The sequence below is a fragment of the Faecalicoccus acidiformans genome (assembly GCF_014202635.1).
GTDB classification, from domain to species: Bacteria; Bacillota_I; Bacilli_A; order Erysipelotrichales; family Erysipelotrichaceae; genus Faecalicoccus; species Faecalicoccus acidiformans.
Genome location: NZ_JACHHD010000009.1, coordinates 1 through 57,671, shown reverse-complemented (window position 1 = coordinate 57,671; position 57,671 = coordinate 1). Strand labels below are relative to the sequence as shown.

Annotated in this window: 45 protein-coding genes, 1 tRNA gene and 1 riboswitch (1 of these 47 running past the window's edge); of the genes, 39 read left to right on the top strand and 7 right to left on the bottom strand. The window is 38.1% G+C overall.

Annotation, left to right across the window (positions count from 1 at the left end):
* The 27 genes from HNQ43_RS05385 to pyk form a co-directional block, all read left to right on the top strand.
* On the top strand, positions 1–640 hold the 3' portion of the coding sequence (locus HNQ43_RS05385) for a glycosyltransferase family 2 protein (protein ID WP_183375533.1). Its footprint begins 89 nt before the window's first position; 640 of the gene's 729 nt are visible here — the last part of the coding sequence; the start codon falls outside the window, past its left edge; the stop codon is at positions 638–640.
* A 17-nt stretch (positions 641–657) separates the two neighbouring features.
* Positions 658–1,461, top strand: coding sequence for a glycosyltransferase (locus HNQ43_RS05380; RefSeq protein ID WP_183375531.1), 804 nt, complete (start codon positions 658–660; stop codon positions 1,459–1,461).
* 8 nt (positions 1,462–1,469) lie between these two features.
* Positions 1,470–2,468 (top strand): glycosyltransferase family 2 protein, encoded by a 999-nt coding sequence (locus HNQ43_RS05375; RefSeq protein WP_221248004.1) that lies wholly within the window; start codon positions 1,470–1,472, stop codon positions 2,466–2,468.
* A 62-nt stretch (positions 2,469–2,530) separates the two neighbouring features.
* Positions 2,531–3,664: an ABC transporter ATP-binding protein gene (locus HNQ43_RS05370; protein WP_342353960.1), complete on the top strand. Its 1,134-nt coding sequence runs from the start codon at positions 2,531–2,533 to the stop codon at positions 3,662–3,664.
* Between the two features lie 8 nt (positions 3,665–3,672).
* Positions 3,673–4,455, top strand: coding sequence for an ABC transporter permease (locus tag HNQ43_RS05365; RefSeq protein ID WP_183375529.1), 783 nt, complete (start codon positions 3,673–3,675; stop codon positions 4,453–4,455).
* A 1-nt stretch (position 4,456) separates the two neighbouring features.
* A complete protein-coding gene (locus HNQ43_RS05360; RefSeq protein WP_183375527.1) occupies positions 4,457–6,946 on the top strand; it encodes a glycosyltransferase family 2 protein in 2,490 nt (829 codons plus the stop codon).
* A 202-nt stretch (positions 6,947–7,148) separates the two neighbouring features.
* Complete coding sequence (locus HNQ43_RS05355) at positions 7,149–8,300, top strand: MerR family transcriptional regulator (protein ID WP_183375525.1); 1,152 nt, start codon at positions 7,149–7,151, stop codon at positions 8,298–8,300.
* 111 nt (positions 8,301–8,411) lie between these two features.
* Positions 8,412–10,967, top strand: coding sequence for a transglutaminase domain-containing protein (locus HNQ43_RS05350; protein WP_183375523.1), 2,556 nt, complete (start codon positions 8,412–8,414; stop codon positions 10,965–10,967).
* A 15-nt stretch (positions 10,968–10,982) separates the two neighbouring features.
* A complete protein-coding gene (locus tag HNQ43_RS05345) occupies positions 10,983–11,750 on the top strand; it encodes a hypothetical protein (RefSeq protein WP_183375521.1) in 768 nt (255 codons plus the stop codon).
* Entirely contained in the window at positions 11,744–12,772 is a 1,029-nt protein-coding gene (locus HNQ43_RS05340) for an acyltransferase (protein WP_183375519.1), read from the top strand. Before HNQ43_RS05345 ends, HNQ43_RS05340 begins: the two co-directional genes overlap by 7 nt.
* 68 nt (positions 12,773–12,840) lie before the next feature.
* Positions 12,841–13,740: a glucose-1-phosphate thymidylyltransferase RfbA gene (gene rfbA / locus HNQ43_RS05335; protein WP_183375517.1), complete on the top strand. Its 900-nt coding sequence runs from the start codon at positions 12,841–12,843 to the stop codon at positions 13,738–13,740.
* Positions 13,737–14,312 carry a dTDP-4-dehydrorhamnose 3,5-epimerase gene (gene rfbC, locus HNQ43_RS05330; protein WP_183375515.1) on the top strand — a complete coding sequence of 192 codons (576 nt, stop codon included), beginning with the start codon at positions 13,737–13,739 and terminating at the stop codon, positions 14,310–14,312. Before rfbA ends, rfbC begins: the two co-directional genes overlap by 4 nt.
* Before the next feature lies 1 nt (position 14,313).
* Complete coding sequence (rfbB, locus tag HNQ43_RS05325; protein ID WP_183375512.1) at positions 14,314–15,348, top strand: dTDP-glucose 4,6-dehydratase; 1,035 nt, start codon at positions 14,314–14,316, stop codon at positions 15,346–15,348.
* Positions 15,349–15,387: 39 nt separating this feature from the next.
* Positions 15,388–16,245: a dTDP-4-dehydrorhamnose reductase gene (rfbD, locus tag HNQ43_RS05320; protein WP_183375510.1), complete on the top strand. Its 858-nt coding sequence runs from the start codon at positions 15,388–15,390 to the stop codon at positions 16,243–16,245.
* A gap of 112 nt (positions 16,246–16,357) precedes the next feature.
* Positions 16,358–18,655, top strand: a complete 2,298-nt coding sequence (locus HNQ43_RS05315) for an ArnT family glycosyltransferase (protein ID WP_183375508.1) — start codon at positions 16,358–16,360, stop codon at positions 18,653–18,655.
* A gap of 17 nt (positions 18,656–18,672) precedes the next feature.
* Positions 18,673–19,839 (top strand): nucleotide sugar dehydrogenase, encoded by a 1,167-nt coding sequence (locus HNQ43_RS05310; RefSeq protein WP_183375506.1) that lies wholly within the window; start codon positions 18,673–18,675, stop codon positions 19,837–19,839.
* Positions 19,840–19,854: 15 nt separating this feature from the next.
* Positions 19,855–20,808: a glycosyltransferase family 2 protein gene (locus tag HNQ43_RS05305; RefSeq protein ID WP_183375499.1), complete on the top strand. Its 954-nt coding sequence runs from the start codon at positions 19,855–19,857 to the stop codon at positions 20,806–20,808.
* 11 nt (positions 20,809–20,819) lie between these two features.
* A complete protein-coding gene (locus HNQ43_RS05300; protein ID WP_183375497.1) occupies positions 20,820–22,085 on the top strand; it encodes a lipopolysaccharide biosynthesis protein in 1,266 nt (421 codons plus the stop codon).
* A gap of 4 nt (positions 22,086–22,089) precedes the next feature.
* On the top strand, positions 22,090–23,073 hold the full coding sequence (locus HNQ43_RS05295; RefSeq protein ID WP_183375495.1) for a glycosyltransferase: 984 nt from the start codon (positions 22,090–22,092) through the stop codon (positions 23,071–23,073).
* 37 nt (positions 23,074–23,110) lie between these two features.
* The gene (locus tag HNQ43_RS05290; RefSeq protein ID WP_183375493.1) at positions 23,111–26,140 is read left to right on the top strand and encodes an N-acetylmuramoyl-L-alanine amidase; all 3,030 of its coding nucleotides are present in this window, start codon (positions 23,111–23,113) and stop codon (positions 26,138–26,140) included.
* 120 nt (positions 26,141–26,260) lie between these two features.
* On the top strand, positions 26,261–27,307 hold the full coding sequence (locus tag HNQ43_RS05285; protein ID WP_183375492.1) for a GYF domain-containing protein: 1,047 nt from the start codon (positions 26,261–26,263) through the stop codon (positions 27,305–27,307).
* Between the two features lie 31 nt (positions 27,308–27,338).
* Positions 27,339–27,683: a DUF2752 domain-containing protein gene (locus tag HNQ43_RS05280; RefSeq protein ID WP_183375491.1), complete on the top strand. Its 345-nt coding sequence runs from the start codon at positions 27,339–27,341 to the stop codon at positions 27,681–27,683.
* A gap of 66 nt (positions 27,684–27,749) precedes the next feature.
* A riboswitch (Lysine riboswitch) is annotated at positions 27,750–27,915 on the top strand.
* A gap of 75 nt (positions 27,916–27,990) precedes the next feature.
* Positions 27,991–28,815, top strand: a complete 825-nt coding sequence (locus tag HNQ43_RS05275) for a transporter substrate-binding domain-containing protein (protein ID WP_183375490.1) — start codon at positions 27,991–27,993, stop codon at positions 28,813–28,815.
* Between the two features lie 20 nt (positions 28,816–28,835).
* Positions 28,836–29,564: an amino acid ABC transporter permease gene (locus tag HNQ43_RS05270; RefSeq protein ID WP_183375489.1), complete on the top strand. Its 729-nt coding sequence runs from the start codon at positions 28,836–28,838 to the stop codon at positions 29,562–29,564.
* A 9-nt stretch (positions 29,565–29,573) separates the two neighbouring features.
* Complete coding sequence (locus tag HNQ43_RS05265; protein ID WP_221248002.1) at positions 29,574–30,311, top strand: amino acid ABC transporter ATP-binding protein; 738 nt, start codon at positions 29,574–29,576, stop codon at positions 30,309–30,311.
* Between the two features lie 175 nt (positions 30,312–30,486).
* The gene (gene pfkA / locus HNQ43_RS05260) at positions 30,487–31,449 is read left to right on the top strand and encodes a 6-phosphofructokinase (RefSeq protein ID WP_183375488.1); all 963 of its coding nucleotides are present in this window, start codon (positions 30,487–30,489) and stop codon (positions 31,447–31,449) included.
* A 28-nt stretch (positions 31,450–31,477) separates the two neighbouring features.
* Entirely contained in the window at positions 31,478–32,908 is a 1,431-nt protein-coding gene (gene pyk / locus HNQ43_RS05255; protein WP_183375487.1) for a pyruvate kinase, read from the top strand.
* A gap of 97 nt (positions 32,909–33,005) precedes the next feature.
* On the opposite strand, the gene HNQ43_RS05250 is transcribed toward pyk, so the two are convergent.
* A complete protein-coding gene (locus HNQ43_RS05250; RefSeq protein ID WP_183375486.1) occupies positions 33,006–36,290 on the bottom strand; it encodes an FtsX-like permease family protein in 3,285 nt (1,094 codons plus the stop codon).
* Complete coding sequence (locus tag HNQ43_RS05245; protein ID WP_183375484.1) at positions 36,290–36,994, bottom strand: ABC transporter ATP-binding protein; 705 nt, start codon at positions 36,992–36,994, stop codon at positions 36,290–36,292. Before HNQ43_RS05245 ends, HNQ43_RS05250 begins: the two co-directional genes overlap by 1 nt.
* A 137-nt stretch (positions 36,995–37,131) precedes the next feature.
* Between HNQ43_RS05245 and HNQ43_RS05240 the strand changes: the two genes are divergently transcribed.
* The gene (locus tag HNQ43_RS05240; RefSeq protein WP_183375482.1) at positions 37,132–37,998 is read left to right on the top strand and encodes a DegV family protein; all 867 of its coding nucleotides are present in this window, start codon (positions 37,132–37,134) and stop codon (positions 37,996–37,998) included.
* Positions 37,999–38,850, top strand: coding sequence for a DegV family protein (locus tag HNQ43_RS05235; RefSeq protein ID WP_183375480.1), 852 nt, complete (start codon positions 37,999–38,001; stop codon positions 38,848–38,850).
* Between the two features lie 31 nt (positions 38,851–38,881).
* On the opposite strand, the gene HNQ43_RS05230 is transcribed toward HNQ43_RS05235, so the two are convergent.
* From HNQ43_RS05230 to HNQ43_RS05220, 3 genes are read right to left on the bottom strand one after another with little or no spacing between them, the layout of a single operon-like run.
* Positions 38,882–40,747 carry an ABC transporter ATP-binding protein gene (locus HNQ43_RS05230; RefSeq protein ID WP_342353959.1) on the bottom strand — a complete coding sequence of 622 codons (1,866 nt, stop codon included), beginning with the start codon at positions 40,745–40,747 and terminating at the stop codon, positions 38,882–38,884.
* Entirely contained in the window at positions 40,740–42,479 is a 1,740-nt protein-coding gene (locus HNQ43_RS05225) for an ABC transporter ATP-binding protein (protein WP_183375476.1), read from the bottom strand. Before HNQ43_RS05225 ends, HNQ43_RS05230 begins: the two co-directional genes overlap by 8 nt.
* Positions 42,472–42,927 carry a MarR family winged helix-turn-helix transcriptional regulator gene (locus HNQ43_RS05220; protein ID WP_183375474.1) on the bottom strand — a complete coding sequence of 152 codons (456 nt, stop codon included), beginning with the start codon at positions 42,925–42,927 and terminating at the stop codon, positions 42,472–42,474. Before HNQ43_RS05220 ends, HNQ43_RS05225 begins: the two co-directional genes overlap by 8 nt.
* A gap of 107 nt (positions 42,928–43,034) precedes the next feature.
* Here HNQ43_RS05220 and rlmD point away from each other — a divergent pair, with 107 nt between their 5' ends.
* From rlmD to glpK, 9 genes are all read left to right on the top strand, one after another.
* Entirely contained in the window at positions 43,035–44,333 is a 1,299-nt protein-coding gene (gene rlmD, locus HNQ43_RS05215; RefSeq protein WP_183375472.1) for a 23S rRNA (uracil(1939)-C(5))-methyltransferase RlmD, read from the top strand.
* Positions 44,334–44,359: 26 nt separating this feature from the next.
* A tRNA-Leu gene (locus HNQ43_RS05210) sits at positions 44,360–44,445 on the top strand.
* Positions 44,446–44,498: 53 nt separating this feature from the next.
* Positions 44,499–44,912: a hypothetical protein gene (locus HNQ43_RS05205; RefSeq protein ID WP_183375470.1), complete on the top strand. Its 414-nt coding sequence runs from the start codon at positions 44,499–44,501 to the stop codon at positions 44,910–44,912.
* 76 nt (positions 44,913–44,988) lie between these two features.
* On the top strand, positions 44,989–47,982 hold the full coding sequence (locus HNQ43_RS05200; RefSeq protein WP_183375468.1) for a SpaA isopeptide-forming pilin-related protein: 2,994 nt from the start codon (positions 44,989–44,991) through the stop codon (positions 47,980–47,982).
* 76 nt (positions 47,983–48,058) lie between these two features.
* The gene (epsC, locus tag HNQ43_RS05195) at positions 48,059–48,622 is read left to right on the top strand and encodes a serine O-acetyltransferase EpsC (protein ID WP_183375466.1); all 564 of its coding nucleotides are present in this window, start codon (positions 48,059–48,061) and stop codon (positions 48,620–48,622) included.
* Positions 48,603–49,895, top strand: coding sequence for a hypothetical protein (locus HNQ43_RS05190; protein WP_183375464.1), 1,293 nt, complete (start codon positions 48,603–48,605; stop codon positions 49,893–49,895). Before epsC ends, HNQ43_RS05190 begins: the two co-directional genes overlap by 20 nt.
* A gap of 272 nt (positions 49,896–50,167) precedes the next feature.
* Entirely contained in the window at positions 50,168–51,202 is a 1,035-nt protein-coding gene (gene pheS, locus HNQ43_RS05185; RefSeq protein WP_183375462.1) for a phenylalanine--tRNA ligase subunit alpha, read from the top strand.
* 10 nt (positions 51,203–51,212) lie between these two features.
* Positions 51,213–53,615: a phenylalanine--tRNA ligase subunit beta gene (gene pheT, locus HNQ43_RS05180; protein ID WP_183375460.1), complete on the top strand. Its 2,403-nt coding sequence runs from the start codon at positions 51,213–51,215 to the stop codon at positions 53,613–53,615.
* Between the two features lie 74 nt (positions 53,616–53,689).
* Entirely contained in the window at positions 53,690–55,156 is a 1,467-nt protein-coding gene (gene glpK, locus HNQ43_RS05175; RefSeq protein ID WP_183375458.1) for a glycerol kinase GlpK, read from the top strand.
* 27 nt (positions 55,157–55,183) lie between these two features.
* On the opposite strand, the gene HNQ43_RS05170 is transcribed toward glpK, so the two are convergent.
* Positions 55,184–56,002, bottom strand: coding sequence for an HAD family hydrolase (locus tag HNQ43_RS05170; protein ID WP_183375456.1), 819 nt, complete (start codon positions 56,000–56,002; stop codon positions 55,184–55,186).
* A 54-nt stretch (positions 56,003–56,056) separates the two neighbouring features.
* Between HNQ43_RS05170 and HNQ43_RS05165 the strand changes: the two genes are divergently transcribed.
* Entirely contained in the window at positions 56,057–56,791 is a 735-nt protein-coding gene (locus tag HNQ43_RS05165) for an AAC(3) family N-acetyltransferase (RefSeq protein ID WP_183375454.1), read from the top strand.
* Between the two features lie 4 nt (positions 56,792–56,795).
* Here the strand turns inward: HNQ43_RS05165 and HNQ43_RS05160 are convergent, their stop codons facing one another.
* Positions 56,796–57,260, bottom strand: coding sequence for a GAF domain-containing protein (locus HNQ43_RS05160; RefSeq protein WP_221248000.1), 465 nt, complete (start codon positions 57,258–57,260; stop codon positions 56,796–56,798).
* Positions 57,261–57,671: the final 411 nt, after the last annotated feature.

Genomic DNA, 57,671 nt, shown 5'->3' with positions numbered 1-57,671 from the left:
GAATCCTACGGATGAATTGATCATTTCTTTGGATTTCTCAACAGATCAAACAGAGGAAATTGTTTTGGAGCGCGCAAAAAAGGATTCGCGTGTTCATGTGATCCCGGGTCCGAACAAAGGTGTAATTAAAAATTTTGAGAATGCGATCGCTTATACACAAAATGACATCATTTTTCTGGCGGATCAGGATGACTATTGGCTCCCTGGAAAAGTGAAACGAGTATTGAAGGAGTTTGAAGATCCAAGTGTGCAAGTGGTGATGCACGATGCATCTATCGTAGATGAAAAAATGGTCATTAAAGAACCATCTTATTTTTCTTATCGCCATGTAAAATTAGGAATCAGGGAAAACATGATCAGAAACAGTTACATAGGTTGCTGCATGGCTTTTAAAAGCAATTTAAAAGAGCGAATTATTCCATTTCCTAAAAGAATACCTATGCATGATCAATGGATCGGATTGGTCGGAGAGTTGGAGGGAAAGAATATTCTCATCCCGGAAGTATACTTGTTGTATCGCCGGCATGAGGATAATAAAACAGATATGAAGCATGCCGGCATTCGTCAAATGATCAAATGGCGTAAAGATCTGTTTTATGAAATCGAGAAGTATAAAAAATATAGATTGAACAAAGGATAACAAACAACGGAGTAAGTATGTTTATAAAATATGGAATTTTAGTAATATACAACAAAAAAATTAGTGAATCGAGATCCTATCGATCTCTTTTATCTCAAGATCTTACTCTTATTGTTGTTGACAATAGCACAGAAAGGCAATTTGTTGATTTTAATCAGTCTACAGTAAAGCAGAATCATCAAATATATATTACGATGGAAGGAAATAAAGGCTTGCCGAAAGCTTATAACAAAGCGATAGATTGGATCTTTTCACATAAAGAGGATCCTAACAACTATGTTGTTCTTTTGGATGATGATACAAATATTCCTTCTGATTTTGTCAAAAAAATGAATGAAGAGATCAAAAAAAGTCTAAAACCAATCTATTTGCCTGTTGTCAAAGATTCGTTGGGCATACTTTCTCCAAGTAAGATGAGTAAGCATGGATACTGTCATAGAATACAAAAGATTGAGGAATTGACGCCGCAAAACATCTGCGGAATCAACAGTGGAATGGTGATTCAGTTATTGATTTTTAGGGATTATCGATATGACCAGCGGATGTTTTTAGATTATGTAGATCATTCTTTTATGCGCGATATGAGAAATAAAAATATCAAGATACAGGTTGTGGATACTGTTTTAGAACAATCTTTTTCGGCGGTCACGGACTCTAAAAGCAGCGCCAGAAAAAGGTTAAGAATCTTAAAAAAGGATTTAAACTGTTTTTATGATCAAGGATTTATTTCCAGGATCATCTATCATTATGTCATGATCCGAAGAATCTTTAGACACATCGTATATTATAAAGATATATCTATCTTATGGGCGTTAAAATAGGAGGCGGCATGGAGAACTTGATGATATCAGTCGCAATGGCTACTTACAATGGAGAACAATATCTTCAAGCACAATTAAATTCTATTCTGCAACAATCTTTGCCTGTAGATGAAATCATTATTGTCGATGATTGTTCGACAGACAAGACAGTATCGATCATTGAGAAATATCAGAATGAGGATTCAAGAATCTTGCTCTTTCAAAATATGAAAAACTTGGGCTATAAGCTGAACTTTAAAAAAGCTTTATCGAAATGCAAAGGAGATTATATCTTTCTGTGTGATCAAGATGATATTTGGGATGTTGATAAAATTAAGGATATGATTTCCGTTTTGAAAGAGCATCCAGCTATTTTATCCTTGGCATCTTCTTTTCGTGAGATTGATCAGAATGATCGACCTGTAGAGGTCAAACTGATTCCTGGACGATCGAATAACAATCTTTTATTAAAACCCGTAGAAGAGAACGCACTGATTGAAATGACATTGAATGAATTTGTTTTTCATAATTATTTTCAAGGGTGTTCTATGGTTATCAAAAAAGAACTCAGAAATAAATTTGAGGAGAAATTTATAGATACTCTTCCTCATGACTGGGTCCTCAATATTATCGCATCGGCAGAAAAGGGAATGTATTTCTACAACAAGCCGTTATTTTCTTATCGCATCCATGACAAGAATACGATAGGATTGCCGGACAATCAAAAACCAACGGTTAAGCAAAAGTTAAATAGAATATTTAATTATGATATACGCGCAGCTTTTGCCCAGGAAAGATTTGATTCTTTATCAGCAATTAAAGAGATTTATCCAGAATACTATGAAAGTGTTCCTGAATATGATTCGATGCGGATATTCTACAAGAATCATTTAGATTTTTTAAAGATGGGAAAACCTGTTTCGATCGGACTTCAGAATATGAATCCGTATTATAAAGATTTAAAACCATTAAAGGCTAGGCTCATGGATATTTTTTTCTGTCTTTTGCGGAAATTCAGACTGGTTTAAGGGCCAGGCCTTTTTTTAATAGAGATATGTGTTAGAATATATTTGTTTTGCGAGGTGATCTTGTGAATAAAGAAAATGCGATTGAAGTACGAAATATGTCAAAGCATTTTAAAGTGGATTATGACAAAGCGCATACTTTAAAAGAAAAGCTTTTGTTTTGGAATCGCGGAAATACTGAAGTTCATGAAGTTTTAAAAGATATTAATTTAGATATAAAAAAAGGTGAGACTGTCGCATTGATCGGGACCAACGGTTCGGGTAAATCAACTCTTTTAAAATTGATGACCAAAATTATTTTTCCAAATAAAGGATCGATTAAAACAGATGGAAAGTTAACCTCTTTACTAGAATTGGGTGCAGGCTTTCATCCTGATTTTACAGGAAGGGAGAACATTTATTTTAATGCATCAATTTTTGGACTGACAAGAAAACAAATCGAAGGTAGAATCAAAGATATTATTGAATTTTCAGAATTAGGAGAGTTTATCGATAATCCTATCCGTACATATTCTTCAGGAATGTATATGCGGTTGGCTTTTTCAGTGGCTATTAATGTAGATGCGGATATCTTATTGATTGATGAGATTTTAGCGGTTGGAGATCAACATTTTCAAGAAAAGTGTTATGCGAAACTGGAAGAACTTAGAGATTCAGGAAAAACAATCGTTATTGTTACTCATAGTTTAGGTGTTGTAAAAGAATTATGTCATCGAGCTATCTGGATCTACAAAGGAGAGTTTAAGCTTGATGGCGATCCTACTTATGTGATTGGCGAATATTTGAAGCAGGTTGCTTTAGATCATAAAGAACAACGTATTAAAAATCTTCAAGAAGGTAAACAGAAAGAAAAGGGTATAACATTTATAGATATGCCTAAAGATTTCGCTTCTGTTAAAAAGAGCAATCATTCTATGCTATGTCGTGGATGGGCAATCACAGATAGCAGTTCAGCTTCTTTCAAATTAGTTTTAGATGATACCGAACTTTCAAAGATAAAAAGAGTTTGCCGCAAAGATGTATATGATGTTTATTACGAAGATTTCGCTGGATTTATGGATGAGAATTCTATTGGCTGGGAATATGAGTTGCCTCTAGAACAACTTGAATGTGGTAAACATAAATTGTTTGCGAGATATATTTTGCCAAACAATGAAATTCTGGAAGAAAAAGAAGTAACTTTTGAATTAACTGAATAGGTAAGAATATGCAAATTATTAAAAATATATGTAATTATAGAGAATTGTTGAAATCGAATGTAAAGAAAGATATTCGTGGGCGCTATAAAGGGTCTTTTTTAGGCGTGCTATGGTCTTTTATTAATCCATTGCTTCAGGTGGTTGTCTATTGGATAGTATTTCCATATCTATTCAGAGGGGCTGGAATTGATAATTACTTAGTGTATCTAATTACTGGTATTATTCCTTGGAATTTTTTCTTAGTGGTCATTACTGGAGGTACAACAGCAATCAAAGGAAATGCGGGAATTATTAAAAAAGTATATTTCCCCAGGGAGATTTTATTGATTTCTCAAGTGCTAAGTGGATTGGTTAACTTTTTGATTTCGTGTGTCATTATCTTGATATTTTGCATTGGAACGGGAGAAGGGGTTTCAATTTATTTAGCCACTCTACCTCTGTTAGCTTTGATTCAAGCGATATTAAACCTTGGACTTATCTTTATTCTTGGGGCTATCAATGTTTATGTACAGGATATTGAGCATATTGTGGGATTTGTGTTGCAAATGGGATTTTATGCAACCCCAGTGATTTATAGTTTGAATATGTTACCAACTTCTTCTTTATTATACAAATTGATTAGCCTAAACCCTATGACAATAATTATTAATGCATATAGGGATGCTTTTTTATATCAATGTTGGCCAAATTTTTTATCTTTATTTGGAGTTTTGGTCTTTTCCTTATTGGTTTTAGTAATAGGTTATTTTATTTTTAGAAAATTAGAAAAAGGGTTTGCTGAGGTATTGTAAAATGTTATTTTTTCATAATATTGGAGATAATGAAATAGTTTGTTATATAGATAGAGTGCAGCTAAAAAATACATATATTGAGCAGTCTTTTTATATTTATGGATGGGCATTTCATTCTGGTGGCAAGGAAATTCAATATGATATTCAATTAGACGGAGTTTCGGTACCATTTGAAATGAATGGTGTATTAAGAGCAGATGTTGAAGAGAAATATTCAAAGTATTTACGAAATTCTAGAGTGGGATTTGTATTGAGCGTAAAGTTTCAAACATTGCCAAAATCAATTCAGTTTTTTGCTGAGGCAGAAGGCCAAAGAAAAAAAATATTAGATTACAATGAAAAGAAAATCTTAGAAATAGAAGAAGCAGATTTGATTGATTCATATATTGATTATTTTAAATGCGGAGATAATAATGAATTAATTGTCACTGGATGGGCATACTCTCTAGAAGGTAAGAATATTAATTACAAATTATTTGATCAAGATGGCCAAGAAATCGAATTTAAGCTTCAAAAAATGAGTCGAGCGGATACCGTTGTGTTAAAAAAGTTATCACTCTCACAAAAATATTGCGGCTTTCAGATAAAATTCAAGGGAGATAAAAAACAAACATATATTTTAGAATTTGATGATGGGGAACATAAAAGACAAGAAAAGTTATTTATGTCTGCTGGACTTTCTGTAAAGACCTTTAAGAACTATTTAAGTTACTTAGAACCTTCTAATTTAAATAAATCTAAAAAATTTATAGATGAATATGGGATGAAACGATTTCTGAAGAGATTATCTCTGGGCCCCAATGCTGGGGATATTCGTTATCAGTTTTGGTTTGAAGATCATAAGGCAACAGAAGCAACATTAGAAAAACAAAGGAATACTAGTTTATCATATAACCCCAAAATAAGTATTATTGTGGCTACGTTCAATACAAAAGATACATATTTAAAAGATATGATTGAAACAGTTATAGCACAAACTTATATAAATTGGGAGCTGTGTATTGCTGATGGAAGTTCTACAGATGCAGTAGAGAACTATATCAGAGAGCATTATTCTGAAGAAAAGCGGATAAAATTTAAAAAGTTGGATAAAAACTATGGAATTTCCGGAAATATGAATGGAGCTCTTGAAATGGCTGAAGGAGATTATATAGCTCTCTATGATCATGATGATATGTTAACTCCAGATTGTTTGTTTGAATTTGTTTCTAGTATGCAAGAAGTACATCATGATTGTTTATATAGTGATGAGGATAAATTTGATGATGCGCTAAAAATTTATACGGATCCACATTTTAAACCGGATTTTAGTATAGATTTACTTCGTTCCCATAATTACATCACACATTTTTTTGCTGTAAAGAAAAGTATTGTGGATGAAGTAGGGGGGATGCGGCCAGAATATGATGGAAGCCAAGATTATGATTTTATATTTCGATGTATAGAGAAATCCAAGAGCATTTATCATGTGCCTAAGATTCTCTATCATTGGAGAATGCATCCTGCTTCAACTGCTCAAGATCCCGCAAGCAAGATGTACTGCTATGACGCAGGTAAAAGAGCAATTGAAGCTCATTTAAAACGCTGTGGAGTAGAGGGAAGTGTAACGATGTTAGATGCTCCACTTTATGGAATGTATCATGTGCGATATAAAATAATAGGCAATCCTTTAATTTCTGTTATTATTCCAAATAAAGATGAAACCGAAACTCTTAAAACTTGTATAGAGTCCTTGGAAAAGATCAATGTTTATAAAAATATTGAAATTATTGTTGTCGAGAATAATAGCACTACTCCAGAAATCTTTGAGTATTATCATGAAGTAGAAGATAAGTATCAGAATGTTAGAGTCATTACATGGAAAGACGAGTTTAATTATTCTGCAATTAACAATTTTGCTGTGACCTTTGCTAAGGGAGAATATTTGTTATTTTTGAATAATGATGTAGAGATTATTAATGAAGATGCTATTGAAGAATTGTTAGGATGTGCCCAAAGAAAAGAAGTAGGAGCAGTGGGAGCAAAACTGCTTTACCCTGATAATACTGTGCAACATGCGGGTGTTGTAGTCGGTTACAAAGGTTATGCAACTCATGCTTATACTGAAATTGATCGAGATGATTTTGGACATATGGGTAGACCGCGAGTATCCTCAAACTATTCTGCAGTGACTGCTGCTTGTTTGATGGTTCGTAAAGAGATATATGATAAAGTTGACGGATTTGATGAGCAATTTAAGGTTGCATGCAATGATGTGGATTTTTGTTTGAAAATCAGAAAACTAGGTCTATTCAATGTCTTTAATGCCTTTTCTTTATGGCATCATTTTGAATCTAAAACTCGTGGTTATGAAGACACACCTGAAAAATTAGAACGATTTAATAATGAAATAAAAAAATTTCAGGAAAAATGGCCAGACATTTTAAAAAATGGAGATCCATTCCATAATATTAATTTTAATTTGGATAAAGGACCTTTCAAATTATATTGATTATGAAATTAGGAATGATTATATGATGTTTTTAAGCAAAGAAAAATAAGCTTTAGCTTGAAGATTTTATCAGGAGATGTTTTTATATTTTCTAATAAAACTTGTTTATTCAAGCAATTCAAATTTCTAAACTTAAAGAAAAAATCAATGAGTTAATTCAAAAGCTAACTATAAAAGAATACGAGGATCGAAAAAAAGAAAAATGAGTTCTTATTCAACAGGCCAATTCGCTAAACTGGCAAACGTCACAGAACGCACTATTCGATATTATGATAAAATAGGGCTGTTAAAACCCTCTTTTGTTATGGGAAATGGATATAGAAAATATACTCAGTCCGATTTATTGAAATTACAAAAGATATTGTCATTAAAACATATGGGTTTTTCATTGGAAGAGATTTTTCCTATGGTTCTTAAAGACGAGAATGTTAAAGAATCATTTTCTATGCAGATTGAATTATTAAATAATCAGATTGCGCATTTACAGGGGATTAGAGACTCCATGGAGGCTTTAGTCCACAATGAAGATGACAATATTAACTGGGATCAAATTATTTCTTTGCTTCAAATGTCTAATATTGAAGAAGATATTGTTAAACAATATAAGAATTCTAATAATTTAAAAGTGAGGATATCATTACATGATCGGTTCTCGACAAATAAAAAAGGTTGGTTCAATTGGCTTTATGAACAAATTGATTTTTCAAAAGTTACGCGTCTTTTAGAGATTGGGTGCGGTAATGGAAAGCTTTGGTTAAATCAAAAAGTCGATTTGAGAAATCGAGAAATATTTTTATCTGATATATCGGATGGAATGGTACAGGAGGTTCGCAAAAAGTTAGGGAATGATTTTAACTGCATCCAAGTAGATTGTCAGTCAATACCTTTTAAAAATGAATACTTTGATGCAGTGGTGGCTAATCATGTGATGTTTTATGTTCAAGATATCCAAAAAGGGTTATCTGAGATTGTAAGAGTTTTACGAAAGAATGGTGTATTTTACTGCAGCACTTACGGAAAATGTCATATGAAGGAAATAACCGAAATTGTAAAGTCTTATGATCCGCAGATTGAGTTATCACAGAATAAGCTTTATGATGTATTCGGACTTGAAAATGGTGAGGAAACTCTTAAAGAATTTTTTTCCAATGTACAATTGAAAGAATATGATGATGCGTTGATAGTTGATCAAGCACAACCTTTGGTGGACTACATTATGAGTTGTCATGGAAATCAAAGTGAAGTGATTGGTCCCAGATTAAATGAATTTAAGCAATATATCGAGAAATTAATAAATGAACAGGGTTCGATTCGAATTACAAAACAAGCCGGACTGTTTATTTGTTTAGTTTAGAGTTAATTTTTTTATACACAATCTTTGCCACACATTAATTAAAATACGACCAATTTGTAATATTTAAGAGCTAGAACTAAGACGATCTAATGGGTGAGGAGAGATTAATATATGATAAAACCAATGATGAATAGAATCATAGCTTTTTTTCTGGCTCTTTTTGTCAGCATTCAACCTGTTTATGCTCTTGATGGAAAGAAAGATTGGAGTAATGATCCGAGTTTCCATCCTTTTTTGTATTCACAAGAAGATAACCAATTGATTATCAATTTTGAGTTTAAGAATGTGAACCCTGTATCAGGGGATCAAGCGTCCATTAATTTACCGGTAGAATATATGGAGTTCAAAGATACAACTGAAGAATATATTTATGCTTATCAAAAGGATTCCAACGAATCTACAGATGAAGTTCTAGGCAAGGTGAAAATTGATAATGGAGAAGCTATTATTACTTTTATAGATTCTGATTTAGATTATATTGATTATAAGGGACAGTTCACTGTTGAAGGATCTTTTAGAAATCAGAATAATGCTTCCTCATCTGTTATTTGGTATATGAATGATTTAACTACTGAGGAATTGGAGTTACCACAGAATAATAATGAAGATCATTCAAGTGAACAAACAGGACCGGAGAACAATGGGAAAGCGGAAAGTGAAGATTCTGAGATTATTGAAGACGAGAATAGTCAGAATGAAGAACTAGATAGTAGCGTTAATAACAAGGAAGACGAATCATCAGATTTGTCAAACGAAACTTCAAATAGTAGTGTAACAAATGTGGATAATCAAGAAGAAGATAGTCAAGAAATAGAGAAGGATGAAGCTGAAAATTCGAATACTAATGGAAACAACGAGAAAGAGGATTCGATAAATTTACTGGCGGATGAAGCAAGTGTAAAGTATCAAACTCATGTACAAACTTATGGATGGCAGAGTACTGTCTCTGATGGAGCAACTAGCGGTACTTCAGGACAAGCAAAAAGATTAGAAGGAATTAAGATTAATTTAGGAGACACAGGATATTCTGGAGGTATCCAATATCGAACGCATGTTCAGACGTATGGTTGGCAAGGATGGAAGCAAAACGGGGAGTTGAGCGGTACAACCGGCCAAGCAAAAAGATTAGAAGCTATTCAGATTAAACTTACTGGGGAACTTGCTAATCACTACGATATATATTACCGAACTCATGTTCAAAAATTCGGATGGCTTGGATGGGCAAAAAATGGAGAAAGTTCTGGTACTTCAAGTTATGCTTATCGAATGGAAGCCATTCAGATTGTTCTTGTAAAGAAAGGCGGAGTGGCACCGGGTGATACGTCTACCACTTATAAAACTCAACTAGTGACTTATCAAACTCATGTACAAACTTATGGATGGCAGAGCACTGTCTCTGATGGAGCAACTAGCGGTACTTCAGGGCAAGCAAAAAGATTAGAAGGAATCAAGATTAACTTAGGAGATACAGGATATTCTGGAGGTATCCAATATCGAACGCATGTTCAGACGTATGGTTGGCAAGATTGGAAGCAAAATGGAACAGTGAGTGGAACCAGCGGACAGGCAAAAAGATTAGAAGCTATTCAAATCAAGTTAACAGGAGATGTGGCAAATTACTATGATGTCTATTACAGAGTACATGTACAAACATATGGCTGGCTAGGCTGGGTTAAAAATGGAGATAAGGCTGGTACTGAGGGAATGGCTAAACGAACAGAAGCCATTCAAATTCAGATTCGAAAAAAAGGAGATACTAGCATAAAAACTTCTAATGGTTATCTTGGAACAGATAGAATAGGAAGTTTAAAATATAGTGTTAATTCTTCGTCTTATGGTTGGCAAAGCGAAAAGACTAATGGTGCAACAGCTGGAACTACAGGACAAAGTAAAGCTATTAATGGTATTAAAATTTCTATAGATAATAACTCAGGTAATTTATATTCTGGCGCTGTGAATTATAAAGTAAATTTTTCTCATTCAGGTTGGACAGATATTTATTCAAGCGGGCAAGAAGTTACATCCACTAATCCAATGCTAGCAATTCAAGTTTCATTGACTGGGGAAATGAATAAGTATTGTGATATTTACTATCGTACGCATTTAGCTCATCTTGGTTGGTTAGGTTGGGCTATGAATGGACAAAGCGCCGGTAATTCCTCAAAGTCAGGGAATCAAGTGGAGGCTATAGAAATAAAAATTGTTCCTAAGGGTACAGTTGTCGGATCGAATTCCGGCTATTATCGGGAATATGCATCAGATCTTGAGCAAACTGCTAATGAAATAAATAATTCGTTAGGTAGGGATTTAAGAGCAGCATTTAATTATGCGAAGAGTATTACGTATTCAAGATATGAACCAGCTGATAATAATGCTTATGGCAGTGCAAACTATGCTTCATATGGTTTCTCAAGGCATAGAGGCAATTGTTATGTAATGGCAGCTGTATTTACTTATCTTGCTAGAGATTTGGGTTATGATGCTCATCAAGTGGGAGGTTATCAAGGCAGTTATAACACCCCGCATTCATGGGTTGAAATTAATATGAATGGAACAATCTATGTGTTCGATCCTGATTTTGAAAAGGAATTAGGCCGTAATGGCTATATGTTTACATACGGTACTTCAGGAACATTAAAATATCATAGTTATTCTAGAATGAATTAGTTGGAGGGTTTTTATATGAAAAAGAAGATTAAATTATTATTTGGATCAATGTTCTGCTTTTCTTTGTTTTTGACTGGTTGTCAAGGACAAGAATCCGATGAAGTCAAAGAAAAGGAAGTCGAAGAAAAAATCATTGGTGAGAAACTTTCTGGAGAAAATGTGTACAAAGTCTCTCTAATCAACGATACAGGTAATGACATTGTGGGTTTTTCAATAAAAACTGATACAATGGATTATAGCGAAAACATGTTAAAAGAAGATGAAGTTTTTGCTAATGAAGAAACAAGAACATTGTATTATGATGCAACAGAGGCTATTGAAAATAATGAAACGGAACAAGAAGGATCTGAGATGCAAATTTCTCCAGATTATACCATTAAACTTGATTTTGAAGATTCATCATATGAGTTGCACTCTTTTCCTTTCGAAGATGTGAAGGAAGCAACGATCAAGTTTGAAGATGATATTTGTTTCATAGAGTATGAATCTCTTGACCAAGAAGCTAAAGTTTCAACAAAAGATGCAGAACAAAGAATAAAAGAAGAGTTGGCAACACAATCAGAATCACAGGAAAATAATGTGACGACAGAGCAAAACCAACAAAATATTTCTGAGCAACAGGCTGTGCAACAACCTGCTCAACAACCAGTTCAAGAACAGCAACCGGTACAACAGCCGGTGCAAGAACAACCAGTACAACAACCTGTCCAAGAAACACCTCCAGCAGATACAGGTTCTTCGGCTAATGAAGGGTGCTTAGGAGACAGCGTTGAAACATGGTAAAACAAGAACCGATTTATAGCTTTTATTATTTAAGAACTATCTCATGTTTGGGAATAGTTCTTTTACATTTTATGAGTGGAGCCATTGGATTATATGGATCTGTTATTAGCCAAAATGAATTGTTGATATCTCAAATTATTTTAAATTTACTGCTTTGGTGTGTACCATGTTTTGTTATGATTACGGGAGCTCTATTACTGGATAAGAATAAACAACTGTCACTAGATAAAATATTAAAAAGATACGTTTTAAGAATTCTAGAAGCTTTATTGTTTTGTTGCATTATTTTTGTGGTTTATGATGTCATAGTCCACAAAGAATCGTTTGATTTGTATACTGTCATTCAAGTATTTCTTGATTTTTTTCAAGGCAGTAGTTGGTCTCATTTATGGTATCTATATTTGTTGATTGGTATATATTTGCTGCTGCCTATTTACAAAGTTGTTACGAAAGGTGCTTCGGATAAACTGATTAAGTATTTATTACTAATATATTTTGTGTTTTTATCTGTAATTCCTATGTTAGAAACGATCGGAATCCATATTGCTTTTTATATTATGGTTAGTTCTGTTTATCCGTTCTATTTATTTTTTGGATATGCACTTCATCACGGAATAATATCTCTAAAACGATATCAATCTTTTTTTATGATAGTTTTATCTACTTTGTGTATTATTTTTTTAACAATTTTCAATCAAGAGAATTCGCATTATAATTTAGGAAATGTATTATCAAATTATTCTTCGGTTTTTGTCATAGTACAGTCTATTGGGATCTTCTCTTTGGTTGATAGCATCAAGTGGAAAAATCGGGAATGGATAAAAAAACTCGATGTTTTAACTTTTGGAGTCTATTTGATCCATATGCTTTTTATAAGATCGATTCTAAAGTATCTTAGTATTAATCCTTTTTTAAACCTACCTGTTGTAACTATATCTCTTCTTGTAATAGTAGTTTTTATTCTGTCGTTACTTACGGTAGTTATTCTAAAAAAAGTTCCAATAATCAATAAATTTATATAATCGATTGACCCTTACGTTACGTAAGGGTTTATTATTTATGATAGAATAAAACTTAGGAGGATAAAAAAATGAAAGGAATTATTTTAGCTGGGGGTAGCGGAACCAGATTATATCCATTAACAAAAGTAACAAGTAAACAATTATTGCCGATTTATGATAAGCCTATGATTTATTATCCTATGTCGATTTTAATGCAGGCTGGAATTCGAGAAATATTGATTATTTCTACACCAGATGATACTCCTCGTTTTCAAGAATTATTAGGAGATGGACATCAGTTTGGAATTGAACTGTCTTATAAAGTACAGCCAAGCCCAGATGGGTTAGCACAAGCTTTTATTTTAGGAGAAGAGTTTATTGGTTCTGATTCTTGTGCCATGATCTTAGGCGATAATATTTTCCATGGTCATGGTTTGACCAAACGATTAAAAGCCGCTGCCAAAAAAGAAGTGGGAGCTACAGTATTCGGATACTATGTAGAAGATCCAGAGCGTTTTGGTGTTGTTGAGTTTGATGAAGAAGGAAAAGCTATTTCTTTAGAAGAAAAACCGGAACATCCAAAGTCAAACTACGCAGTTACGGGGTTGTATTTCTATGATAATAAAGTGGTTGAATATGCTAAAAATTTAAAACCAAGTGCTCGAGGAGAATTAGAAATTACGGATTTGAATCGTATTTATTTAGAGAATAATGAATTGAATGTAACTTTATTAGGAGATGGTTTTACTTGGCTCGATACAGGTACACATGAATCTTTAGTAGATGCAACAAATTTTGTAAAGACGATAGAAGAACATCAGCATCGAAAGATTGCTTGTTTGGAAGAAATTGCATTCACTAATGGATGGATCTCTTTGAAGCAATTGGAAGAGATTTACGAAATCTATAAGAAGAATCAATATGGTGCTTATTTGAAAAAAATTATGGATCGGAAATATATCAAAGGTGAGGAGGAGTTCAAAGGATGAAAGTAACAGAAACTAAAATTCCTGGTGTCTTGATTATTGATACAGATGTTTTTGGAGATCATCGAGGTTATTTTACCGAAACGTATTCAAAACCTAAGTATGAAAAACTAGGAATTACTGTTGATTTTGTGCAAGATAATATGTCATTTAGTGCTCAGCAAGGAACATTGCGAGGATTGCATTGGCAAAATCCTCCCTATGCACAGTCTAAACTAGTATCTTGTACTAAAGGAAAGGTGATCGATGTAGCGGTAGACATTCGTAAAGGAAGTCCTACCTATGGTCAATGGGTAAGTGTGGAACTAAGCGCAGAAAACCACAGACAATTCTTTATTCCACAAGGATTTGCACATGGATTCTTAACTTTAACTCCAGATGTAGAATTCCGTTATAAAGTGGATAATGTATATAACAAAGAATCAGAAGGTGGAATGCGTTATGATGATCCGACAGTCAATGTGGATTGGGGGACATTATTAGATGGCATTGAACCTGTTCTTAGTGAAAAAGATCAAATTGGACCAACTTTAGAAGAATCAAATAATCAGTTTGTATATCAGGAGGAAAAATAAGATGAAGTTTTTAGTTACTGGCGGAGCTGGGTTTATTGGAGGAAACTTTGTTCATTACATGGTGAATAAGTATCCAGAAGATATGATCGTTAATTTAGATAAATTGACATATGCAGGCAATTTAGAGACTTGCAAACCGGTAGAAGATAAACCAAATTATAAGTTTATTAAAGGAGATATTGCAGATAGAGATTTTATCTTTGATTTATTTGAAAAAGAACATTTTGATGTTGTGGTAAACTTTGCGGCCGAAAGCCATGTAGACCGCAGTATTGAAGATCCGGAAATTTTTGTAAAAACCAATGTCATGGGAACAACCACTTTGTTAGATGCTTGCGTTAAATATGGGATTAAACGTTATCATCAAGTATCTACAGATGAAGTATATGGAGATCTTCCATTAGACAGACCAGATCTATTCTTTACAGAAGAAACACCGCTTCATACTTCAAGTCCATATTCAAGTGCAAAAGCCAGTGCGGATTTATTTGTGTTAGCATATCATAGGACGTATGGACTTCCAGTGACGATCTCTCGTTGCTCAAATAACTATGGCCCATATCATTTTCCCGAAAAATTAATCCCATTAATTATTTCACGCGCTTTAAATGATGAAACGATTCCTGTATATGGAACGGGAGAGAATGTTCGAGATTGGCTGCATGTATATGATCATTGTACTGCAATAGATTTAATTGTTCGTAAAGGACGCGAAGGAGAAGTCTATAATGTTGGTGGTCATAACGAAAGAACAAATCTTCAAGTTGTCAAAACTGTTTTGAAAGCTTTAGATAAACCAGAGAGTTTGATCACTTTTGTAGAAGATAGAAAAGGACACGACCGTCGTTATGCGATTGATCCTACCAAATTAGAAACTGAATTAGGATGGGAACCAAAATATACCTTTGACACAGGTATTCCAATGACAATTCAATGGTATTTAGACAATAAAGAATGGTGGGAGAACATCATCAGCGGTGAATACCAGAACTATTTTGAAAAGATGTATGTAGAAAAAGGAAGAGCAGAGAAATAGAGATTGTATAACAATCTCTTTTCTTGCATAGGAGGAATCATGAAATTATTAGTAACAGGGTATAAAGGGCAGTTAGGATTTGATGTTGTGAATGAAGCTCATTCACGCGGCATAGAAGCTGTTGGTGTTGATATTGATGAAATGGATATTACTAATGCTCAGCAAGTAAATGACGTAATTAAGGCTGGAAACTATGATGCAGTAGTGCATTGTGCAGCTTGGACAGCGGTTGACAAAGCAGAAGAACCAGAACTATTAGATACGGTACGGGCCGTGAATGCGACAGGTACACAAAATATTGTGAATGTTTGTAAAGAGTTAGATATTCCGGTGATGTACTTTTCGACAGATTATGTATTCAACGGACAAGGCACAACTCCTTGGAATGAATATGATGAGAGACATCCTTTGAATGTTTATGGACAAACAAAGTATGAAGGAGAATTGGCAGTAGAAGCTTATCCTAAACATTTTATCATTCGTATTGCGTGGGTATTTGGCAAGAATGGAAATAATTTTATTAAGACAATGCTTCGCTTAGGCAAAGAAAAAGGAGCGGTTAGCGTAGTAAATGATCAAATTGGCAATCCGACTTATACGTTTGATCTGGCAAAATTGGTTGTCGATATGATTCAAACGGATAAATACGGAATTTATCATGCGACGAATTCTGGAGATTTTATCAGCTGGTATGACTTTGCCTGCGAGATCTTTAAACAAGCAAAAATGGATGATGTTAAAGTGACGCCGGTGGACAGTAGTGCTTTTCCGGCAAAAGCGACTCGGCCAAAAAACTCTCGGATGAATCAAACGGAATTAGATAAAAATGGTTTTAACAGATTGCCGGCTTGGCAAGATGCACTGGCAAGATATTTAAAAGAAATTAGAACGGAATAATTAGTATATGCTAAGAAAAATACTTAAAGATAAGATTTTTTTATCATGGATTGTATTCCTATTATTATCGTTAATTATTGTTATTCGACCTATTCCTTATGATAATCTAACGATGCAATTAGAGTTTGATCGAATTGTTGAAAATCAAGGTGAATCGAATGTCGTTACGATAGATTTTTTGAATTCAAAGGATTCTTATTCGGAAGAAGTCAATTTATTAGATGGAGGGGCATTTGTTAAATTTCATGATATTTTTATAGATTCAGATACTATTATTTCGATTCATAGTAGTAAACCATTAGAATTAAATCACATTTCCATTTACTCTGGAAACTATGATACCGCGACAGATAGAGAGATTTTTTCTGTTTCTGATTTACATATTAATGTAGAAAATGAGAATATAAAGATTCCTCAAGATGTTCTTTCTCAGATGCATCTGGCAATAAATCATAATAATGGTTTAAAATTTCAAGCAATAATTGTTTTATTCTTTATTCTTGTAGTTTATGATTTATACTATGCAAATAAACATAGAGTTAAAAGAAGGCTTATTATAAAAATATTCCAGATAATTTCTCTTGCTTTTTTAGTGGTTTATTGTTTATTTGTTTTTGTCTTGCCTGATTATAATTATATGCTTCGTGAGAGACGTTCTAATTGCGAAGTGGAAACTATAGAAACAAATAAGAATTATAATGAGATTACTTTTACAAATGGGAATGAACCGTTATATGGCCTTATTATCCCAGTGTCAAATAATCCAGAATCAACAACGGATAATGTTTACATTCTTATAGAAGATGAAGATGGTAATACTATTTTTTCTTCTGTAAAAGACAGAAACGATATTTTGTCTGAAAATCAGATTAAAATATTTTTTCAGGAACCGCTTGAAAGAATTGAACAAGAGAAACTAAACTTAAAGTTAATCTCGGTTAATGATGAAAGCGAAACTCCATTTAGTCTATCAACTTTAGAAGAATCGAGGACGATACAAAAAGTAAGTGATATATCATATGTAAACTTAGTATTCTTCTTTGGAACACTTTTATATTTGTTAATAGTATTAACTTTATCTTTCTGTTATGAAGATTTTAGAATTTCAAAGAAAAAATCTATCCAGTTTGTTTATTTTTTCTCAGTTATATTTATAATTGCTCAAATTTTTTATTATTCTATTTATGTTGGGCATTCACCTGATGAACCAGCGCATATGTCTTATGTCGAGTATATTTTGGAAAATAAAACAATTATCCCAAATTTCTATGAAATGGAAATGTACGATTTTTCTAGCGGGCTTCCGGAAGCTATTCCGGGAACTATAAACTACTTAGGACATCCACCTTTATATTATTGGTTCTTGGCTATTTGTCAAATGCTATTAGGGGGTACTACTTTTAATCTAGTTTTATTGCGATTGTGTTCAACGGGAATTGGTTTAATCGCTATCGGGATATTTATGGGTTTAGGGTATAAATATTTATCTAAAAAAAATCCGATTGTTCATTTAATATATATTATTAGTACAGTTAGTTTACCTTTCTTTTTATATAGTTTTTCAGGTTTGAATAACGATATTCTTTCCTTGTTAGGAGTTGTTATTTCTTTTTGGGGAATATTAAGATTTGAAAATGAACGCAGAAATTTACTCACTTATTTTTTGCTTAGTCTGGGTATATTTATCACTGTTTTTAGTAAAATAACTGCTGGAATAGTATTGATTTTTGCTTATAGTATTTATATTTTATGGACTTGTAGAAATGAAAAGTCTTTAAGTTGTGTTTTGAATAAGAATGCTCTTATTGCTATACCATTTATGATTATAGGTGCTTGGTATTTTTTAGCTATATTTTTTAGATATGGTTCTTTTCAACCACCAATACCATATGATTATTTAAAAACAACGGATTTTTTTGTAGATTATCCTGATAGAACATGTTTTACTCAAATTGACTATTTCAAGTATTTCTTCACAAAATTTATAGAAACATGGGGACAAATTAATTCTCATGTTTCTATCATTAAGTCGCAAGATTTATTAAGTTTAGATAGATGTATATTTTATATTTTACCGTTGTCTCCAATACTCTTCTTTAAACAAAAAAAAGATTTTATTGGGAAAAAATTTATTATTGGAGTATTTTTAGGAATTATTGTAGCGATTATAGGGCAATACTTTTCGGCTATCAATAGTTTTTCCATTCGTGGTTACATGGGGGGCTTTCAAAGTAGATACTATATTTGTTGGATGCCAGTTTTTGCGTTTGGTTTTGCTTTTCTTTACAATAACCTTTTATGTAAAGTGGATTCATCTGAAAGTTTAAAGAAAGTGATGAATTGTATTTCGTTTATAATTGTTATATGGTTTGTTTATAGTAGCTTTATTTACACATTATTACATTGGTAATAGGAGATTGAGAAATTATGAAAATTGCTGTAGCGGGAACAGGGTATGTTGGTTTAAGTATTGCGACACTTTTAGCACAACACAATGAAGTATATGCCTTAGATATAGTCCCAGAAAAAGTAAAAATGATTAATGAGGGAGTTTCGCCTATTGAGGACAAAGAGATTCAAGATTCTTTAAAAAGTAACATTTTGAATCTTCATGCAACGTTGGATCAAGAAGAGGCATTTGATCATGCAGATTTTATAGTTATTAGTACACCTACTAATTATGATGAAAAAAAGGATTATTTTGATACTTCATCAGTAGAAAGTACAATTGAGGCAGTCCTTAGAATTTCTCCAAAATCCACGATGATTATTAAATCAACTATACCTGTAGGTTTTACCAAACGAATGAGGGAAAAATATGGAATAGATAATCTTATTTTTTCACCAGAGTTTTTGAGGGAAGGAAAAGCATTATATGATAATCTCTATCCTTCGAGAATAGTTGTGGGAGATAAAGGGGAAAAAGCTAGACAATTCGCCGCACTTTTGCAAGAAGGGGCAATTAAGAAAGATATACCTACTATCTTTACGAACAGCTCTGAGGCAGAAGCAATTAAGTTGTTTGCAAATACATATTTAGCATTACGTGTATCATATTTTAATGAGCTGGACACTTATGCAGAAATGAAAGGGTTAAATACTAAAGATATCATTGATGGAGTATGTTTAGACCCTAGAATTGGTGAACATTATAATAATCCTTCTTTTGGTTATGGAGGATATTGCTTACCTAAGGACACGAAACAGTTGAAAGCTAATTACAAAGATGTTCCGGAAAATTTAATCAGTGCTATTGTTGAGAGTAATCGCACTCGAAAAGATCATATTGCTCAGGAAATTATTGACATGAACCCATCAATAGTAGGAGTATATCGATTAACCATGAAATCAGGTTCTGATAACTATAGAAAAAGTGCAATACAAGGAATAATGAAACGAGTAAAAGCTAAAGGTATTGAAGTAATAGTATATGAACCAACGATGAAAGAAGACAATTTTTTCAATTCAAAAGTTATTAGAGATTTATCGGAGTTTAAAAAGAAATCGGATGTCATAATAACGAACAGATATGATATTGCATTGGACGATGTAAAGGAAAAAGTTTATACTAGAGACTTGTATAAGAGAGATTAAGAGGTGTTGTTTCAAATGAAGTTGATTATCCAAATTCCATGTTATAACGAGGCAGAAACGCTAACTATTGCATTAAACGATTTACCCAAACATATTGAGGGAATTGACGAAATAGAATACTTGATTATCAACGATGGTAGTAAAGATGATACTGTGAAAGTTGCTAAAGAATGGGGTGTTAACTATGTGGTCAACTTCAAAAGAAATAAAGGACTTGCTTATGGTTTTTTAGCTGGGTTAGATGCATGTTTAAAGAATGGGGCAGATATAATTGTAAATACTGATGCAGATAATCAATACGTTGGTAAAGACATTGAGAAATTGGTTCGTCCTATATTAGAGGGGAAGACGGATATAGTCATTGGAGAAAGACCAGTAGATACTACAGAACACTGGTCTCCTCTAAAGAAAAAACTGCAACATTTTGGAAGTTGGGTTGTAAGAAAAGCTTCAAAGACAGATATTCCAGATGCTCCGAGTGGTTTTCGAGCGTATAGTCGCGAGGCTGCTTTACGGATGAATGTCATTAATGAATATACATATACATTAGAAACGATTGTACAGGCAGGGCGTACAAAAATCGCGATGACTTCTGTACCAATTCGTACAAATGGAGAGTTAAGGCCAAGTCGATTGTTCAATAGTATGATTGGTTACGTTAAAAAATCAATGGTAACAATTTTACGAGCTCTCATGATGTATAAGCCATTAATGTTCTTTTGTATTTTAGGTATTATTGTTTTTTGTATGGGCGCTGCTCTTGGTTTTCGTTTCTTATTCTTCTATTTCCAGGGAGTTGGTTCAGGTCATATTCAATCTTTGATTTTAGCGAGTACTCTAATGATGCTTGGTTTTTCAACAATTGTCATTGGATTACAGGCCGATTTGATTGCAGCAAATCGAAAAATTTTAGAGGATATTCAATATCGTGTGAGAAAAATGGATTGCGAGAAAAATGATAAAAGATAAGGAAAAATTGGATGAATAAATTTTTACAAGAAAAATTAGTTTCCACAAAATCGATTTCAAAGTCCTCTTTTTTTTGGTCAGCATTCTCAGCTACCTTAAATTCTTTTCAAACAACTGTTTTATTATTGTTTATCACACGTTCTGGAAGTATCGAAGATTCGAGTATTTTCGTAATTGCTTATGCTGTAGGTAATTTGTTATTAACAGTTGGAAAATTTGGCGTTAGAAATTATCAAGTAACTGATCAAGAGAAAAAGTATTCTGATCAAGAATATATTGATTCGAGAAAAATAACCGTAGCTTTTATGATTTTGGCTACAGTGGTATATATATTTTATGGAATAATAAATAATAATTACAGTGCTTATAAAGCTTTATGTATGCTTTTTATATGCGGTTTTAAGATGATCGATGCTTATGAGGATGTTTATCATGGAAAACTTCAACAAATTGGGCGGTTAGATATTGCCTCAAAAGCATTAAGTTTGAGATATGTTCTTTTTTATGTATTATTTATCATCACTTATTTATTGTTTAATAATTTATTATTGTCTTCATTGATTTGTTTTTGTTTCAATGCATTTATTTTTATATATACAAATTTCGGCCTTTTACGTACTTTTTTTAGCAAGACCATATCTACAGCTAAAAATATTAAACATTTGCTTGTTGAACTATTTCCACTGGCATTAACCTCAATATTGATCATGTATCTAGCTAATGCTCCAAAATATTTAATTGATGGAGTAGTTTCTGATTCAGTTCAGACGAATTTTAACATTGTTTTTATGCCTGTCTTTGTCATTGCTCTTTTTGGAACTTATATTTTTAATCCAATGATTAAAGGATTGTCTGAATTATATCAATCTAAGGATTATAAAAAATTTAATATAACAATTTTAAAACTAATACTATTAATTGTTTTCATAACAGGGATTGTGGTTGTTATAGGCGATTTGATTGGATTAAAGATTCTTTCAATCATTTATGGAGTGGATGTTAATGATTGGACATTAATATTTACATTCTTGCTAGTGGCCGGAGGTATTTTAGCAATATTAAATTTAATGAATATTGTTTATACTATATTTAGACAACAGAAATTGCTCACTCTCATATTTTTAATAGGATCAATTATATTTGTTATATTAGGTGGTTTTGTATTAACAACATTTGGACTGTTAGGAGTCAGTATATTGTTTTGTTGTATTTTAGGACTGGTTTTAATTATGTTGTTAGGATTTATGTTCTTAATTATGAAGATAAATGTAGAGTAGGTATATGATTTTAGTAGACAAAATAAAAAGTAAAAAAGTATTGTTTATTACTAGTAAACAAATAGAGTATATAAGAAATGTTCAGGAAATAGATATACTCAAACAAAATGCTTCAGAAGTAAAAATAATTGGATCTTCATCAAAAAATTATTTTATTCGTCTGATTTCTACATATTTTAAATTGCTTTTTACTAGAAAAAAGAGTTTTGATTATATTTTTATTGGGTTTTCTCCGCAACTTTTCTTTTTCTTTTACCCCTTTTTAGATAGTAATAAATTAATTATAGATTTTTTTATTTCTGTGTATGATACTTTTATTGATGATAGAAAAAAAGTAAAAGAAGGATCTTTGATTTCAAAGCTAATGCATTGGGTAGATTCATACTGTATTAGGTATGCAAATCTTATAATTGTAGATACAAAGGCGGACAGGGATTATTTTTCTAAAGAATTTAATGTTAGTCCTACTAAATTTGAAGTTATTTATTTAAAGGCCGATACTTCTATATACGATCCAAATAATTATCCAGTCAAAATCAAACAAAAAAATCATTTGGATGTTTTGTATTTTGGTAGTATTTTACCTCTACAAGGCATTGAAGTCATATTGGATACGATAAAAAGTTTACGTAACGATTCAAGACTGCATTTTGTAATAGTGGGACCTATAGATAAAAAGTTTAATTTAAATAAAGAAGAGTATCCAAATGCTACATTTTTTTCATGGTTGTCACAAAAAGATCTTGCGGCTCAAATCGCCAATAGCGATATTTGTCTGGCAGGACATTTTAGTGGAGATATTGGGAAAGCAGATCGCACGATTGCAGGAAAAACATATATATATAAAGCCATGAAAAAACCTGTAATATTGGGGGATAGTAGAGCAAATAAAGAATTATTTACTGAAGATTCTATGAATTTTTATGTAAAGCGAGGGGATAGCGACGATTTAAAGAATAAACTTTTGGAGATTTTAAATACGAAATAAGGAAACATATGTTTTTATATATGATAGGAGAATAGATATGTTTAAGTTTTTAAAAAAATCACTTTCTTTTGTGATGATATTGATGTTAGTCACATCGCTGGTTTCTAATGTTTATGCTTTAGATTTTATTTCTTCAGACAATGCTGATACAAATGAAATTGTTGAAAATCAAAATTTGAATCAAGCTGAGGAAGAAAACGCTATTGAAGACTCTGAGTCTGAAGGCTCAAATAATACAGAAGATAAAGGAAGTAATCTTAATGATGATTCTTCAGTCATGGAAAACCAGGCTGCTGAAAAAAATGTGCAATCTTTACAAGAACAGCATAATGTTGAAGATAGCATTCCTGAAGAGAAGAATATTATCGTTCAACCTGGAGATTCTTCTTTAGTTGAATATTTTTATGTAGGCAGTCCTTATTTGACTACACCTGCTACTCAACAGTTTATTTTATCTTTTGGGACTGGAGCAGAAAGAATTACTTCAGTAAAACTCGAATATCAAAAAGATGGTGAAGAAGAATTAAGTTTGGATGTTGCTAGGCAACAATCTAATTTATATGTGTTTGAAAGATCTTTCACTGAGGCAGAAAGCGGTACATATAAAGTAAATGGATTTACATATGTTATTGATAATCAAACATATGAAGTCAGTTTTTCTGATTTAGAAATGGATATTCGTTTTGGAGTTAACCAAGAATATGAAGGTTATGGAACTGCTGAAGGGTATACTGTAGATGCGAATGGAAATGAAGTTCAAGAGGAATCTATTGATACTCAGGGACTCTCTGAAGCAGAAATTGATACTTCCGTTGTAACTCTGGATGGATCGAATGCGGATCAGACAGAAGCATTAGTGGAAGATGCTTTACAAAATAATGCATTGCCATCAGTTCAATCAAGAAGTCGTTCTAATTCAATTACAACTTACAGTGAAACGAATCCGTTAGTGATTTGTATAGATCCGGGTCATGGTGGTAATGATAGCGGTACTATCATTGTAAATGGAGCCTATGAGAAGAACTATAACTTGAAAATCGCTCAATATCTAAAAGCGGAATTAGAGCAGTATAAAAATGTAAAAGTTGTGATGACTCGAACAGGGGATACAAACCCATCTCTTCAACAGCGTGCTCAAATTGCTGCCGATGCCGGAGCTACAGCCTTAGTCAGTATACATTTAAATGCTACTGGATGGGGAACCCAAAGTACAGTTGCGGGAGCTGAGGTATATTATCCAAGTTCGAATTACAATGCAGCAACTTCAACTACAGGTAAAAACTTGGCTCAAAACATCTTGAACCAGTTAGTTGGTCTAGGAATTCAAAATCGAGGTATAAAAGTCAAGTATGTATATAATACGGAAACTGGACAGCCAGCTCATCATCCGGCTTATGATTATCCGGATGGTTCTGTAGGTGATTATTATGGCGTGATCCGTTATAGTAAATTGGTGGGAGTTTCTGGAATCATTGTTGAACATTGCATGGCAGATAATTGGAATGATTTTAATAAATTCTTGAGTTCGGAAGCGAAATTAAAACAATTAGGAGTGGCGGATGCGACAGGTATCGCAAAGGCGTTCGGATTACAAAAAACACCGAAAGCGATTAATTATTCTGTTCATTGCCAAACCTATGGATGGATGAATACTGTTGGAGATGGGCAAACTGCTGGAACTACAGGCCAGGCAAAACGACTTGAATCAATCAAGATCAGTTTAGGTGAGACCGGGTATTCTGGAGGAGTACAATATCGAACTCATGTACAGACATATGGCTGGCAAGGATGGAAACAGAATGGACAAGAAAGTGGAACAACCGGGCAGGCAAAACGATTAGAAGCTATACAAATCAAGCTTACAGGGGACGTTGCCAATTATTATGATGTTTATTACCGTACACATGTACAAAAGCTTGGATGGCTAGGTTGGGCTAAAAATGGTGAAAGCTCAGGAAGCTCTGGCTATGCATATCGTATGGAAGGAATAGAAATCGTTTTAGTGAAGAAAGGTGGTTCTGCTCCGGGCAGTACGTCAAATGCTTATAAGACAAAACAAATTAAGTATCAGACTCATGTGCAAACTTATGGTTGGCAAGGGGAAGTAAATGATGGAGCACTAAGTGGTACATCTGGCCAGGCAAAACGACTTGAATCAATCAAGATCAGTTTAGGTGAGACCGGGTATTCTGGAGGAGTACAATATCGAACTCATGTACAGACATATGGCTGGCAAGGATGGAAACAGAATGGACAAGAAAGTGGAACAACCGGGCAGGCAAAACGATTAGAAGCTATACAAATCAAGCTTACAGGGGACGTTGCCAATTATTATGATGTTTATTACCGTACACATGTACAAAAGCTTGGATGGCTAGGTTGGGCTAAAAATGGTGAAAGCTCAGGAAGCTCTGGCTATGCATATCGTATGGAAGGAATAGAAATCGTTTTAGTGAAGAAAGGTGGTTCTGCTCCGGGCAGTACGTCAAATGCTTATCATGATAAAAATGCTCAACAAGCGAAAGGCTATAAAATAATGGGCACATCCAGTGTATCAGCTAAACAATTGGCAAACTATTACAATTCATATAAGGGTTCTGCAACATATGATAAGTATACTGGATCAAACGCAAAATATAACGGCACTCTCTCAAAAGGGGGTGCCGCTACTATTGAACAGTTTTGTCAAATCTTTTTAGAAGAATGTCAGGCTGAAGGGGTTAAGGCAGAAGTAGCTTTTGCACAAGCAATGCATGAGACCGGATTTTTGAAGTTTGGCGGCGATGTTTTACCTAATCAATATAACTTTGCCGGTTTAGGGGCTACAGGAAATGGTACGCATGGAAATTCTTTTAAAGATGTACGCACAGGAATCCGTGCACAGGTGCAACATTTAAAATGTTATGCGTCCACAGAGCCTTTAAATCAAGCAAAAGTGGATCCGCGCTGGAGTGATTCTTTGCGTGGCAAAGCACCAACAGTAGAGAAATTACAGGGTACTTGGGCAACCTCGAATACCTATGCATCTAGTTTGATGACAGGGATCAACCGAATATTAAAATCTTAACTAAGAATGGGAAGTATGTGGTCTGCATGCTTCCTATTTTGTTAATTAGCAGAATGTTTATTTGTAATTTATGTTAATTGAGATATAATTTTGGTAATAAACTTAAGGAGTTGAAAGAATATGCAGTGTAAAAAATGTGGAGTAGACCTTCCAGAAAATGCAAAATTTTGTCCTGAATGCGGCGCACCTGTCATTCAAGAGAACATCGTGGAAGATGCCCAAATAGAGGAATCTGAAGTAGCCGTTACAGAAGAGGCTGTCGTAGAAGAATCTGAAGAAACAGTTGCTGAACAACCTGTCGAAGAAGAAGTTGTTGAGGAAGAACCATCTCCAAAAGAAGACTTTTTGGAAGACAAGAAAGAAGAACCAAGCAAGGTCTGGTATTATGTTAAGAATGATCAAGCCATGGGTCCTTATAGCGTGGAAGAAATGACGGCTTTCTTAAAATCAAAGACAATCAATGGAGACACTCTGGTTTGGAAACAAGGAATGGAAGACTGGGTAAAGTTGAAGTCAACTGAGATTCCTGTTCCGGATATGAGCTCTACGGAACAATGGTATTATGTGGATGCCAAAAATGCACAAAATGGGCCATATACTCGTGAACAAATGGAAACATTGATTCAAGCTCGTCAGATTTTTGGAAATACTTTTGTTTGGAAAACAGGAATGGCGGACTGGAAACGATTAAAAGAAACGGAATTGGCTTCTTTGGCCACCCCAGAATCTCCAAAGCCACAGTATCAATCTTTTAATGATCAAAGTTCTGCCAATACGACTGGAAAATCAAACGGACAGATTTTTATCATGGAAAGAAGTATAGGTTTGAGTATCGTATTAACCTTCGTGACTTGTGGAATCTATTCTTATTACTGGTTATATTGTCTTGCCAGAGATATCAATGCTTGCTGCAATGTGCAAAATAAACCACGTGTTGCGGAGCCGGGAATCGTTGTTTTATTGACAATCGTGACTTGTGGGCTTTACGGTATCTACTTCTATTGGAAAGCTGGCAAGGCGTTGGCGCAGCTTGAATTCGATAACGGCTTTAGTGTTCCTGATAATAGTATCATCCAGTTGATTATGCCGATTTTGGGACTGGGTATCATTTCGATGGCTATCTGCCAAAGTTCTTTGAACGATATAGCACGTTATGCTAACCGCTAAAAAAATAGGAAAGACTTTAGGAGCAATCATTGTGTTGCTCCTGTTTGTTCTTTTCATGGGAGTTTATTGCCCCATACAAAAAATACTTGGTATTCCATGCCCCGGCTGCAATATGACAACCAGTTTATATCATTTGATTCAAGGAAATCTTTCTGCTTCTTTGATGTATCATGCGATGTTGATCCCGACAGGGGTGTTCGCTTTACTGATCGGGATTTGTCAATGGAAAAAGAAGAAAAAGTGGATGGAAAGATTTTTATGGATGTGGATTGGCTGCATGATCGTCTATTATATTTATCGAATGATTTTTATTTTTCCGGATATCCCGATGGTTTATGACTCCTCTAGTTTGTTGGGATATTTCTTGAATCGATGATTTCTGCTGAGTTTACATTGACTTGTGCCATAGAAACTCCTATAATGGGGGCATACAAGTAAATCAGATGAAGATAGAGGTAGCGATGCATCAGAGTACTGCAGGGAGTTGGCGAACTTTGAACTGTAGGAAAGGTAATCATCGCCGAAGGAAAAACTGTGGCGACAGTGTTTCTTGGGGCTTTGGGAAATACCCACTGCACTCCTTCGTAAGAAGAGGGGTTATCTTGAAGGCGAAGACAAGCTATATGGATAACGCATATGGCTTTTTTCTTATCTATTTTCATGAACTTTAGGAGGGAAATGAGATGAAAAAATTACTTGCGGCAAGTTTAGTAGGTGCGATGGCACTGGCGGGATGCTCTGGAGGGCAAGACGCAGCAGAAGACAACACTTTTACAGTGGGAATGGAATGTGGATATCAGCCATTTAACTGGCAAACAGCGGATGCTGAAACAGACTCTGCAGTAGAAATCAGCGGCGGAGGAGGATATTGTGATGGTTATGATGTCATGATGTCCCAGGCCATTGCGGATGAACTAGGACAAGAGTTAGAAGTGAAAAAGATTTCTTGGGATGGTTTACAGCCCGCTTTGGAATCTGGTGAAATCGATGCGATCATTGCCGGAATGACAGCAAGTGACGAACGTGAAGAAGGAATTGACTTTACGACCCCTTACTATGAAAGTGAAGGAATGGTCATGATCGTTCGTGCAGATAGTGAAATGGCTGGATATACTGATATCCAACAATTTTCCGGACATAATGTAATCGGACAAAAAAATACAAACTATGACACTGTAATTGATCAAATCGAGGGCGTCAATCACCAAACTCCTCTGGCAACCTATCCAGAATTAGTGGCAGCTTTACAAAATGGAGTGGCCGATGGAATTACGGCTGAAATGCCGGTAGCAGAAGGAGTCGTTGCGGCAAATCCAGGTCTTGCGATCGTAAAATTTGATGAAGGACATGGATTTGAAGTCGACACAACCGTTTCGATCGGTTTGGCTGAAGGAAGTCGCGACACTGATTTCTTCAATGCAGTGCAAGAAGCTTTGGATTCTATCGATCAGGACACTCGCAATGAGTATATGGCTACGGCCGTTGAAAATGCCCCAACAGAAGAATAAGTAGAAAGGTTTGTCACTCAATGAGTATCGATTTTGGAAGAGCGTTTGAAATATTTACCGAAAACTGGAGCCTGTTTTCCTTTGGTATTCAAAATACGCTGCTGTTTGCCTTAGTAGGTACGGTCGTAGGTCTTCTTCTAGGACTGGTTACCGGGGCATTGCGAGCGATTCCGGAAGATCCAATGGATTCGACCATTGTAAAGGTTTTAAAGAAGATTGCCCGTTTTGTTGTCGGATTTTATGTATGGTTTTTCCGCGGAACACCGATGATGGTTCAAGCTTTGTTTTTCTTCTATTTATTACGTCCGGTATTAGGATGGACAGGTTTTTCTGCCGGTCTGATCATTATCTCGGTGAATACAGGAGCCTATATGGCCGAGATCATCCGTGGAGGGATTCAGTCTATTGATGTTGGTCAAAGTGAGGCAGCAAAATCTTTAGGAATGACAACCTTGCAGACGATGCTTTCGATTATTTTCCCGCAAGCAATCAAAAATACCTTTCCAACAATTGGAAATCAGCTGATTGTCAATATCAAAGATAGTTGTATGTTGAATGCGATTCAGGTGACGGAACTCTATTTCCAGTCATCTTCGGTAGCCGGAAGCAATATGCGATATGCAGAAGTGTATTTCTTGGAAATGGTCATGTATTTAGTGCTGACGACCGTTGCGACTTTGATCTTAAATGCGATGGAGCGTAAGATCAATCAGACAAAAACAGTGACCATCAAGGATAATTGCGCGTAGGAGGTTTGCATGGAAACGATCATTCAAGTACAACATTTAAAGAAACATTTCGGTTCCTTACAAGTTCTTAACGATATCGACTTTGAAATCAACAAAGGCGAAGTGGTAACGATTATCGGATCCTCTGGTTCTGGAAAAAGTACATTGCTTCGTTGCATCAATTTGTTAGAGATTCCAGATGGCGGAAAGATCCTTTATAAGGACACGGACATTTTGAGCGGTAAGCTTTCTTTGACTGAATATCGTTCAAAAGTAGGTATGGTGTTTCAAAGCTTTAATTTGTTTGCGAACAAAAGCGTGATTGAAAACTGCATGATAGGGCAGATCAAGGTTTTAAAACGATCTAAAGAAGAGGCTCGTCAGATTGCCATGCACCACTTGGAAAGCGTAGGGATGGAAAGTTTTGCCGATGCCAGTTCTGTTCGTCTTTCCGGGGGCCAAAAACAACGTGTGGCAATAGCCCGTGCTTTGTGCATGGATCCGGAAGTCCTGCTTTTTGATGAACCAACGTCGGCCTTGGACCCTGAGATGGTAGGCGATGTGTTGGAAGTTATGCAGAAACTGGCCAAGGAAGGCTTGACCATGGCCATTGTAACGCATGAAATGCAGTTTGCCAAAGACGTGAGCAATCGCGTGATTTTTATGGATCAAGGTGTGATTGCAGAACAAGGAACGCCGCAGCAGATCTTTGAGAATCCGCAGCAGGAACGAACAAAACAATTCTTATCTCGTTATTTTGACCGCTAGAAACAGCGGTCTTTTTACATCGTTTTAGCATGTAAACCGTTACATTTTACGCATGGTTTACAATTGTCTTTTCAAAAAAAAGAAACTGTCTGTTTTTCTTCTTTTTCCTTGATTCCTGTGTTATATTTAAAGTGTTTTAGAATGGTTTAAAAACTTATTCTTAGGAGGAACTCATATGGTTAGAAGAATCGGGATCTTGACCTCGGGTGGAGACTCTCCGGGGATGAATGCAGCAATTCGTGCGGTTACAAAAGTAGGATTAAACAGTGGCCTGGAAGTGTTTGGTATCTACAATGGATACAAAGGCATGGTGGAAGGGTACATTGAGCCGATGACACGTGAGACGATCCGTGAGATCGTAAACCGTGGAGGAACGATTCTTGGATCCGCTCGTTTACCAGAATTCAAAGATGAAGAAGTTCGCCGTAAAGCCATTCACCAACTTGGAAAACGAGGTATTGAAGCGGTGGTTGTCATCGGAGGAGATGGTTCCTATCGAGGAGCCTTATCTCTAACGGAGATGGGTATCAATTGTATCGGTCTGCCAGGCACGATCGATAATGATATCACTTGCACTGATTTTACGATAGGATTCCATACGGCACTGGAAACCGTTGTGGATGCTATCGATAAATTGCGTGATACATCCAATTCACACCATCGTTGTTCTATTGTAGAGGTGATGGGAAACCGTTGCGGTGATTTAGCTCTTTGGTCAGGAATCGCATCCGGAGCCGATATGATCGTGACCAGCGAGACAGGATTTGATGAGAATGATGTTTTGGATCGTTTGCGAGACTTAGATATCATCCGTAAGAAAAAGCATGCCATCGTCGTGATTTCTGAAAAAATCACTGATGTCGATCAATTTGCCAAGAAGGTGACACTTAATACCGGTTTTTCAGGAAGGGCAACGGTATTAGGACATATTCAACGTGGTGGATCACCATGTCCATATGATCGTATGTTGGCAAGCCAGATGGGTGAAAAAGCCGTGGATCTGCTGATGCAGGGAATCGGTGGACATTGTGTATGTATTCGCGACAACAAGATCGTATCGTATCCGATCGAAAAGGCATTGAGCATGCCTGCAGAATCACGCAAACCTCTTCAGAATTTGTTTGAACGTTTAGTATAAGGAAGGAAAAGGAAGGAATCGAAAATTTATGTGTATTAGTGACAAGAAGACGAAGATTATCTGTACGATTGGACCAGCCAGTGAAGACAAAGAAACTTTAAAACGGTTGGTCAAGGCGGGAATGAATATTGCCCGTTTGAATTTCTCTCATGGTAGTTATGAAGAGCATGGAAATCGAATTAAATTGATTCGTGAAGTGTCTAAGGAATTAAACAAGCCAATTGGTATTCTTTTGGATACAAAAGGACCGGAAATCCGCTTAGGAGATTTCAAGGATGGAGGATGTCAGTTTGAGGAAGGAGACATCGTTCAGATCATGAAAGAAGAAGTGGAAGGAAATCATGAGAGATTTACCTTGCGTTGTCCGGAAGTCTTCCACGACGTTAAACCTGGAGACCATATTTTGATGGATGATGGGAAATTAAAAGTAACGGTCGTAGAAGTGGATGAGAATCATATCAAAGGTCGTATTGAAAATCCGCACTTCTTGAAGAGTCGCAAGGGATGTAATTTACCAGGAGTTATCCTGAGCATGCCTTTTATTTCTGAAAAAGATGAAGCCGATATTCGTTTCGGATGTCAGCAAGATGTAGATTATATCGCTGCCAGCTTTACGCGCCGTAAGGAAGATGTTTTAGCGCTTCGCAAGATTTTGATCTCAGAAAGAAAAGATCGTATTCAGATCATTCCGAAGATCGAAAACCAGGAAGGTTTTGATAATCTTCGCGACATCTTGGAAGTCAGTGACGGCGTCATGGTAGCGCGCGGTGATTTAGGTGTTGATGTCAGCCTGGAATTAGTTCCAATCTATCAAAAACAGATTATCAGCGTTGCGAATGAATTAGGAAAACCTGTTGTAACGGCTACGCATATGTTGGAGAGTATGCAAGAAAATCCACGTCCAACACGGGCAGAAGCCAGTGACGTTGCCAATGCGATCATGGATGGTACGGACTGTATCATGTTGTCAGGCGAAAGTGCTGCCGGACATTATCCAGTAGAATGTGTTCAGACGATGCACCGTATTGCGGATGCAATAGAACCGATGATTCCTTATCGCCAGCGTTTAAAAGAAGGAATTCGCACTTCCCGTAATTCTTTGAACGATGCTATCGGTGTCAGTGCGGCAGATACATCGATCGCAATCGATGTAAAATGCATCATTGCCTTTACACAAAGCGGTTTAACAGCTCGTCGTTTAGCTCGTTTTAGACCACAGGCTCCTATTATTGGCGTTTGTTTTGATGAAGTGACAGAACGTGCAATGTTGCCGATCTTTGGAGTTGAACCATATTTCAGCGAGATCCAGAACACACGAGAAAATGATGTGGATCTGGCAAAAAATATTGCTTTGATGAAAGGTTGTCATTATGGAGATTTCATCATTGTCGTTGCTGGTTATCCAGAAGGACATGGTGCAACCAACATGATGCGTATCGTTGAAATTACAGAAAATTAAAAATTCATGTTCATGAGCAGGTACTCTATAACCTGCTCATTTTTTAGACCATTAAAAAAACATATCCAGAAAAAGGATATGTTTTTTACTTCATGCCTTATTCTACAGCTTTTAGCGATTCAACCATTTGGATCTTTTTGAGCTTAAAAGACATAAAGAAGTTTATGATGAATGTAAAGAGCATGGTCAAGGCAAAGCTATAGAAATAGGACTGCGGCAAAATCGTTCGTCCAAACATCACATCATCCATTTCCGCAAGATTCATTATCAAATGATGTAAACCGATACCGATCACCAATCCTAGAACAGCTCCCATCATCGCCAACAATATGCCTTCACGATTGACATATTGATTGACTTCCCGCCTTGTAAAGCCAAGAACTTTGATCGTTGCGATTTCACGAACTCGTTCTGAAATATTGACGTTACTTAAGTTATATAACACGACAAACGCAAGTAAAGCAGCACTGATCACCAGAACTACGACAATGAACGAAATACTGGAAATCATATCGGTGAAGTTTTTCTGTAACGAAGAGTAGAAAGTTACACTATTGACAGTGTCTAATTCCATTAACTGCTTTCCTAACTGATCCTCAAAGTCTTCACTTTGATCTTCAGTTTTGATCATATAGATCGAATTAGGATCGATGTCAGTATCTAAAGTTTCAAAGTAGTTTTCTGTCATGTAAATATGATGGCCTACATAGTTTTCAAAAATACCGGCTACTTTCATCTCTACTGGTTGTTCATCACTGTCTTCTAAAGTGAAGGTATCGCCTTTTTCCAGTTGCATTTTGTTAGCCAGTTTTTGCGAGATGATCACGCCCGAATCATCCAGTTCTAGAGATTCTCCTTTTTCTGTTTTTAAAGACGTGAAATCCGAGAATACAGAAGGATCATCGACAATATGAGCGGTTACGGTATGATCTTCGTCTTCATAGTCCGCAATCATGTTCGTTTGTCTTTCTTTGGATGCTTCTTGTACACCTTTCAGATCTTCAATCTGTTTGCTCAGTTCTGCATTGGAATCATCTTCGGTTCCCACGGTCGCATTGTATAGGTAGATATTTCCGTATTGTTGCGCAGCGATATCTCCAATACTGTCGTTGATTCCAAAGCCAGATACGAGTAAAGCACTGCAGCCTGCAATGCCGATAATGGTCATAAAGAAACGCTTTTTATATCGGAAAATATTTCGGGCTGTGACCTTGTGTAAAAAAGAAAGGCGGCTCCAAAGAGGTTTGATTCTCTCTAATAAGATTTTTTTACCAGCTTTAGAAGATTTGGGGCGCATCAATTGGCTGGGAACTTCCATCAATTCGGAATATATGGAATAGATCGTCGCCAAAAGAGTAATGCCTGTAACAGAGCCTGAAGCTAATAAGATCAGACCCGGTTGAAATTCAAAATGAATGGTTTCCAGATTGTACAACATATTCCATGCCGTAAAGATCACAGTCGGGAAGAGTGTCATTCCCACCAGACAACCGATTGCAGAACCGATCAAAGAAGCAATCAAAGCATATATCAGATATTTGCTGGCAATCTGCAGTTTGGAATATCCCAGAGCTTTTAGGGTACCTATTTCGGTGCGCTGTTCATCGACCATTCGTGTCATGGTAGTCATGCAGACAAGGGCAGCGACCATAAAGAAGAAGACCGGGAAGACGGCGGCGATTCCATCCATGCGATCTGCACAAGCTCCGTAGTCACGATATGAATAATGAGAATTGCGGTCTAAAACAATCCATTCCCCTTCAAGTTCATCTATTTGATTTTGTGAATCTTCTAACTGCTGCTGTCCTTTTGCCTTTTGTGCCTCTAAATCTTGAACACTCGCATTTAATTCCGATTGTCCAGAAGCTAATTCTTCCTTAGCGCTTTGAATCTGGGCCAATCCCGATGTATATTGAGCCTCTCCATTGACCAGTTCATTGTAAGCTTGTTGAAGCTGGACTTGCGCATTCAATAAGGCATCTCTTTGCGAAATCAAGGTGGCCTTTTGTGCCACAGAAGCATTGATTTGATCACGCGTCTGGACCAATTGATCATATTGCGCTTGGACTTGTGAGCGCTGGCTGACAAGGGATTCATAGCCTTGGATCAATTCGATGGATTGTTCGATTTGTGACAGCTGCGTTTGTAAGCCGGCAATAATATCTGTATTGGCCGGATCGTTTGGATCTAACAGAGCTATTTGATCCTGGATCGTTTGAGCTTGTGTCTGCAGGGTAGCTAGATCCGTTATGGCGGTGATCTGTTGGTAGCTGCTTTCCAGATTTGCCAATGTCTGATTGATTGTATTCAATCCGGCTTGGGCTTGTTGGATGCCCGATTCCACTTGCGGAAGCGAAGCTTCGGCCGTTTCGATTTGGGCGATCGCATCATTTAAGACCGGAAGATTATCTAACAGCGCAAGATTATTGTAGTATTCTTGCCATCCGGCATCGAGCTGAGCACGAGAAGAAGCCAAGGTTGCTTCGCTGTTTTGAATCGTTTGTTGTCCTTGATTGATCTCATTTTGCGCCCAGTCGATTTGATTTTGTGCATCCTGGATCTGCGCGTTGAATTCCGCTTTGGCCTCATCGAGTTCCTGCTGGCTTTCTATGATGCGTACTTCAATCTGATCACCGGCAATCTTTTCGATCTCTTTGACTACGGGATCGATCACATCAAAATAATCTTCTTCATAAGAATTATAGACTTTTGCACCGTCTACCAAGACATCCACTTCGGTATAGTAATCCGAAAGGATATTCTGTTCAGGGACATAAATGAAAGTGTTCAGCGTTCCAGAGCCAATCGAGCTGCTGCCTTTTTGATAGCTAAGGTAAGTCGGAGTATAACAAGTTCCAACGATCGTATATGTATCATTGGCTAAAGAATCACCAATTGGTGTGTCAGTACCACTGCTCAGGGTAATCGTTTCGCCAATTTCCAATCCGCCAAACAAGGTGTTGGTGGCACTATCGGCTTCGACCAAACATTCATGATCGTTTTCTGGCATTCGCCCTTCTATAAGTCGTATCGTATTGATTTCTTGATCTTCTGGCAAAGAAATAAGCTTTAAGACAAGTTGTGTATTCTCTTTTTGAGTCAACACATCCATAGTGAAAAGGCCTTGTGCACTTTCGACACCTTCTACCTCTTGTATGGCTTGAATGTCTTCGTCAGTAAGGCCTAAGGTAGAATAAACTTGGATATCCTGGAGATTTTGTTTATCAAAATAGGCATCTGCCGAGTATTTCATGTCCGGGGCACTTGCTTTTACGCCCGCAAAAAAGGCAACTCCAATAGCGACGATGGAAAGAATGGAGAAGAATCGTCCAAAGGAGCTTTTGATCTCACAGAATATATTTTTTAAAAAAGTTTTAGGCATTAGTATTCAATGGCATCTACGTCCATTGGATTCTTATTGATTTCTATGGAATCGATCTTCCCGCTTTTGACTTTGATGATCTTATCGCCCATCGGGGTCAAAGCTAAATTGTGGGTAATCACGATCACCGTTTTTTTCTGCTTGCGACAAGTGTCCTGCAGAACTTTTAAAACTTGTTTTCCTGTTTTATAGTCCAGAGCCCCAGTCGGTTCATCACATAACAGCAGCTTTGGGTTTTTCGCAAGAGCACGGGCAATCGCCACGCGCTGCTGTTCTCCGCCAGAGAGCTGGCTTGGAAAATTGTCCATTCTTTCTTCCAATCCAACGGAACGTATTGTTTCTTCAATATCAAGAGGTTCTTTACAAATCTGAGTGGCCAGTTCAACATTTTCCCGCAATGTTAAATTCTGGACCAGATTATAAAACTGAAATACAAATCCTACATCATAACGACGGTATAACGTCATTTCCTTTTCGTTATAATCGCTGACAGTTTGCCCATCTACGACGATATTTCCTTCGGTTACCGTATCCATGCCGCCAAGCAGATTCAAGATCGTGCTTTTTCCTGCACCGCTGGCACCGGCTATGATCACAAATTCACCTTGGTCAATCGAAAAAGACACACCATCCAGAGCGTGGATCTTTATTTCTCCCATCGTATACGTTTTTTTTACATCTTCAAATGTGATAAAACTTGACATAAAACGCACCTCGATTTACTAGCTTTATTATAACATGTTTATGGTAAAAGAGAGGCAGAATTCATCGGGAGTCTACATTGAGAAAATAAGGACTTCGTGATACGATTATACCGAATTATAAAAAGGAGAACGAACGTATGAAAGTAAGAGTATTGACGGATAGCGGCTCGGGTTTATCTAAAGAAGAAGCCGCCCAATATAATTTAGATTATCTGCCTTTGCAAGTGATTGTCGATAATAAGACATACTTAGACGGAATCGATTTAACGATCGATCAGTTGTATGATCTGATCGATAAAGGATATATGCCGCAGACGAGCATGCCTCCATTAGGCATGATCGAAGAATTGTTTGATCAATACAAAAAAGATGGGGTGACGGATGTAGTAGCGGTTACACTGTCCAGCGGCTTATCCGGAACCAATCAGGCTATCCAAGCCAGCGCCAAGTGGCATGAGATCAAGCTGCATACTTTAGATATTTATACGACTTTGGCCGTAGAAAGATATCTGGCAATCAGTGCTGCCAAGCTCAATGAAAAAGGGTATGTTCCTGAAGAGATCATCCATCGTTTATCGGATGTTTTGGATCATACACAAGGATTCCTGATCCCGGAAGATCTGGATCATTTAGCCCGCGGAGGACGCTTGACACCGATGGCTGCCAAGTTGGCTGGCATGCTCAAGATCAAACCGATCTTAGAAGTCAGCAAGAATTCGGAAGGGAAAGTAGGAACATGTGAAAAGGTCCGCACGATGTCAAAAGCCATTTCCAAGGCCGCAAAATTAACTGCCAAAGGAGCAAAAGAATCGGGCGATTGTGTTTATTTTGTCGTAGACTCTGCAGCAGAAGAAAACGCGAAAATGTGTGTGGATGAACTGCGTTCTCTGATTGGAAACGATCTTAAGATCCAAAGAGAACCGATCTGTGCGGTCATTGCTTCCCATACAGGTCTAGGATCTGTTGCTTTCCAATACTGTAAAAAAGTGAAGGGAGTCGATTAAATGAAGATTGCTTTTGTGACGGATACAGGCACAGGGAAGGATCCTGCTTATTGGCAAGAAAGAGGGATTCATTGTTTTCCGTTACAGATCGAATACAACGGAAATTCTTATGATGAATATGTCACGATTCCTTACAAAAAAGTGATCTCAAATCTGCATGAGCAAGTCCTGATGAAAACCTCCTTGCCCAAACTAGGCCTTATTGAAGATACGTTTTCAAAACTGAAGGAAGAAGGGTGTGATGCCGTCTTCTGTGTACCTATTTGTAAAGGGCTTTCCAGTACATTCCAATCTTTGGAAATGGTAGCCAATCAAGTGGGATTGAAATTTTATGGGGTCGATTGTTATGTAACGGCAGTTGTACAAGATCGCATGATCGAGATTGCGAAAGAGATGATCGAAAAGGGACATACTCCAGAAGAGGCTATCCAGCGGCTTGAGCGGATTGCGGCAAGCTGTGAAACGGTACTGCTTTGCGATGATCTTCAACATATGAAACGCGGGGGACGTCTTACCCCGGCAGCGGCGATGTTGGGAGGATTGCTCAAGATCAAACCAGTTCTTTATTTGGATAAAGGAACGAAAGGGCGTGTCGATGTCATGGCAAAGGTCCGGACGATGACCAAAGCGCAAGATAAGGTGATCGAATTTATCAAGAGTCGAGGTGTTACATCGGACTACACCTTCATTGTGGCTCACGTAGATGTGCTGGATGCGGCTGTGGATTACGCGCAAAAAATTCAAAAGTCCTTTGAAGGCGCCAAGGTCAAGATCATTGATCTTGTCAGTGCAGTCGGAATTCATACCGGATTAGGGTGCCTGGCCTTACAAGTATTTGATGAAAATGCATAAAAAAATGGTTCGCTTTGAACCATTTTTTTGTTTATTCTAATTCGAAGGCACCTGTGTAAAGCTGATAATAGGTTCCTTTTTGTTTGATGAGTTCATCGTGATTGCCTCGCTCAATGATTCGACCATTTTCCAAGACCATGATCGCATCGCTGTTTTGGATCGTGCTCAGACGATGCGCGATGACAAACACAGTTCGTCCCTGCATCAGTTTATCCATACCATCCTGGACGATACGTTCTGTGTGCGTATCGATAGAAGAAGTAGCTTCATCTAAGATGAGCACAGGCGGATTGGCAACGGCAGCTCGTGCGATGGACAACAATTGTTTCTGACCTTGGGAAAGAGAAGTCCCTGAACCGGTGATCATGGTTTGATAGCCGTGATCCAGATGTTTGATGAATTCGTGTGCATTCGCTAATTTAGCCGCTTTGATACATTCATCGTCGGTCGCATCCAGTTTTCCGTAACGGATGTTATCCATGATTGTTCCTGTAAACAAGTTGGTATCTTGTAAAACGATTCCCAGAGAGTGACGCAGGTCATCCTTTTTGATCAGTTTGACATCGATGCCATCGTATGTAATGGATCCTTGTTGAATATCATAGAAGCGGTTGATCAGATTTGTGATCGTCGTTTTACCCGCTCCGGTAGCCCCTACAAAAGCAATCTTTTCTCCTGGTTTGGCAAATAAGTTGATATCATGCAGAATCGTTTTCTTTTCATTGTAGCCAAAGACAACATTATGGAATCGGACATCCCCTTTCCATGGAACATAATCGACAGTTCCATCTTGTCTAGGGTGTTTCCAACACCAGTGTCCCGTATTTTTATCGGTTTCTGTGTAGCTTCCATCCTCGTTGACTTCTACACAAGTCAAGGTGACTTTTCCGTCATCGACTTCACTTGGTGAATCCAATAAGGCGTAGATACGTGAAGCACCGGCTCCGGCCATCACAACGGAATTGACTTGTTGCGAGATCTGACCGATTGGGGTGTTGAAAGAACGGTTCAGCTGCAAGAAAGCCGCAATGGTTCCCAGTGTTAAACCTCCAATACCATGAACAGCCATCATCGAACCTACAAGGGCAGTGATGACATAACTTAAGTAACCTAAGTTTCCAATGATCGGCATTAAGATATTCGCAAACATGTTTGCATTGGCACTGGCATGAAATAACTGTTCATTGACCTTGTCAAAATCTTTAACACTTTGTTCTTCATGACAGAAGACTTTAATGACCTTGCTTCCTTCTACCATTTCTTCAATAAAGCCATTGACTTTACCCAAGTCTTCTTGTTGAGCCCGGAAGTAACGAGCAGATCGGGTCGTGATGAATTTAGAAGAAATGACCATGATGATTGCGATAATGATGGCGACCAAAGTCAAAGGAATATCAAGCAAAAGCATGGAAATCAGGACAGAGATCATCGTAACCACACTGACGATCAACTGCGGAGCGGCCATCGTCAAAAGCTGACGTAAAGTATCGGTATCGTTTGTATAGATCGACATGATATCGCCATGAGAATGTGTGTCAAAATAGCCGATAGGCAAAGTCTCCATATGTTCAAACAAACGATCACGAGTATCTCGTAATGTACCTAGGGCCACATTCAACAAAATTCGGTTATAGAGATACGTACAAAGAATTCCTAAGATATAGATTGAAGCTAAAGTTAAAAGGGCCTGGATCAATGGTCCGAAATCAGCTTCTTCCTGGGCCAGCATCGGGACGATGTACACATCGATCAAATCTTTGAGGAATGTACTTCCGTAGACGTTGGCAAAGCAGCTGATCAAAATAAAGATCAGGATGAAGAAGCAAGCCAGTTTATAATTTTTGATCGTTGTCTTGAGGATTCGTCCAAGACCGTTTGTCGGTTTTTGATTATTCACTGAGGCTTCCTCCTTTCTGCTGTTCCATGAAAGTTTCACGGTAAAGTTTATTTGATTCCAATAATTCTTCGTGTGTTCCCAGACCTGAGATCCTTCCTTCATCTAAGACTAAGATCTGATCTGAATCTTGGATCGAGCTTACGCGCTGAGAGATGATGATACGAGTTGTATCGGGAATCTTTTCCATAAAGGCTTGACGAATCAAGGCATCTGTCTTTGTATCTACTGCGCTTGTGGAATCATCCAAGATCAGGATTTTCGGCTTTTTCAACAAGGCACGTGCGATACAAAGTCTTTGACGCTGCCCACCGGAAACATTGGTTCCCCCCTGTTCGATGTAGGTATCGTATTTATCTGGCATTTTCTGGATGAACTCATCCGCTTGTGCCAATTTACAAACTTCTTCGATTTCCTCATCTGTGGCATTTGGGTTTCCCCAACGCATGTTTTCTTTAATGGTTCCAGAAAACAAGACATTTTTCTGAAGAACCATGGCGACACTGTTGCGCAGGCTTTCCAGATCGTAGTCGCGCACATCGATGCCGGCCACTTTAACGCTTCCGCCTGTGACATCATACAATCTTGGAATCAGCTGTACCAGGCTGGATTTAGCGGAACCGGTAGCACCCAAAATTCCTAAAGTAGAACCGCTAGGGATATGCAAATCGATATTGTCTAAGACATAGTTTGCTTCATCCTGAATGTTTGTGTACTCAAAATATACATCTTCAAAATCGATCTGACCGTTTTTGATCTCTTTGATTCCATTTTCAGGAGAGACCAAATCACTTTTCTGATTGATGACTTGCGCAATACGTTCACCGCTGGCAATTGACATGACAACCATGATAAAGACCATACTGAACATCATCAAAGACATCAGAATATTAGCGGTGTAGGTGAATAAAGACATCAGTTCACCGGTCGTCAAAGAAGAGCCGACGATCATATGAGCACCAAACCAGGAAATCATTAAAATGGCTCCATACATACTCATCTGCATCAACGGCATATTCAAGATCAAAATCTTTTCAGCTTTCATTTGAATGTTATAGATGTCTTCACTTTCTTTGTGGAATTTATTGGTTTCAAATTTACCGCGAACATATGCTTTCACAACGCGGATCCCGCTGATATTCTCTTGTACGGAAGCATTTAGTGCATCGTATTTGCGAAACATCTTTTCAAATACGGGATGAACGATAAAGCTGACCGCAAATAAGGCAATTCCAAGGAAGATGATAACGCCCACAAAAACCAAGGATAACCGGAAATTGATAAAGAAACACATGCCCAGTGCTGCCACTAACATAAATGGAGCACGTACACAGATGCGGATGATCATCTGAAAGGCCATCTGCACGTTGGTTACATCGGTCATCATACGCGTAATCAAACCGCCTGTTGAATATTGATCAATATTACTGAAGGCAAATTTTTGAATGTTTTCATATTCAGCTTTTCTGAGATTTTTGGCAAATCCGCTGCTGGCAATAGCAGAATGTTTTCCGCTCTGTGCCCCGGCCCAAAGTCCGATAAAAGCACAGACGATCATGATTCCGCCGATTTTCCAAACAATATCCATGTTTCCTTCTTCGATGCCTCGATCGACCAGAACGGACATCAGATAGGGAATCAGGACTTCCATTATAACTTCGATAATGACATAAAGGGGGGACTTGATCGTGTTGATCTTGTATTCTTTGATTTGTCCCATCAATGTTTTAACCATGTTTTTCTTCCTCCTTATCCATTATTAAATTTTTGGCTACTTTTTCTAATAAGACAAACAATGTCTCTTGTTCTTCGGGGGTTAAATTTCCGGAGATCTTAGATTCAAATTCCCGAACATTTTTGTTGACGACTTTTTGGAATTCTGTCGCCTTCTGGGTTGCTTCGATATAGTGGACACGTTTGTCCTTCTGACTTTGGATCCGTCGAATATATCCTTTTTGTTCTAAACGATTTAAGATCCCGGTCACTGTCGGATTGGAAATGTGATAAAATTCCTCGATGTCTTTTTGAGAGACTCTTTCCAGTTTTGTCCACCGTAAAAAACGGAGAACTTTTTCTTGTGAAGCCGTTAAATCAAAGACTTTCAACGTCTCATTCATATTTTTTTCGATAGCAGACTGAATGCATTTAAAGTAAAAACCGTAGCCATATTTTCTTTTGTCCATGCGCACCTCCTATCTCATAGCGTGCTATATAAAAATATAGTTCGCTATATAATTATAGGGCATTTGTTGATATTGTCAACTATTAAAAAAAAAGATACAATACGGCTATGCAAAAAAATGAAATCTATACCGTTATCTGTGAAGATATCACCAGCCAAGGCTATGGGGTCGTTCATTTGGATTCTATGGCGGTTTTTGTTTTTGGTTTGCTTCCTAAGGAAAAAGCAAAGATTCGAATCGTGAAGGTGTTATCAAGGTATGCATTTGGAAAAATAGAGGAGCGCTATACTTCTTCTTGTGATCGTCTTGAACCGGCTTGTCCGGCTTTTGGCAAATGTGGGGGCTGTGCTTTTTTACATTTGGACTATCTTGCTTCTTTGAAAGTGAAACAGAATGCGGTACAAACTTTGTTTGATCGTGCACATCTTCCGATACAGGTAGAGTTCCCGCTTTCTGTCCAGGATCCTTATGCCTATCGAAACAAAGCCCAGTTTCCGGTGCAAGTCAGAAACGGCAAGGTTCAGATGGGATTTTACCGGCCTCATTCTCACGATGTGATCGATTGCCCTGAGTGCAAGATTCAATCCGATGCGATCAATCATGTATATCAAGCGATCCGTCAGAAGCTCCGTCCCCAAGAGGCGGCCAGTCTGCGTCATGTTTTAATTCGTTCCAATCAAAAAAATGAGATCCAAATCGCGTGGATCGGGACTGAAAACCGATTTCAGACTTTGACACAAGATCTTTGTAAGGCAGATCCTCAGATCGTATCTGTTGTATTTAATGAAAATGTGCGCAAAGACAATGTGATCTTGGGAGAATCCTATGAAGTCCTGTATGGAACGGATTATTTGGTGCAAGAATGCATGGGGCTGCAAATGGATGTTCATTTTAAATCGTTTTACCAAGTCAATCCTGTTATGATGGAGATCTTATATCAAACGGCTATGGATCTGGCCAAGCTGCAAGACTTCATGCATGTTGTGGATCTTTATTCAGGAACCGGAACGATCAGCTGTCTGGTCAGTCAGCATGTACAAAGTGTAATCGGGGTCGAGATCGTAGAAGAAGCTTGTCAGGATGCGAAAAGAAATGCTTTGCGCAATCACTTGCACAATGTTGAATTTGTTTGTGAAGATGCGGGAAGCTATGCCAAGAAACATGCTCAAAAGACCGATGTACTCTTTGTGGATCCGCCTCGGAAAGGTCTTTGCGAAGAAGCGACAGACCATATTCAGGATTTTGATCCGGATAAGATCATTTATATCTCGTGCAATCCGAATACTTTGGTCCGTGATGCCAAGCGATTCCAGGAGGTGGGATATGATTGTCAAAAAGTCCAGCCGGTTGATATGTTTTGTCAGACTGCTGGCCTAGAATGTGTATCTTTATTTGTCAAACGATAAAAAGTTCGCTATAATAGGGAACACATGAGGCCGTGGTGGAATCGGCAGACACGCTACTTTGAGGGGGTAGTGGGCATAGCCCGTGTGAGTTCAAGTCTCATCGGCCTCACCATATTGTTATAGATTGGCCGCCATCAGGCGGCTATTTTGAAAGTGAGGAAGTTCATGAAAAACAAGCGATTATCACAAGTCCTTTATGTTTTTTCTGTTGTAGCTTTGGTTTATATGGGTTATACGCTTTTTTACAGTTATGATTCCATTACAACCTATTACGCAGCGTATAGTTCACAAGCACCGGTTACAGAAATTTTTACCAGCTTGATCTCCAGTGCTTTTACTCCCTTCTGCATGGCTTTGATCTTCTATGCTTTGGGTACGATCGTCGGGCTTCTGCAGGGAATTCGCAATGAATTTGAGATTGCAGCCAATCAGGAAGAAGAAAAAAACAGCGCAGAGAATCAAGAAGAGATAAAAGCTGCTAAGGAACCAAAAGAAATAGAAGAAAACACTCCGAGTGAAAACAGCGCCCAGGAAGAGAAACAAGAATTACCAGCCGACAAAGATCCTGATCAGAAATGATCGGGATTTTTTATTTTCTATTGGATTTTTATCGTATCTATTACTAGGTAGTCGTCTAAGGAAAAAGGAGGAGAGAATGATACGAAAATCCGTTCATAAAATTTTGGGGATCTTTTTAGGGGTGATGATGATCCTGGTGCAGAGTGTTCCCGTATTTGCACAGGAGTTAAGTGTTCAAGTAGACTATCCGGAAGGCTTTATCACGGATCCTAACAGTAAATGGGCTGTGGGGCTTTCGCAATCGAATGTATCTGGCTATAACTTTGATACGTATGCACAGATCTCAATTTCCGGCAAGAAAGTCTACTGTATTGAACCTTTGTCGTTGATCAGCGATGGAAATGGGGGCTATACTGCCAGCGATTTGGGGGACTATTTTGGGGATAGTACATTGACTCAAAAGTTAGAGTACATCTCGGCTTTAGGTTATGGTTTTCAGGGGGATTATTCTCACGAATTAGATTTCGCGACACAAATTCGCATTTGGCAAGAAATCATGCCGGGATTGGTTGTGAAAATTCATCCGGATATTCAGGCAAAGATCGATCAGATCAATAATCGTCTGAAAATTATGATGACCGATGTTTCTTTTGATCAACAAAAAGTGATTCTATCGGGCTATGGAAAAGAATTTGCCCAAACTCTGACAGACACAAATGGCGTGTTCTCTCACTATACGCTGGATTCCGGGACGCTTTCTTATGAACAGCAGGGCAATCAATTGACGATATGGATGGAAAAAAGTCAAGGAAAAAGCGGACAGTTGACGATGAATTGCTTCTATCCTCAACAAGGCGTCAGCATCGCTTATCGAAGCAAGTATAACCACCAGGCGGTGGCTTATATCACAGGAGGAATACCTAATCAGCTGCATGTATCCGCAATGGTCGAAACGGGAAGTGTACAAGTTTTAAAAAGAGATGCACAAACACAAGACATTTCTCAAGGGGATGCGACTTTAGCTGGTGCACAATATCAGTTGATCGACAACAAAACAAAGAAAGTTGCAGGTACGTTTCTGATTCAAGAGGATCTCTTCAGCAACCGCATCAGTGATCTGCCTACGGACCGCACGTATACAATTCAGGAAATACAAGCGCCGGAAGGATACCAGTTAGATACAAATCAGGTACAGATTGATTTTTCAAATCAGAAAGATGTCATCTTAGAACTGAGCGATGAGGTGATCACAGGCCGCATCCAAATCAAGAAGATCATTACGGACAAAGATATCTCGCAGATCGTGAAGCCGGAAAAAGGAGCGGAATTTACCATTGTGCTCAAACGTTATGTTGACCAATATGGCTCAATCACAAAGGCAATTGAACATCGAGATCGATTTTCGGACAGCGAATGGGACATTTTGACAACGGATGATCAAGGGTATGCTTTAAGCAAGGCGTTGGCTTATGGAACTTATATGGCTCAACAGACTGGCGGAGATCCGGAAACACATTGGCTCAAAGAACCCTTTACTTTTGAGATCGACCAGGAAACCGATGAGCCTTTAGAATATACGATCAATAATCGACCGTTTGAATATTATCTGCGTCTGATCAAAATCGATGCTCAAACGAAAAAGCCGATATCAACATCGGGTGCATCCTTTCAGATCTTGGACGAAGAAGGAAAGCCGGTCACGATGAGAGTGGGATCCAAAACCTACGATACATTCCAGACCGCATCCAATCACCCGAAAGAAAAAGAAGGGGTCTTTGTCGCTCAAGATGAAAAAGGAGTTCTGACGACACCTTTAAAGTTGAAAGCCGGAACGTATCAGATTCAGGAAGTTGAATCTCCGCAAGGCTATCAGCTTTTAAAAGAACCTGTCAAGATCGTTTTGGGATCGAGCTATGTCTCGCAAGTCGACGATCAGGGGCATGCGACAGTTGAAGTGACCATCGAAAATGAAAGACCTAAGGCGAAGATCATTCTTCATAAGGAGTTTGAAGAAAGATTGTCGGAAGATCTATGCAAAGGAGAGGTGCGTTTTCGATTGTCAGCCAAAGAAGATATATTTGATCCGGCAGATGGGACGCTGCTTTATCCGAAGGGAAGTTGGATTGAAACTTCAGAACATCCGGATGGGATCTATTCTTTAGAAGCGGGTTCTTTGGTTATCGATGATTTGGTTCTGGGATCGTATCAGTTAAAAGAAATTGAGACGATCGAAGGTTATCAGCTCTTGGAAGATCCGATTGATTTTGAGTTTGTGCAAGGATCTCGAGACAGAGATGAATATGTTTTAGAAAAGTCGATCACCAATAAGCGCGTACAGATCCAGACAACGGTGAACAAAGAGAAAGAATGGTATCCAGAAGAAGAAATAGAGGTCACAGATCGCGTAGAGTATCTCGGGCTGGTTCCTGGCAAAACCTATCGACTGGAGGGAAGGATCTTAGATCCTAAGACAAAAAAACCGATCCAAAACGAAGGAAAAGAACTGATCCAAGTTTTGGATTTTGTGCCAGAAACTAAAAATGGTTTTGTGGATATGGTGTTTCGCTTCGATGCTTCACAGATCGAGCCAGCCTCTTATGTCGTAACCGAAAGGCTATACTGTGAAAATGGACACCTTTTGGCAGCCCATGAAGATTTGAATGACGACAAACAGACTTTTGAGATCTTGCCTCTTTATGATCTGCAGGTCCAAAAAGTCGATGCGGATACAGGTAAACCTATTCAAAATGCACAATTAGAATTTGCGCTTTTCAAAGATAAACAAGCAAATACTCTGTATCAAACGGGACAGACCGATATTTCTAAAGGAACGGTATCCTGGAAAGATCTGAAACAAGGTTCCTGGTACTTAAAAGAAGTAAAAGCGCCTAAAGGATATCGTCTTTTAGACCATGTATATTTCTTGGAAGTGAAAAAAGACGGAATTTATATTGATGGAAAAAAGGCCAAAACGAAAGAAGGATATTTTTATCTTGAGATCCAAAATATCAAGATTCCGATGGTTTCGACAAGGGTAGACTGGAATGCCGATGGATATGGAGTTTGGTTTGTTTTCTCAGGAATTCTTCTTGGACTCATTGTAGTGATTCAAGTTTTTAGAAAGATATAGGAATTCTAAGCATCGTCTTCGGGCGGTGCTTTGTGTATTGCTTGATTTTTAGCTTAAAATAACATAAAATTCATTCATGAGTGAATACGAAGGACGTTCTTTTTTTAAAGATGCGGCTTATAATATAAGAAGAACAATGGAATTGGATCCGGAAGCCCATTCAAAGTGGGAAGTTTTTTGGCTGTATCCGCATATCAAGGCGATCGGTCTGCATCGCATTGCCCGCTGGCTTTGGGATCATCACCGAACTTTTTTGGCTCGCTGGGTCTCGAATGTAGCCCGGAACTGGACAGGAATCGAGATTCATCCGGGGGCTACGATTGGCCGCGGACTTGTGATCGATCATGGCATGGGGGTCGTGATTGGCGAGACGGCCATCGTTGAAGATGATTGTCATTTATATCATGGCGTGACTTTGGGAGGAACCGGGAAAGAACATAAGAAAAGACATCCGACCTTGAAAAAAGGAGCTTATGTTGGGTCCGGGGCTAAATGCTTAGGGAATATCACTTTAGGAATGTACTCTCGAGTAGGCGCGAATGCGGTCGTTTTACAAGATGTGCCAGATTACGCAACGGCAGTTGGCATGCCGGCTCGAATTATTGAAAGGAAGCGCGAAGATGTGGAAATATCGCTGTAAATCCCATTTACTTTCTTTAATTGGTTCATTTCTCGTTGGGGTGCTTTTTGGCTTGATTGCCAATCTTGTCTACGGCGGTGAACTGCAAGTCTATATGCGCGACATCTTGGCGGATGCCGGCGTTCCGGCAGCGGCTATACCGAGCTTGGAAGCTTATATAGAAAGTCCGCTTCTTCAATCGCTCTCGTTGGGGATCGTTTTTGCGGGTTTGATCAATATTGTTTTATTGGCCCAGTATTTCTCCAGTGTATCGACGTTCAGCCCTTTGATCTTTATTGTTTTATTGATGTTTGCCTCCACCTTGCTTTTGTTTGTTGGAATCATATTGTTGTTGCCAAGCGTGATAGCCTGTATCTATGGCATGCTAACTTTGCGCAGCTCTTTGGCATCCCAGCGGAAGCAGAGAAATATTTCCAATGATGATGAAATAGTCCGTGTATATAAGATTCATCATCAGCTTCAAGAAAATGTTCGTCAGATGGCTCAAGAATGTAAGAAGAATGTTCGCAAGATCACCTTTGTCTATGGGTTAGGCATCGCGGCTGCTTTATGTGTGATGTTTTTCGTGCAAAGCTTTCTTTTGCTGGCGATCTTGTTTATCTTTTTCTTTATGTCCTTCAGTTATCTGATGCGATACTATGCCAGCTCTTTGATGCCGATTCGGATGCTGCTTTATCAAAACTGCGATCCGGAAGCTTGTGCCAGTGCTTGCATCTATTATGGAATGGATCATAAAGGAAGAGTCAAGATCAAAGATCGGATCTTGATGGCGCAGGCTTTGATCTATATGGATGATCCGCAGCTGGCTATGGATGTGTTGATTGACTATCCTCGGCGGGATCAAGCCAGCACTTTGCAGTATTGGAGCCTGATGGCTACGATTTATTACATGCTCAAAGACGAAGAAGCGTTAGAGCGCTGTAAAGAAGAGGCCAATAAAGTTCGTTTGAATTTTGGCACACAGGGGATCATGGTCCAGAACGAAGAAGTTGCCTCCATTCAAAATAAAGTGGATTTGATGAACGGACAGTTCAATACATGCAAAAAGTATTATCTGCAAGCTTTACAAAAGGCAAGCTTTCCTTTTCAACAGGTGGATGCTTGTTACTATATCGGTATGATCTCTTTTGTAGAACAAGATTATTCATTGGCGAATATGTATTTTGAAAAAGTGATCAATTTAGGCAATAAGATTTCGTATGTTGCCAAAGCGAAACATTTTCAATCGAAGATCGATGCTTTAGGACAAACACAAAACGACGAATTCAGTTGAAACTTATCAGACGATTTTGTATAATCCATTATATCTAAAGCGTTGAACAGGAGTAGTACTCCAAACCGGCTTCGGCAAGAGAATCGGATCCTTGGCTGTAAGATCTGAACGAAGAAATTGGAAGAATTCACCTGCGAGCAAGAGTCAAAAACCTCTTCCGTTTCATACGGTTATCATGAATTAAGTGCGTAAAAGACGAAACAGGATGGTACCGCCGTAACTGGCTCCTGTACTCGTCTTTTTTATTTTTATCAAAAGAAGGGAAGAATATTATGGAACAAATCGAAAAGCTCCAAAGTGAAGCATTGACCAAGATTGCGGATTGTCAAAACAATCAGGATCTCAATGCAGTTCGGGTCGAGTATCTTGGGAAAAAAGGACCGATTCAAAATCTGATGAAGGGGATGAAAGATCTGACGCCAGATCAAAGGCCGGCTTTTGGCCAAAAAGTCAATCAGCTGAAGAGTCAGATTGCGAAGGCCATCGAAGAAAAACGAGAAGCTTTGGCTAAAAAGGAGCTTCAAGAAAAAATTGAAAGAGAAAAAATCGATATCACATTGCCAGGAAGAAAACCTGTCATAGCAAATCTGCATCCTTTGAATCTTGTGTGCCAGGAATTGGAAGATCTTTTTATTGGTTTGGGCTATCAAGTGATCGAAGGAGACGATATCGTCAGTGATGAATATTGTTTTGAGAGAGCAAATATTCCAAAGGATCACCCGGCTCGGGACATGCAGGATTCGCTTTATATTGATCCCAACTGGTTGCTTCGTACGCATACGACCGCAATTCAGATGGAGGTTTTGGAACAAAGCGCTCCACATCTTCCAATCAAAGTTGTTTGTCCGGGAAAAGTATATCGTCGCGATGATGATGATGCGACGCATTCTCATCAGTTCATGCAGATGGAAGGCCTGGTCATCGGTGAACATGTGACTTTGTCGGATCTGAAAGGAACATTGGAGTTCATGGCTCGCAAACTGTTTGGACAAGATCGTCAGATTCGTTTCCGTCCAAGCTTTTTCCCATTTACAGAACCAAGTGTGGAAGTGGATGTTTCGTGTCATATCTGTAATGGAAAAGGATGCCCAACTTGCAAAGGCACTGGTTGGATCGAGATCCTGGGAGCGGGAGAAGTTCATCCGAATGTTTTGAAGATGGCTGGTTATGATCCGGACAAGTGTTCAGGGTTTGCGTTTGGAGTCGGTATTGAGCGTGTTGCGATGTTGAAATACGGCATTGACGATATTCGTCATTTCTATACGAACGATATGCGCTTTTTGGAACCGTTCAAACGGTTTGATTAGGAGGAAGATCATGAGAATTTCCAGAAAATGGTTATCGCAATATATGGATATATCCGATTTGAGCATTGATGAGCTTGCTAGTCGCATCACCGATGCCGGATTGGAAGTGGAATCTGTCGAATCACAATCCCAAGGAACTAATTTAGTGATTGGTCAAGTCATAGAGTGCACGATGCATCCGGACAGTGATCATTTACATTGCACGAAAGTCGATATCGGGGATGAGATCGTATCGATTGTTTGTGGCGCACCGAATGTCGCCGTCGGGCAAAAAGTCATTGTTGCCAAGCCGGGAGCCCAGCTTCCAGGACTAGAAATCAAGAAAGGTTCGATTCGCGGACAAGAAAGCAATGGGATGATCTGTGCTTTGTTTGAACTGGGTGTAGATCCTCACTTGTTAACGGAGGAACAGAAGGCGGGAATCGAAGTATTGCCTGAATCGGCTCCGGTTGGGAATACGGATCCGTTAGGCTATCTGGGATGGAATGATGAAATCTTGGATGTAGCTTTGACTCCTAATCGCAGCGATTGTTTGTCTGCCTTCAATATGGCCAAGGAAGTGGGAGCCATCTTAGATCGGAAAGTTCAACTTCCAAATTATGATCATGCCGCTTCTCAAGGGGGACCGACGCATCTTCGTGTTTCTTCGAAAACGCAAAAGTGTCCGATGTTCTTAGGGAAAGTTATTGGAAATATTACAATCAAAGAAAGTCCTGAATGGATGAAAGAGCTCTTAAGAGCTTCCGGTATGCATTCCATCAACAACGTCGTCGATATTTCAAATATCGTAATGTTAGAAACTGGACAACCGATGCACTTCTATGATAAAGCGGCAATCAAAGATCTTGAGATCACGGTTGCGGATGGTTTTGAAGAAGGATATACCGCACTGGATGGTGTAACTTATGATCTTTTACCGGAAGATATTGTCATCACCAATCAAGGAAAACCGATCGGAATTGCCGGGATCATGGGAGGGGATGACTCTAAGATCTTAGATTCGACCCAGGGACTGATCATTGAATGTGCCATCTTTGACCACGTATCGATTCGCAATACGGCACGTCGTTTAAATCTGGCGACAGAGTCCAGCGTCCGTTATCAAAAAGGAATTGAACCTTTGGCAGCCCAAAAGGCCTTGGATCGGGCTGTTCAACTCTTAGTAGAATATGCGGATGCCAAAGAAATCGAAGAAACGGTACAGTTTGGTAAAACGCCGTACGAGCCTTTGACGCTGACTTGTTCTTTTGATTCGATCAACGATCGTCTGGGAACGGATTTTACATCTGAAGAAATCATGGATGTTTTCCGTCGTTTAGACTGGCAGCCGCAATCGAAGGATACAGAGTTTACAGTTCAAATCCCGAGCTATCGAAGCGATGTGGAAGGCATGGCTGATCTCAGCGAAGAAGTTATCCGTCTGATCGGGTATGATCGCTTGCCAAGTACATTGCCTTTCATGGAAATGACGGAAGGAAAATTAAACGCAAGGCAGAGATTGGTCCGCGATCTTCGCACGACCTTTACGCAGCATGGTATCCAAGATTGTATTACTTATACTTTGGTTTCGACCAAGAAGAAAGACAATGCGATCTTAAGTTGCGGACAAGCCATAGAACTTGCCAGTCCAATGAGTGAAGAGCGTCGATATATCCGCACTAGCATTTTGCCTAGTCTTCTGGAAAGTCTGGCGTATAATCAAGCGCGTCATATTGCCGATGTGAATCTATATGAGATCAGTGATGTGGCGGCTAAAGAAGGAAAAAAAGTACACTTGGCCTTTGTCTTGAGTCAAAAGCTCTATGAAACACGCTGGACACAAGATTCGATTCCGGCAGATTTCTATACAGGAAAAGGTTTGATAGAAGAATTGTTTGAGCGGATCGGTATTCAATCGAAACGAATTGGATTTGTAGAGAATAAGCTGGATACAGATCATTTCCATCCTTATCGTTCCTGCGAGATCCAAATTGATCATAAGACGATCGGTTTGTTAGGAGAGATCCATCCAAGCTATGCAGCAGATTGCGAAGTTTCATCGGCAATTCTTTGTGAGTTGGAACTGGATGCTTTGATGGATGTTAAAAAGTCAAAAGTGAAATTTGTACCGATTTCTAAATATCCAAGCGTTCAGCGCGATTTGGCTTTTGTGATCGACCGTCAGCTTCCGGTTGAGAATGTCGTAAAAGTAATCGAGAAACAAGGTCGTTTAGATAAAGAGATGGTCATTCGGGATATCGAAGTCTTTGATGTGTATCAAGGGGAACATATGGACCCGTCTAAGAAAAGCGTTGCCTTGTCGATTCGTTTCCAAAGCGATAAGAAGACATTGAAAGAAGACGAGATCAACACCTTGTTTACTTCCATCATCGATCATATTCAAAAGGAATGTGACGCGATATTGCGTGGATAAAGTGCAGAAATGCACTTTTTTTCTCTTTCTTGATGAAAGCGCTTTCGTGTTATAATGGGGACAGGTGAGATCAGATGAAAAAATATATTATCGCGATCGATCAGGGCACGACCAGCACTCGTGCAATCTGCTTTGATCAAAATCAGAATGTGATTCGAATCGTACAGGAAGAAATTCAGAACGTATTCCCGCAGCCGGGGTGGGTTGAACAAGATGCGCAGTCGATTTGGTTGAGTACTTTAAGCTGTATATCCCAACTGTTTGCGCCCGGAGATCTAAAACCAGAAGAAGTGGCTTCGATTGGTATTACCAATCAGCGCGAGACTACCGTCGTTTGGAATAAGAAGACAGGCATGCCGGTTCATCGCGCTATTGTCTGGCAATCCAGGCAGACGGCAGATATCGTAGAGCGTTTTAAAAAACAAGGTTTAGAAGAAAAGATCCATGAAAAAACAGGACTCGTTTTGGACCCTTATTTCAGTGCTACAAAGATTCGATGGATATTGGAAGAGTGTTCGATTGAAGATCCTGAAGATCTTTTGTTTGGAACGGTCGATACGTGGCTGGTCTGGAGGATGACGAATGGAAAGGTTCATGTGACAGATGTTACGAATGGTTCCCGAACTTTATTGATGAATATCCATACATTGGATTGGGATCCGGAATTGCTGGCATGGTTTGGTGTTCCTTCGAACATGCTTCCTAAGATCGTGGATACATCCGGGGTTGTCGGCTATGTGGATCCTGTCTACTTCTTCAATACACCGTGTCCGATCGCTTGTTTAGTAGGGGATCAGCAAAGTGCTCTTTTTGGTCAGTCTTGTTTCCAAAAAGGGGAAGGAAAAAATACGTATGGAACCGGTGGCTTTTTATTGATGAACACGGGAAATCAGCCTATTCTTTCTAAACAAGGATTATTGTCCACTGTGGCCTGGAAGATCCAGGACCAGATTGCATATGCATTAGAGGGCAGTATCTTTGTGTCCGGTTCTCTGATTCAATGGCTGCGGGACGGTTTGAAATTCTTTAAATCCGCAAAGGACAGTGAACAATTAGCCACCGATGTTGATTCCTGCAATGGAGTTATGATCGTTCCAGCCTTTACAGGCTTAGGAGCTCCTTATTGGGATGATCAGTGCCGCGGTGCCATCTTTGGCTTGACCCGGGGGACGGATATTCGTCATTTGACCAGAGCCGCTTTAGAAAGTATGGCCTATCAAAGTAAGGATTTGATCCAGATCATGGAAGAAGATCTCAATCAGAAAATAGAATATCTAAAGGTGGATGGCGGAGCCAGTTCCAATCGTTTCTTGAATCAATTTCAAAGTGATATCTTGGAGATTCCTGTCTATAAAAATGAGATGTTGGAGATGACGGCACTAGGGGCTGCCAGACTGGCGGGCTTGGCGGTTGATTTCTTTACGATGAACGATTTCAAGGATGGTGAAACAGAACAGTTTTTGCCTTCGCGAGATCACGAAAGTGTGGAAAAACTTTACGCCCAATGGAAAAAAGCGGTTGCGGCGACTCGAATGTATTAAAAAAACTTCCATCATTATCGGAAGTTTTTATTTTGAAAGAATATAGCGCTGAAGAATATGTCCGACGGCATCTTCATCGTGGGTATAAGGACATAAGTCATCGATCGTGGATAAGATGTCGGGATGGGCATTTTTGACTCCGATGGATAGGCCGGCGGTTTTTAAAAGACCTAAGTCATTGATATTGTCACCGATTGCCAAAGTATCTTTGATTGCGATTTTCAGATGATCGCAAAGATATTCTAAGCCGAGTCCTTTATGGACACCGCGGGGATTGAATTCAAAATAGCGATTGCTGGAATACGAGAGATCACAATTTTGAGAAATCGTTTCAGGAAGCTGCTTCTCGATCTGTTTCAAGATCGAAAGATCTGTATTTTCAAAAAGGATCTTGATGATCGGCCGGTTCTTTAGAAACGATAAATCTTCGGCATCAATCTCAGAAACTTCCATGCGGCCTTTGAGAAAATGTCTTTCGTCTTCATTTAAACGATAGGCATAAGTCTTATCTACCAAGTAGACTTGAATACCTACATCGTATGTTTTTCCTAATGTATAGATTTGATTTACCAAATCAAAGTTCATGGGTTTTGTATATAAGACTTGGCCGGTATTATTTTCGGTAACACAACCTCCGTTTAAAGAGATGGTATAAGTCCCTGGTTTTTGAAATTGACCAATTTCTCTCAGGGTATTTTGAATAGAAAAGAATGGCCTGCCGGTTGCGCAAACAAAATGGATTCCTTTCTCTTGGATTTTACGGATCATTTCTTGCGTATAAAGTCCGACGTGTTTGTCAGAGCGAAGCAAAGTCTCGTCTAAATCACTAGCGACTAAATGTATCATAGAGGATATCTCCTTTCCATGGTTCAATTCTATCAAATATGTTAAAATAGTCCTATGAGTAATCCATCTTTTTTAGTTCGATCAGACATTCGAGATCTGCTGGAACATTTCTCGATTCAAAAAGGAGATCACGTTTGTATTCAGTGCAGTGACGCCTTCTGTCATCAAGTGGTCGGTGGTGCGCAGACAATCATTGAAGTCCTCATGGATGTGGTTGGTTCGGGAGGCCTTTTGTTTATGCCGACTTTCACTTTTTCTTGTTTAGATCCAGCGTGTCAGACTATCAAGGGTTCGGTTGATGACTGGAAAAGAATTCGTGAAAATCAAAATGGGTATCATAAATTGCTTACATCGTGTGATCAAAACGGCGAACTGGCCAATCAGTTTTTAAAATATGAGGGTGTATTACGTACGGAACATCCGGTTTATAGTTTTGCGTTCTGGGGTTTTTGGGATGAGAAGATGATCGATCAAAAAATGAACTATCCTCTTTCTTTCAGTCATGTCTTGCGCTCTTTTGCCCGCAATCAAGGCGTTTCTTTGATGTTCGACATAGATCCAAAATACAGCGTGTTGCTTCCGGCAATCGCAAAGACGCTCAACCTTGGTCAAACCGCCATCCAAAGGGCACAGGTCAAAAAGGGAAGCACGAATAAGGTACGCACATTTTTGATTACGAAAGCCTCCAACGATTCAGTGGAAGAGGCTATGAAGTATATCCATGTAAAAGCGGATAAAATCTTTGATCGCAAAATCACTCGGTTGAGTTTAGATGAAGATACAGAATAGAATATCACCAAAGGCAGTCGGCTCTGGATAATAATTCCGAGATCAGATCTGCCGTTTTTTGTAAGACGGATTCTTCCGGGATTTGAAAGCGCGCAAGCAAAGGAGAGTCAATATCTAAAACGCCGATGATATTTTCATCTTTATATAATGGGATGACGATTTCGGATCGGGAGGCGCTATCGCAGGCAATATGACCAGGAAAGGCGTGTACATCATTCACTACGAGTGTTTTTTTCTGCTGCGCGCAGGTTCCCACAACGCCTTTCCCATAAGGGATCTTGGTGCATGCAACTTTTCCTTGAAAGGGACCTAAAAAACAGAGCTGTTTTTGAGGATCTGTAAAGTAGACTCCGACCCAGTTTAAATCAGAAATCTCATGATAAAGGATTGCCAGAATATTAGATACGTTGGAGATCCAGGGCAGAGCAGGATCTAAAATAGACTGACATTGTTCATAAATATATCTCATATCTATGATTTTACATGAAAAAAGGATGAAAGAGAACAAAACGTTCCAGATTTGAAACAGATTTGGACAGCAAAAATGACAACCCGATGAAATATGATAGGATAGAAATACCAAAAGGAAGGTTATCACATAGAGATCGACTCTATGATATGGTGAATCACATCCAGAAAATAAGGATTTATCTATCGGTAAAAAAGGGTAGAGATGAGATGATTCATCCGATACGAGCGAGCCAGTTTCTTCGATAAATAAAGGAAATTGGCTCTTTTTTAATCTTTATGAAAAAAAATGCACATTTTTTTTGACAAGGGGGATAAGATTTGGTAATATAACTGAGCACGGCGCGGGAAGCGGCGTGAGAGATCTTTGAAAACTGAACAAGAAACGAAACCAAGAAGGAACGTCAATTCA

Coding starts and splice junctions, on each gene's coding strand:
- HNQ43_RS05265 (WP_221248002.1), top strand. CDS start 29,574: ATGGAAACGATCATTCAAGTACAACATTTAAAGAAACATTTCGGTTCC.
- HNQ43_RS05295 (WP_183375495.1), top strand. CDS start 22,090: ATGATTTTAGTAGACAAAATAAAAAGTAAAAAAGTATTGTTTATTACT.
- HNQ43_RS05160 (WP_221248000.1), bottom strand. CDS start 57,260: ATGAGATATATTTATGAACAATGTCAGTCTATTTTAGATCCTGCTCTG.
- HNQ43_RS05345 (WP_183375521.1), top strand. CDS start 10,983: ATGAAAAAGAAGATTAAATTATTATTTGGATCAATGTTCTGCTTTTCT.
- rfbA (WP_183375517.1), top strand. CDS start 12,841: ATGAAAGGAATTATTTTAGCTGGGGGTAGCGGAACCAGATTATATCCA.
- HNQ43_RS05285 (WP_183375492.1), top strand. CDS start 26,261: ATGCAGTGTAAAAAATGTGGAGTAGACCTTCCAGAAAATGCAAAATTT.
- pheS (WP_183375462.1), top strand. CDS start 50,168: ATGGAACAAATCGAAAAGCTCCAAAGTGAAGCATTGACCAAGATTGCG.
- HNQ43_RS05205 (WP_183375470.1), top strand. CDS start 44,499: ATGAAAAACAAGCGATTATCACAAGTCCTTTATGTTTTTTCTGTTGTA.
- HNQ43_RS05190 (WP_183375464.1), top strand. CDS start 48,603: ATGTGGAAATATCGCTGTAAATCCCATTTACTTTCTTTAATTGGTTCA.
- rfbC (WP_183375515.1), top strand. CDS start 13,737: ATGAAAGTAACAGAAACTAAAATTCCTGGTGTCTTGATTATTGATACA.
- rfbB (WP_183375512.1), top strand. CDS start 14,314: ATGAAGTTTTTAGTTACTGGCGGAGCTGGGTTTATTGGAGGAAACTTT.
- HNQ43_RS05365 (WP_183375529.1), top strand. CDS start 3,673: ATGCAAATTATTAAAAATATATGTAATTATAGAGAATTGTTGAAATCG.
- HNQ43_RS05235 (WP_183375480.1), top strand. CDS start 37,999: ATGAAGATTGCTTTTGTGACGGATACAGGCACAGGGAAGGATCCTGCT.
- HNQ43_RS05290 (WP_183375493.1), top strand. CDS start 23,111: ATGTTTAAGTTTTTAAAAAAATCACTTTCTTTTGTGATGATATTGATG.
- HNQ43_RS05305 (WP_183375499.1), top strand. CDS start 19,855: ATGAAGTTGATTATCCAAATTCCATGTTATAACGAGGCAGAAACGCTA.
- HNQ43_RS05350 (WP_183375523.1), top strand. CDS start 8,412: ATGATAAAACCAATGATGAATAGAATCATAGCTTTTTTTCTGGCTCTT.
- HNQ43_RS05340 (WP_183375519.1), top strand. CDS start 11,744: ATGGTAAAACAAGAACCGATTTATAGCTTTTATTATTTAAGAACTATC.
- HNQ43_RS05315 (WP_183375508.1), top strand. CDS start 16,358: ATGCAATTAGAGTTTGATCGAATTGTTGAAAATCAAGGTGAATCGAAT.
- HNQ43_RS05375 (WP_221248004.1), top strand. CDS start 1,470: ATGGAGAACTTGATGATATCAGTCGCAATGGCTACTTACAATGGAGAA.
- HNQ43_RS05250 (WP_183375486.1), bottom strand. CDS start 36,290: ATGCCTAAAACTTTTTTAAAAAATATATTCTGTGAGATCAAAAGCTCC.
- pheT (WP_183375460.1), top strand. CDS start 51,213: ATGAGAATTTCCAGAAAATGGTTATCGCAATATATGGATATATCCGAT.
- HNQ43_RS05225 (WP_183375476.1), bottom strand. CDS start 42,479: ATGGTTAAAACATTGATGGGACAAATCAAAGAATACAAGATCAACACG.
- HNQ43_RS05355 (WP_183375525.1), top strand. CDS start 7,149: ATGAGTTCTTATTCAACAGGCCAATTCGCTAAACTGGCAAACGTCACA.
- rlmD (WP_183375472.1), top strand. CDS start 43,035: ATGCAAAAAAATGAAATCTATACCGTTATCTGTGAAGATATCACCAGC.
- HNQ43_RS05300 (WP_183375497.1), top strand. CDS start 20,820: ATGAATAAATTTTTACAAGAAAAATTAGTTTCCACAAAATCGATTTCA.
- HNQ43_RS05275 (WP_183375490.1), top strand. CDS start 27,991: ATGAAAAAATTACTTGCGGCAAGTTTAGTAGGTGCGATGGCACTGGCG.
- rfbD (WP_183375510.1), top strand. CDS start 15,388: ATGAAATTATTAGTAACAGGGTATAAAGGGCAGTTAGGATTTGATGTT.
- pyk (WP_183375487.1), top strand. CDS start 31,478: ATGTGTATTAGTGACAAGAAGACGAAGATTATCTGTACGATTGGACCA.
- HNQ43_RS05360 (WP_183375527.1), top strand. CDS start 4,457: ATGTTATTTTTTCATAATATTGGAGATAATGAAATAGTTTGTTATATA.
- HNQ43_RS05220 (WP_183375474.1), bottom strand. CDS start 42,927: ATGGACAAAAGAAAATATGGCTACGGTTTTTACTTTAAATGCATTCAG.
- HNQ43_RS05380 (WP_183375531.1), top strand. CDS start 658: ATGTTTATAAAATATGGAATTTTAGTAATATACAACAAAAAAATTAGT.
- HNQ43_RS05170 (WP_183375456.1), bottom strand. CDS start 56,002: ATGATACATTTAGTCGCTAGTGATTTAGACGAGACTTTGCTTCGCTCT.
- HNQ43_RS05165 (WP_183375454.1), top strand. CDS start 56,057: ATGAGTAATCCATCTTTTTTAGTTCGATCAGACATTCGAGATCTGCTG.
- glpK (WP_183375458.1), top strand. CDS start 53,690: ATGAAAAAATATATTATCGCGATCGATCAGGGCACGACCAGCACTCGT.
- epsC (WP_183375466.1), top strand. CDS start 48,059: ATGAGTGAATACGAAGGACGTTCTTTTTTTAAAGATGCGGCTTATAAT.
- HNQ43_RS05245 (WP_183375484.1), bottom strand. CDS start 36,994: ATGTCAAGTTTTATCACATTTGAAGATGTAAAAAAAACGTATACGATG.
- pfkA (WP_183375488.1), top strand. CDS start 30,487: ATGGTTAGAAGAATCGGGATCTTGACCTCGGGTGGAGACTCTCCGGGG.
- HNQ43_RS05200 (WP_183375468.1), top strand. CDS start 44,989: ATGATACGAAAATCCGTTCATAAAATTTTGGGGATCTTTTTAGGGGTG.
- HNQ43_RS05240 (WP_183375482.1), top strand. CDS start 37,132: ATGAAAGTAAGAGTATTGACGGATAGCGGCTCGGGTTTATCTAAAGAA.
- HNQ43_RS05270 (WP_183375489.1), top strand. CDS start 28,836: ATGAGTATCGATTTTGGAAGAGCGTTTGAAATATTTACCGAAAACTGG.
- HNQ43_RS05310 (WP_183375506.1), top strand. CDS start 18,673: ATGAAAATTGCTGTAGCGGGAACAGGGTATGTTGGTTTAAGTATTGCG.